At 43.3% G+C, this 57671-nt stretch carries 49 protein-coding genes (1 of these 49 cut by a window edge); 26 read left to right on the top strand and 23 right to left on the bottom strand.

Features of this window, described 5'->3' with window-relative positions:
- A protein-coding gene (locus L3V30_RS16100; protein WP_237309296.1) for a glycosyl hydrolase family 18 protein crosses the window boundary here: on the top strand, positions 1–936 show its 3' end. The gene continues 2229 nt to the left of window position 1, outside the view; 936 of the gene's 3165 nt are visible here — the last part of the coding sequence; its start codon lies beyond the left edge, outside the window; the stop codon is at positions 934–936.
- A 98-nt stretch (positions 937–1034) separates the two neighbouring features.
- Here L3V30_RS16100 and glgC read toward each other — a convergent pair whose 3' ends face one another.
- The 4 genes from glgC to L3V30_RS16120 all read right to left on the bottom strand — a co-directional run bounded on the left by glgC (position 1035) and on the right by L3V30_RS16120 (position 6654).
- Positions 1035–2252, bottom strand: a complete 1218-nt coding sequence (gene glgC / locus L3V30_RS16105) for a glucose-1-phosphate adenylyltransferase (protein ID WP_237309297.1) — start codon at positions 2250–2252, stop codon at positions 1035–1037.
- A gap of 410 nt (positions 2253–2662) precedes the next feature.
- Positions 2663–4411: a formate--tetrahydrofolate ligase gene (locus tag L3V30_RS16110; protein WP_237309298.1), complete on the bottom strand. Its 1749-nt coding sequence runs from the start codon at positions 4409–4411 to the stop codon at positions 2663–2665.
- A gap of 236 nt (positions 4412–4647) precedes the next feature.
- On the bottom strand, positions 4648–5952 hold the full coding sequence (locus L3V30_RS16115; RefSeq protein ID WP_006742251.1) for an inosine/guanosine kinase: 1305 nt from the start codon (positions 5950–5952) through the stop codon (positions 4648–4650).
- A 231-nt stretch (positions 5953–6183) separates the two neighbouring features.
- Entirely contained in the window at positions 6184–6654 is a 471-nt protein-coding gene (locus L3V30_RS16120) for a CreA family protein (protein ID WP_005397614.1), read from the bottom strand.
- A gap of 266 nt (positions 6655–6920) precedes the next feature.
- Here L3V30_RS16120 and L3V30_RS16125 point away from each other — a divergent pair, with 266 nt between their 5' ends.
- Together L3V30_RS16125 and L3V30_RS16130 are read left to right on the top strand one after the other, a co-directional pair.
- On the top strand, positions 6921–7430 hold the full coding sequence (locus tag L3V30_RS16125; RefSeq protein WP_006742250.1) for a hypothetical protein: 510 nt from the start codon (positions 6921–6923) through the stop codon (positions 7428–7430).
- Between the two features lie 194 nt (positions 7431–7624).
- On the top strand, positions 7625–8293 hold the full coding sequence (locus L3V30_RS16130) for an HAD-IA family hydrolase (RefSeq protein WP_005397612.1): 669 nt from the start codon (positions 7625–7627) through the stop codon (positions 8291–8293).
- A gap of 429 nt (positions 8294–8722) precedes the next feature.
- Here the strand turns inward: L3V30_RS16130 and L3V30_RS16135 are convergent, their stop codons facing one another.
- A complete protein-coding gene (locus L3V30_RS16135; protein ID WP_237309299.1) occupies positions 8723–10153 on the bottom strand; it encodes a methyl-accepting chemotaxis protein in 1431 nt (476 codons plus the stop codon).
- A gap of 568 nt (positions 10154–10721) precedes the next feature.
- Here L3V30_RS16135 and L3V30_RS16140 point away from each other — a divergent pair.
- Positions 10722–11324, top strand: a complete 603-nt coding sequence (locus L3V30_RS16140; protein WP_237309300.1) for an ACP phosphodiesterase — start codon at positions 10722–10724, stop codon at positions 11322–11324.
- A 67-nt stretch (positions 11325–11391) separates the two neighbouring features.
- Positions 11392–12651: a DEAD/DEAH box helicase gene (locus L3V30_RS16145; RefSeq protein ID WP_085343685.1), complete on the top strand. Its 1260-nt coding sequence runs from the start codon at positions 11392–11394 to the stop codon at positions 12649–12651.
- A gap of 27 nt (positions 12652–12678) precedes the next feature.
- On the opposite strand, the gene L3V30_RS16150 is transcribed toward L3V30_RS16145, so the two are convergent.
- Complete coding sequence (locus tag L3V30_RS16150; RefSeq protein ID WP_005395532.1) at positions 12679–13467, bottom strand: EAL domain-containing protein; 789 nt, start codon at positions 13465–13467, stop codon at positions 12679–12681.
- 186 nt (positions 13468–13653) lie between these two features.
- The gene (locus tag L3V30_RS16155) at positions 13654–14286 is read right to left on the bottom strand and encodes a hypothetical protein (RefSeq protein WP_005395531.1); all 633 of its coding nucleotides are present in this window, start codon (positions 14284–14286) and stop codon (positions 13654–13656) included.
- A gap of 186 nt (positions 14287–14472) precedes the next feature.
- Here L3V30_RS16155 and L3V30_RS16160 point away from each other — a divergent pair, with 186 nt between their 5' ends.
- The 3 genes from L3V30_RS16160 (at position 14473) to L3V30_RS16170 (ending at position 15995) form a co-directional block, all read left to right on the top strand.
- Entirely contained in the window at positions 14473–14715 is a 243-nt protein-coding gene (locus L3V30_RS16160; RefSeq protein WP_005395529.1) for a DUF2164 domain-containing protein, read from the top strand.
- 174 nt (positions 14716–14889) lie between these two features.
- Complete coding sequence (locus tag L3V30_RS16165; protein ID WP_012842319.1) at positions 14890–15429, top strand: cytochrome b; 540 nt, start codon at positions 14890–14892, stop codon at positions 15427–15429.
- Complete coding sequence (locus tag L3V30_RS16170) at positions 15426–15995, top strand: YceI family protein (RefSeq protein WP_005395526.1); 570 nt, start codon at positions 15426–15428, stop codon at positions 15993–15995. The genes L3V30_RS16165 and L3V30_RS16170 overlap by 4 nt, the downstream gene beginning before the upstream one ends.
- Positions 15996–16133: 138 nt before the next feature.
- Here the strand turns inward: L3V30_RS16170 and focA are convergent, their stop codons facing one another.
- A complete protein-coding gene (gene focA, locus L3V30_RS16175; RefSeq protein WP_012842317.1) occupies positions 16134–17585 on the bottom strand; it encodes a formate transporter FocA in 1452 nt (483 codons plus the stop codon).
- Positions 17586–17889: 304 nt separating this feature from the next.
- Here focA and L3V30_RS16180 point away from each other — a divergent pair, with 304 nt between their 5' ends.
- Positions 17890–18795, top strand: coding sequence for a LysR substrate-binding domain-containing protein (locus L3V30_RS16180; RefSeq protein WP_005395522.1), 906 nt, complete (start codon positions 17890–17892; stop codon positions 18793–18795).
- 324 nt (positions 18796–19119) lie between these two features.
- Positions 19120–19602, top strand: coding sequence for a DUF1097 domain-containing protein (locus L3V30_RS16185; protein WP_237309320.1), 483 nt, complete (start codon positions 19120–19122; stop codon positions 19600–19602).
- A gap of 150 nt (positions 19603–19752) precedes the next feature.
- On the opposite strand, the gene L3V30_RS16190 is transcribed toward L3V30_RS16185, so the two are convergent.
- Positions 19753–21387, bottom strand: a complete 1635-nt coding sequence (locus L3V30_RS16190; RefSeq protein ID WP_237309301.1) for an ATP-dependent endonuclease — start codon at positions 21385–21387, stop codon at positions 19753–19755.
- 271 nt (positions 21388–21658) lie between these two features.
- On the opposite strand from L3V30_RS16190, the gene L3V30_RS16195 reads away from it, so the two are divergent.
- From L3V30_RS16195 to L3V30_RS16205, 3 genes are all read left to right on the top strand, one after another.
- A complete protein-coding gene (locus tag L3V30_RS16195; protein WP_237309302.1) occupies positions 21659–23401 on the top strand; it encodes a bifunctional UDP-sugar hydrolase/5'-nucleotidase in 1743 nt (580 codons plus the stop codon).
- A gap of 625 nt (positions 23402–24026) precedes the next feature.
- Entirely contained in the window at positions 24027–25046 is a 1020-nt protein-coding gene (locus L3V30_RS16200) for a TerC/Alx family metal homeostasis membrane protein (RefSeq protein ID WP_134645655.1), read from the top strand.
- A gap of 278 nt (positions 25047–25324) precedes the next feature.
- Positions 25325–25516: a hypothetical protein gene (locus L3V30_RS16205; protein WP_005376351.1), complete on the top strand. Its 192-nt coding sequence runs from the start codon at positions 25325–25327 to the stop codon at positions 25514–25516.
- Positions 25517–25707: 191 nt separating this feature from the next.
- On the opposite strand, the gene L3V30_RS16210 is transcribed toward L3V30_RS16205, so the two are convergent.
- From L3V30_RS16210 to L3V30_RS16225, 4 genes are all read right to left on the bottom strand, one after another.
- Positions 25708–26265, bottom strand: coding sequence for an alkylphosphonate utilization protein (locus L3V30_RS16210; protein WP_005395511.1), 558 nt, complete (start codon positions 26263–26265; stop codon positions 25708–25710).
- A gap of 289 nt (positions 26266–26554) precedes the next feature.
- Positions 26555–26764, bottom strand: coding sequence for a YgdI/YgdR family lipoprotein (locus L3V30_RS16215; RefSeq protein ID WP_041853072.1), 210 nt, complete (start codon positions 26762–26764; stop codon positions 26555–26557).
- Positions 26765–26899: 135 nt separating this feature from the next.
- Positions 26900–29308 carry a VolA/Pla-1 family phospholipase gene (locus L3V30_RS16220; protein WP_237309303.1) on the bottom strand — a complete coding sequence of 803 codons (2409 nt, stop codon included), beginning with the start codon at positions 29306–29308 and terminating at the stop codon, positions 26900–26902.
- A 20-nt stretch (positions 29309–29328) separates the two neighbouring features.
- On the bottom strand, positions 29329–30573 hold the full coding sequence (locus L3V30_RS16225; RefSeq protein ID WP_237309304.1) for an outer membrane protein transport protein: 1245 nt from the start codon (positions 30571–30573) through the stop codon (positions 29329–29331).
- A gap of 423 nt (positions 30574–30996) precedes the next feature.
- Here L3V30_RS16225 and L3V30_RS16230 point away from each other — a divergent pair, with 423 nt between their 5' ends.
- Positions 30997–32025 (top strand): site-2 protease family protein, encoded by a 1029-nt coding sequence (locus L3V30_RS16230; RefSeq protein WP_237309321.1) that lies wholly within the window; start codon positions 30997–30999, stop codon positions 32023–32025.
- 74 nt (positions 32026–32099) lie between these two features.
- Here the strand turns inward: L3V30_RS16230 and L3V30_RS16235 are convergent, their stop codons facing one another.
- Positions 32100–32888, bottom strand: coding sequence for a M48 family metallopeptidase (locus tag L3V30_RS16235; protein WP_012842308.1), 789 nt, complete (start codon positions 32886–32888; stop codon positions 32100–32102).
- A gap of 203 nt (positions 32889–33091) precedes the next feature.
- On the opposite strand from L3V30_RS16235, the gene L3V30_RS16240 reads away from it, so the two are divergent.
- From L3V30_RS16240 to cutA, 5 genes are all read left to right on the top strand, one after another.
- Positions 33092–33526: a hotdog fold thioesterase gene (locus L3V30_RS16240; RefSeq protein WP_012842307.1), complete on the top strand. Its 435-nt coding sequence runs from the start codon at positions 33092–33094 to the stop codon at positions 33524–33526.
- Positions 33527–33532: 6 nt separating this feature from the next.
- On the top strand, positions 33533–33766 hold the full coding sequence (locus tag L3V30_RS16245) for a DUF3389 domain-containing protein (RefSeq protein ID WP_005395503.1): 234 nt from the start codon (positions 33533–33535) through the stop codon (positions 33764–33766).
- Positions 33767–33845: 79 nt separating this feature from the next.
- Positions 33846–35555, top strand: coding sequence for an SgrR family transcriptional regulator (locus tag L3V30_RS16250; RefSeq protein WP_047010405.1), 1710 nt, complete (start codon positions 33846–33848; stop codon positions 35553–35555).
- Positions 35539–35790, top strand: a complete 252-nt coding sequence (locus L3V30_RS16255; RefSeq protein ID WP_053349877.1) for a hypothetical protein — start codon at positions 35539–35541, stop codon at positions 35788–35790. The genes L3V30_RS16250 and L3V30_RS16255 overlap by 17 nt, the downstream gene beginning before the upstream one ends.
- A 14-nt stretch (positions 35791–35804) precedes the next feature.
- Positions 35805–36137 carry a divalent-cation tolerance protein CutA gene (gene cutA / locus L3V30_RS16260; RefSeq protein ID WP_041853070.1) on the top strand — a complete coding sequence of 111 codons (333 nt, stop codon included), beginning with the start codon at positions 35805–35807 and terminating at the stop codon, positions 36135–36137.
- On the opposite strand, the gene L3V30_RS16265 is transcribed toward cutA, so the two are convergent.
- Positions 36099–36695, bottom strand: a complete 597-nt coding sequence (locus L3V30_RS16265; RefSeq protein ID WP_005395495.1) for a DUF2238 domain-containing protein — start codon at positions 36693–36695, stop codon at positions 36099–36101. The two genes, cutA and L3V30_RS16265, sit on opposite strands and share 39 nt — an antisense overlap.
- A 244-nt stretch (positions 36696–36939) precedes the next feature.
- On the opposite strand from L3V30_RS16265, the gene L3V30_RS16270 reads away from it, so the two are divergent.
- Both L3V30_RS16270 and L3V30_RS16275 read left to right on the top strand, forming a co-directional pair.
- Positions 36940–37779 carry a 2OG-Fe(II) oxygenase family protein gene (locus tag L3V30_RS16270; protein ID WP_005376329.1) on the top strand — a complete coding sequence of 280 codons (840 nt, stop codon included), beginning with the start codon at positions 36940–36942 and terminating at the stop codon, positions 37777–37779.
- 203 nt (positions 37780–37982) lie between these two features.
- Positions 37983–38603, top strand: a complete 621-nt coding sequence (locus L3V30_RS16275; protein ID WP_237309305.1) for a DNA-J related domain-containing protein — start codon at positions 37983–37985, stop codon at positions 38601–38603.
- Positions 38604–38685: 82 nt separating this feature from the next.
- On the opposite strand, the gene L3V30_RS16280 is transcribed toward L3V30_RS16275, so the two are convergent.
- The 4 genes from L3V30_RS16280 to tesA all read right to left on the bottom strand — a co-directional run bounded on the left by L3V30_RS16280 (position 38686) and on the right by tesA (position 44388).
- Positions 38686–40341, bottom strand: a complete 1656-nt coding sequence (locus tag L3V30_RS16280) for an ABC-ATPase domain-containing protein (protein WP_237309306.1) — start codon at positions 40339–40341, stop codon at positions 38686–38688.
- Between the two features lie 71 nt (positions 40342–40412).
- Positions 40413–42323 carry an EAL domain-containing protein gene (locus L3V30_RS16285; protein ID WP_237309307.1) on the bottom strand — a complete coding sequence of 637 codons (1911 nt, stop codon included), beginning with the start codon at positions 42321–42323 and terminating at the stop codon, positions 40413–40415.
- 180 nt (positions 42324–42503) lie between these two features.
- Positions 42504–43703 carry an enoyl-ACP reductase FabV gene (gene fabV, locus L3V30_RS16290; RefSeq protein ID WP_237309308.1) on the bottom strand — a complete coding sequence of 400 codons (1200 nt, stop codon included), beginning with the start codon at positions 43701–43703 and terminating at the stop codon, positions 42504–42506.
- An 82-nt stretch (positions 43704–43785) separates the two neighbouring features.
- The gene (tesA, locus tag L3V30_RS16295; RefSeq protein ID WP_005395483.1) at positions 43786–44388 is read right to left on the bottom strand and encodes a multifunctional acyl-CoA thioesterase I/protease I/lysophospholipase L1; all 603 of its coding nucleotides are present in this window, start codon (positions 44386–44388) and stop codon (positions 43786–43788) included.
- Between tesA and L3V30_RS16300 the strand changes: the two genes are divergently transcribed.
- From L3V30_RS16300 to L3V30_RS16310, 3 genes are all read left to right on the top strand, one after another.
- Entirely contained in the window at positions 44387–45079 is a 693-nt protein-coding gene (locus tag L3V30_RS16300; RefSeq protein WP_237309309.1) for an ABC transporter ATP-binding protein, read from the top strand. The two genes, tesA and L3V30_RS16300, sit on opposite strands and share 2 nt — an antisense overlap.
- Positions 45079–47535: an FtsX-like permease family protein gene (locus tag L3V30_RS16305; protein ID WP_237309310.1), complete on the top strand. Its 2457-nt coding sequence runs from the start codon at positions 45079–45081 to the stop codon at positions 47533–47535. Before L3V30_RS16300 ends, L3V30_RS16305 begins: the two co-directional genes overlap by 1 nt.
- A gap of 353 nt (positions 47536–47888) precedes the next feature.
- Positions 47889–49328 (top strand): FAD-dependent oxidoreductase, encoded by a 1440-nt coding sequence (locus tag L3V30_RS16310; RefSeq protein WP_237309311.1) that lies wholly within the window; start codon positions 47889–47891, stop codon positions 49326–49328.
- 27 nt (positions 49329–49355) lie between these two features.
- Here the strand turns inward: L3V30_RS16310 and L3V30_RS16315 are convergent, their stop codons facing one another.
- The 3 genes from L3V30_RS16315 to L3V30_RS16325 are packed head-to-tail and all read right to left on the bottom strand — an operon-like array spanning position 49356 to position 51726.
- Positions 49356–50291 (bottom strand): biotin-dependent carboxyltransferase family protein, encoded by a 936-nt coding sequence (locus L3V30_RS16315; protein ID WP_046876110.1) that lies wholly within the window; start codon positions 50289–50291, stop codon positions 49356–49358.
- The gene (locus L3V30_RS16320; RefSeq protein WP_065646253.1) at positions 50288–50971 is read right to left on the bottom strand and encodes an allophanate hydrolase subunit 1; all 684 of its coding nucleotides are present in this window, start codon (positions 50969–50971) and stop codon (positions 50288–50290) included. The genes L3V30_RS16315 and L3V30_RS16320 overlap by 4 nt, the downstream gene beginning before the upstream one ends.
- Positions 50971–51726, bottom strand: a complete 756-nt coding sequence (locus tag L3V30_RS16325) for a 5-oxoprolinase subunit PxpA (RefSeq protein ID WP_104973678.1) — start codon at positions 51724–51726, stop codon at positions 50971–50973. Before L3V30_RS16325 ends, L3V30_RS16320 begins: the two co-directional genes overlap by 1 nt.
- Before the next feature lie 319 nt (positions 51727–52045).
- Between L3V30_RS16325 and L3V30_RS16330 the strand changes: the two genes are divergently transcribed.
- Together L3V30_RS16330 and galE are read left to right on the top strand one after the other, a co-directional pair.
- Entirely contained in the window at positions 52046–54004 is a 1959-nt protein-coding gene (locus tag L3V30_RS16330) for a diguanylate cyclase (RefSeq protein WP_237309312.1), read from the top strand.
- Positions 54005–54058: 54 nt separating this feature from the next.
- Positions 54059–55075, top strand: coding sequence for a UDP-glucose 4-epimerase GalE (galE, locus tag L3V30_RS16335; protein ID WP_047010392.1), 1017 nt, complete (start codon positions 54059–54061; stop codon positions 55073–55075).
- 338 nt (positions 55076–55413) lie between these two features.
- Here the strand turns inward: galE and L3V30_RS16340 are convergent, their stop codons facing one another.
- Positions 55414–57495, bottom strand: a complete 2082-nt coding sequence (locus L3V30_RS16340) for a TonB-dependent hemoglobin/transferrin/lactoferrin family receptor (protein ID WP_012842289.1) — start codon at positions 57493–57495, stop codon at positions 55414–55416.
- Positions 57496–57671 lie beyond the last annotated feature (176 nt).

A 57671-nucleotide genomic window follows, 5' to 3' on the forward strand; every position in this document is an offset into this window, starting at 1 on the left:
AACGCAGAGAAGAGCGTGTTCCTATCTACGGAAGATAAAGCTTCTATCGAAGTGAAAGCTGATTACGTTATCGATAAAGAAATCGGCGGTATTATGTTCTGGGAACTGGCAGGCGACTACAACTGTTACGTACTGGATGCAAATGGTAATCGTACGGCAGTAGATGCAACTGAACAAGCTTGTGCAGCTGGTAATGGTGAGTACCACATGGGTAACACTATGACCAAAGCTATCTACGACAAGTTTAAGTCTGCAACACCTTACGGTAATAAAGTTGCGACGGGTCCAACACCAACAGAAGCGGTAGACATTACAGTCAGCGTTGGCGGCTTTAAGGTTGGCGACCAAAACTACCCAATTAATCCGAAGATCACGTTTACAAACAACACTGGTCAAGCGATCCCTGGTGGTACTGAATTCCAGTTTGATATCCCAGTATCAGCCCCTGATAATGCGAAAGATCAATCTGGTGGCGGTTTGAAAGTCATTGCTTCTGGACATACTCGTGCAAACAACATCGGTGGCTTAGATGGCGTAATGCACCGCGTATCGTTCTCTCTACCTGCTTGGAAAGATTTACCAGCGGGCGGTACTTACGAGCTTGATATGGTTTACTACCTACCAATCTCTGGTCCGGCTAACTACTCAGTGATTTCTGGTGGTAAAGAGTTTGCGTTCAAGTTTGAACAGCCAGAACTACCAATTGGCGACCTAAATGCAGGCTCGGGTGATGGTGGTACTACTGAACCAGGTACGTGTGATACGACAGGTTTAGTGACATACCCAGCTTTACCACAAACGGATTGGGCTGGTAACCCAAGCCACGCTAACCAAGGTGATAAGATCATCCACAACGGTGTGGTTTACCAAGCGAACTGGTGGACAGCGGCTGAGCCGGGCACAGATGGTAGCTGGTCAACGGTATGTAACATCTAATCGTTTCTGATTAACTGTTATAGCCTAACGTTAATAGGCTCTTAAACAAAAGCGCACGATGATGATCGTGCGCTTTTTTTGTTGCGATAGTTTGTCGTTTAATCGAATTGATAGCTTTCGGGTATGACGACAATACCTTTGTCTGAGATTTTAAATCGCTTCGCATCTTCTAGTTTGTTGATGCCAATTTGAGTATGTGGCGGAATACGAACATGTTTATCCACAATACAGTTGACCAACTGACTTCCTTCACCGACCTCTACGTCATCAAAAATGATGGAATCGACAACCGTTGCACTGTCTTGAATACGTACGTTAGAGGAAATGATGGAATGCTGTACTGAGCCTCCAGAATTGATGACACCGGTAGCAATGATGGAGTTAATGAAAATACCTTCATTGCCCGTGGCTGACGATACGGTACGAGCTGGTGGAAACTGCGGCTCGTAAGTACGAATCGCCCAATTGTATTGATATAGGTTCATTGGTGGTACTGGCTCTAGCAGATCCATATTCGCTTCATAGAAGGAATCAATGGTACCCACGTCGCGCCAGTAGCAATCCTTATCAACGCGCCCTTTACTGCCACAAAATTGATAAGCATAAACGGATTCCGTATCAATCAGCTTAGGTATGATGTCTTTTCCGAAGTCATGACTTGATGAATCGAGTTTTGAGTCGTCTTCGAGTGCTTCTTTTAAAACATCCATATCAAAGATATAGATCCCCATGGAAACGAGGCTTCTGGTTTTGCTTCCTGGAAGGGTAGGTGGGCATTCTGGTTTTTCTATAAATGAAGTAACTAGCCCGTTTTCTGCGGTGCCCATTACCCCGAATGCTGAAGCATCCTCTACGGGAACATCCATACAGGCAACGGTGAGCTTAGCACCTTTCTCTTTATGCTCTTCAAGCATTGCGGCGTAGTCCATTCTGTAGATATGATCTCCTGACAACACAACCACATACTTCGCGTCATTGCGCGATAGTAACCACATGTTGTGATAAATCGCATCAGCAGTTCCTTCATACCATGCACCACCTTTGCGCATTTGAGGTGGAACCGCAGTAATGTACTCGCCAAGCTCGGGATTGAATATTGACCAACCATCTCGCAAGTGTTTTTGAAGTGAATGAGATTTGTATTGGGTCAAAACAAGGATTTTACGTAAACCTGAGTGTAAACAGTTGGTTAGTGTGAAATCTATAATTCTATACTTTCCGCCAAAAGGTACTGCTGGCTTGGTTCTATCATCGGTGAGTGGGCTGAGTCTAGACCCCATCCCTCCAGCTAAAATTACGGCGAGTGCGTCTTCCATATTATTCCCTTTCCCTTTTTTGCATGCATCAAAACGGTGCTAACCAGGAGGAAGTGGTGTACAGCGCAGAGGTTTTGAAAGTGCATGTGCTGATGTGTTTACTACTGCAAACTTTAGTACAAGATTCGAGCCATAGAATATCTCTTTAAAAATCAAAGAGGTTAAAAGTTCATCGCAAGGTAATTGCACCACATTAGTGAAGTGCTAAGTAGGCCGTGCATCAAATTGGCGCAAGATTATAGGGAAGGGGAGAAAATAAGTATGGATTTACAATGTAAAGTGAGGATAAAACAGTAAGATAAAGATAATCAAGCACGCCTCTTCGTCTGTTCAAAGTGAGTGGATATAGAAGTAAACCACTCACTCTTTAAACGTGCTTCCTTTATAGTCAACTATACGTTGACGTTACACTAAGAGAGACCGACGATATTTCCTTCATCATCAAGGTCTAAATTCATAAATGCAGGTTTATCAGGCAAACCTGGCATTGTCATCACCGTGCCTGATAACGCATACACAAACCCAGCGCCAGCACACAGACGTAACTCGCGGATAGGGACGGTAAAACCTGTCGGCGCGCCTTTGACAGCGGAATCTGTTGTTATTGATAGTGGGGTTTTCGCTATGCAAACCGCTAAGTTGTTAAAACCTAGATTTTCAAAATGGTTGAGCTGTTCAGTAGCAAGAGAACTCATTTCTATATTGGCGGCACCATAGCCAGCTTCACACACAGCCATAAGTTTTTCGTGTAACGATTGTTCTTTACTGTATAAAGGACGAAACTCTGTAGGCTGGGCACAAGCGTCAATAACATGTTGAGCTAACTGAGTTGCGCCTTGCCCGCCTTGCGCAAAAGCGGTGCTGATAGCGACTTTAACTTCCGGATTAAATTTCTGAACCAGCTCTTTAAGTATTTTAAGCTCTTTCTCACAATCTTGCGGAAACTGGTTAATAGCGACAACAGCTGGAATGCCATATTTATGGACGTTATTAATGTGCCATTTTAAGTTTTCAAATCCCGCTTCCAATGCTGCTTGGTCTGGATTAAAAATGGAATCTGGAATGGCCATACCTGGTCGTAAATCGTAGTGTCCAGAATTTGCTTTGAGGCCGCGTAATGTCGCTACTATCACTACACAATCTGGCGCCTTGCTGGCGGCGGCAGCTTTAATGTTACACGCTTTCTCAAATCCCATGTCCGAACCAAATCCCGCCTCTGTTACAGTGTAACTTGATAGTTTTAGCGCGATATCGTCGGCAATAATAGATGAATTTCCATGGGCGATGTTTGCAAACGGGCCTGCGTGAATCAACGTAGGAACACCTTCCAGAGTTTGCATCAGTGTCGGTGCAATGGCCTCTTTTAATGTCACTGCCATTGCTCCTGCAACTTGCAGATCCTCCGTGGTTACGGGGTTTCCGTTCAAATCGTACGCTACGACAATTTTCCCAATACGCTGACGTAAATCTTTTAAATCTTTAGCCAGTGCAATGATAGCCATTAACTCAGACGCGGCAGAAATATCGAACCCTTCGTCGCGTTCGTATCCATTGATGACTTTTCCTGGCTCATTTAACCCAATTTTGACTTTACGTAGTGCACGATCATTATGGTCCATTACTCGTTTCCAAGTAATGCTCGCCGTATCGATTTTAAGTGCCTTTAATCCAGTACGTGCTTCAAAGGCATCATAGCCTTCGCGCTGTTCATGATACAAGCGAGCATCAAGCGCGGCTGAAGCTAGATTATGCGCCGCCGTCACCGCATGGATGTCACCAGTAAGGTGCAAGTTCAGTTCTTCCATTGGAGCAACTTGGGAATAACCACCGCCAGCAGCACCGCCTTTAATACCGAATACAGGCCCCATAGAAGGTTGTCTAATACATGCGATAACGGATTGTCTAAGCTTAGCTAAAGCTTGCGCCAGTCCGACTGTTGTAACGGTTTTTCCTTCGCCAAGTGGGGTAGGAGTGATCGCAGTAACAAGCACAAGCTTACCGTTATCATTCTCTTTGAGCCGCTCCAAACATTTTGGATGGACTTTGGCTTTGTGCTTCCCGTGAGTGTCATATTCTTCGGGTAATAACCCTACTTTTTCCGCAATAACATCAATAGAAGAAAGTGGTGTGCTTCGGCAAATTTCAATATCTGACTGCATGGATAATCCCTAAAGTGACTCGCAGGTAGTGTTGAAAAACAATCTGAGTTGGAGCAAGTATTATTGTTGGGCAAACGTTTGCTCGGTGATGGTACTGTTTCGATTCGGTATGTAAAGAGTTTACTGCTCTATACTGTGCTACATACTAACAAAATCTACTAATTACTGCGCCAGATCAAAACAAAAAGGCCACCAAATGGTGACCTTGATGTATTTTTAGCTTTAAAGCTGTGATCTTAACGATCCCAGTAAGTTTCTTCTAAGCTATCTTCCCGTTCAGGAAGTGCTCGCGATAGGCGAGGAGAGTGTTGCGTCAACACTTCATAGCTTACTCGGTTTGCATATTTACAGATCTGAGAAAGTGATGAGTAAGTCAAACAGCGTACTTCGTGCTTTTCTGAGTTAGGCACTTCTTTTTGATGGAAAGAGTTTGCAGCCATATCATGCAGTAAAGCAGAAAGCGCCGCATCACCTGCGCCGTTGGTGTTCTTAATCTCTAGTGGACCACCTAGGTAAGGACCAATGTAAGAGTATACCTTCATTGGCTTCTCACAATCTCCTTTACGCATCGCACGACTAAATTCGTATTGGTTAAAGGCTTCAATTGAACCTTCAAGAATGTCGTGTGTGGTTTCTCGTTTTACTTTTTCGTCAGTGTAACCTGCCATGTATAGGCCATTTGGCCCAGCAGTACATAGAACAAGATCGACCCACTCAAGTGCTTTATCAGCAGCCGCTAGCGGTTCTGTCTCGCCTGTTAATGCGGCGCCTTCTTCTTCATTCATTGCAACAACAGATATGTTCTCGCGAATGTACTCTTGCCACCACTGCGCGTTACCTTCGATAACGTACTTTGTGCCTAAAGTCAGTACAACAGGGACATCGTGCTTCTTGGCAAAGTCGATCGCTTTTTGTACTGCTCTCGGCATTGGATCCTCTTCTTTACCGCGCATTAGGTAAGAAGAAACAACCAGAGCTGATGCTTTCTCAAAGATCTCTTCAGGAATGCTTTCCGGAAGTAGTTGGTTCATGTGACCTTCATTGATAGCAAATGTGCGTTCGCCATCTTGAGAAATCAGGGTATAACAACGACCAATAGGACCATCTACCGTTTGTAGGTGGTTGAGGTTCATGCGTGAAGACGTGCGGCAAAGGTAACGGTAAGCAAAAGAACCAACTTGAATGTTCTTGGACATCACACCGAGCAAAACGGATTTGCTATCCGCCAATACTGAGTAATTGTGGAGCGTGTTGCCAATCGTGTCACCTGGGTATTGGTGTGTGATCAGGCCTTGCTCAACCAGTTCTTCGTAAAGTGCATCTGCTTTGCTTTCTTCAAGAACGAGTGAATGTCCTTTACTTAGGTTGTATTTTTCTAAAAACGCATCATCTACACGCGCTTCGATATCTACGATGGTTTGACCGACACCAACAATAGTTGGGCGATATAGCTTAGGCGCTTGTCGGATTTGGTTTACTAATGGATCTCGAGCGTGAGTTGGGAAGTAGTGTTTAGATTTACGCTGACCAGGAAACTTCATGCTTGTTCTTGAGTGAGAAAAAAAGAGGCGGGATTGTATCACAAAAAAATGAAAATCGTGGCGTTTTATTACAAAGAAGTTTGCCCGCTGAAAAAATCAGCGAGCTGGAGAAATTGCGACCAAGATAGCCTAAATTACTGATGCTTATAGTACTGCAATTGGTCGCTTTTCAGATTGTTGATCGGTTATTCTCTTTAACAACGAGCTTGGAGCTATCCAAATTTAGCCGCGTTACTTTTTCACTTCAGTTGGCTCAACGTAAGCCTTGGTACCCCAAAGTGGAACTGTCGATAGGCTGTGCTTAAAGCTACCGTCTGTCTCTTTTGTTGTGTAAGACAGGTAGAGTAAGGTTTGGTTGTCTGCATCATAAATTCGGCGAACCTTCATGGTTTTGAAGAAAATACTTTTTGACTTCTTAAATACAATTTCGCCAGACTTACTTTTATCTATTTTTGCAATCATTTCCGGCGTGATTTCGCCAGTCTGACGACATGATATTGAGCTGTCACTTGGATCCGCTAAGCTAAAATCGGCTTCGATAGAAGCTATATGACACGTTACCCCCGTGACAACCTCGTCTTTTAATTCACCTACTTTGATGTCTTTCAAAGTAAACCAACCGAGTCCTACATCAGCAACATCGTTATCTGAACAACCAACCAGCGTAGTAGCAAGCAATGCACTTAACAGCATCTTTTTCATTATTTTTGTCCTTAACTAGGAAAGATATTGATGAAATCTATCAGAGGTTTGCAACTAAAACAAAATTTAGCCAAGGAAAGGTCTACGTACGCTAGGTTTGTTGTAGGCTTCATGCTAATGTACTGCTCTAAACGAAATGATGAGTTAGAGTGACCATACTTTCTCCCAATATGTTTGACTTTATATCGCTTGTCGCTCTGTCTAAGCTTCACTCTATGTGAGAATGAAACACTTTGCACATTTCGTTTTGCAACTAAGGTATCAAAATGAATGAACAACAGTTAGCCAGTATCGAGCGTAAAAATACATGGCTGTATGATCTGGTTGAAGTTGAATTTCCAACACCAGAGAGTCTGAAAGGGCGTGATGTCTATTTCAAAGCACTAGAACAAGCAACCTATCAAGTGGTCGACAAAGACACGCTACTTGAGAGTAATTCTGAATTTAGCTCTGACGATATTTTTCTGGTCGATTTTCACCGGCTTACTATCATGTTTTCTGTCCTGCAGTCTCAGCGTTGGGATCAACAGTACGATAAAGATATGATTGTGGAATATCTCACTCAGATAATTCTAACGCCAGATTTTGAATTATATGTTGGTTTTAAATCTGGAGCTCCAATTGGTGCCGCTATTATTAGCCACCTTGAAGGAAACACGCTTATCTCTGATGTCGCGGTTTCTGAATCAAAATACAAGAGTTCGTTTGTGGCGGATCTTGCTAAAAGACTAAGTACCGAACACAAGCTTTTAGATTCGGTGATTATTGAAAGCTAATTTGCGCACTCAAATGCATAAAAAGCAAAGCAAGATGACGATAGGTGATCTTGCTTAGAAAAACTGTAATTGCTCCCCTCTATTTCCATGAAATGCCAAGCTCGTCGTTTCAACAATCCCAAACTTAAATAAGATTAAGCCAACATTTTTAAAATCAGCTAGGGCATTAGCCTTTAAGATGTCTGGAGATGGCTATGGCAATTACCAATATTAAGTGCGTGATATTTGATTGTGATGGTACGTTGGTCGATAGTGAACGATTGTGTTGCCAAGCTCTCGTCAATGTATTTAACCTGCATGGCGCAGAATTAACGATGGAAGAGTGCGTTTCTCATTTTAAAGGAGGAAAGCTCGCTGACATCCTGTTAGATACTAAAGAGCTGAAAGATATCAAAGTCCCTATTGATGTCTTAGAGCCGCAATACCGTGAAGAAGTCCAGTCTCTTTTTGTTCGCCACTTACAGCCGATGGATGGCGCAAAGCGTTTAATTCAGTTTTTGGATTCGCATAATATCGAATATTGTGTCGCGTCCAATGGGCCGAAAGATAAAATAGAATACGCATTGGAGTTAACAGGATTGCTCGATGCTTTCCAAGGGAAAGTGTTCTCTGCATTCGATGCGAATAGTTGGAAGCCTGAACCTGACTTAATTATGTACAGTGCAATGAGCATGGGCTTTTTACCGAGCGACTGTCTTTATATTGATGACACACCTAAAGGCGTAGAAGCGGGATTAAACGCTGGCATTAAAACCGTACAGCTATTTAATGGTGAGGCAATCAATCGTGTTGATGATGAACGCGTAATTCGCATTCAACATTTAGATGAATTAAAAGAGCAGCTATTTAGCTGCTCTGTTTAATCTCTTAATGGCACACCGTACTTAAGCTATGGATATGTTTAAGTTTGGACTGTAGGTAAGGGGTTTGATGTAGGCATTGGATGGATGAGAAGCTTTTTGTATGAAATCCGCAAGCAGCGCATGTGAATTTCTCTCCATCCGATGAAATGAGATATTCATCCCCCTGGCAGAGAGGGCAACTTAGGTTTTCGATGTCTTTTGTATCTTTGTAATTATTCATATTGTTTTCCAGCAGCAAATTGGAATTGGCAGGATTAAGCATAGCGGAACGCTTTGTTTATGAACATTATTTCATCAGGTACAGCGAGAACTTGAGATTCACTTCAAATATCCACTTGTGTGTAGTAGAAAATATCGACGATAACGGCTGAAAACGGTTTAAAGAAAAGGGCTCCTGAGGAGCCCTTGTTGATCATAAATGCTGCAAAGTTATGCTGTGCGGTAGCGTTGTAATACCTCACCAAGAGACACTGACGCCTGAGTGAGATTAGCTACCCCTACGGTAGATTGCTCTGCAACTTCTCTGATTGTGCTCGACTGGCTGCGAATTTCTGAAAGCTCAGATGCAATATCGTTGGCGACTGCGCTTTGTTCTTCTGCTGAGGTGGAAATTTGGATACTCATGTCCATCAATGAGCGTGCGGATTCAGCAATGGACGTCACATCATGACCAATTTCATCAATAAGCTGGCTACTGGTTTGTGCTTGTTGAACAGTTCGATCAGTGATTGAAGCAATGTTCTGGCTTTCGGCTTGTAGTTTCTCAATCATGGCTTGAATTTCTACTGTTGCCTGTTGAGTTCGGCTTGCCAATGTACGCACCTCATCAGCAACCACAGCAAATCCACGACCTTGTTCCCCGGCGCGTGCCGCTTCAATTGCCGCATTCAGAGCCAATAGGTTGGTTTGTTCTGAAATGGCATTGATCGTTGTGATAACGTCATTAATCTGCGTCGTGTTTTCATTTAAATTGGTTACTGACGTGGAAGCCTGTTCAATATAGCTGGATAACGTCTCAATTTCGCCAATCACATTTTGCACGCGATTTCTGCTTAGCTCGATCTTTTGAGCATCCTGATCGGATTGCATCGTCGCTTGTTGGGAAATGCTGGATACTTCTTTTGCAGAGGCTGTCATTTCTTCCATTGCTGTCGCGACGGAATCGAGTGTTTGATATTGATGAGATATCTGCGTTTCGCTCAACTGCATATCTTTTTCGAATGCAGAAGATGTCTCACTCAATGTAGCCGCATTATTTTTCACACTGTTAACCAGTTCACTTAAGGTGTCCATAGATTTATCTAACGCGCAACCAATGGTGCCAAACTCGTCTCGGCCAGGATGAAAACCAAGGCGAGAGGTTAAATCACCTTCACCAATTTTTTCGGTTGTCGTATATAAAACCCACAGGGCGCCTCCTATAAAGGTCGCAACCCAGTAAGAGAAAAGGGCAAAAGGAACAACCCATGAAAAGCTGAGTAACAGAGAGGTTAAGGCTGACGACTTTGCAGATTCGTATTGCGCGGATACGTTTTGAGTCAACTTAATCACTTCGCCAGAATGCAACTTTGCATAAGCGGTGACAGAGCCGTCAACAAAAGAGCTCTCGCTTACGCGACTTGATTTCGATACGCCGTCAATTTGTGGAACATGACCTGGTTGAGCGTCAACAATACCAGAAAGTTTCGCTTCGCTAGCAGAAATCGCTTGTTGTTTAAATTGTTGTATTTCATTGAAGTAGCGGCTTCCAGCCACAGAAGTGAGGGCTACTAAAAACAGCAGGAATATAACCCACATTTTGTCGTTGATAGACATCTTGATAAACAGCCTGTCTATCGTTCTAAACTCAACTTCTCTCATTTAAAGCTCCATTAGAGATAAAAGATATTGACCAAATCTATTGCTATATCGAAACAAAATATGCGAAGTTAATCAGCAAAATATGTAACGAAAACTAAATTTAGTTTAAGAAATGAGATCTAAGGACGCCTATAACGGTATGTTATATCTTTAAATTGACATAAATATTGATAAAAGAGCTATTTCTCTGAAGTGCTAAGTAGATATGAAATCTGGTTGCAAACGTTTACTTTTGATTCTGCTCATAGGTTTTTAAATCTTTACTTCTCGCTGTCATGAATGTGTCATATAAAGACTATAAAAAGGAGTTGTTGACGTGGATATGGCAAGGCCAAGCCGTCAGCAAGTACAAGCAAGAGAGCTTAAAATAAAGGAGGTCACAATGAGCGACCAATACCAAAACGATGAGAGCCTAGAGCTGCTAGATGCGCTTGAAATTGGCATTATCTTGTCGGAATACGTTGGCTCAGACAACGAAGCCGAATAGCGGAACACTCTCATCTCGTCGTAATTGACGTTATACTAGGTTCATGTCACACCAAGCCTTAAAGGCCAGAACTGACGTCGGATGAACTTTCTAGCCCACCTGCATATCGCAGACCACTGTAACAGCCATTTATTGGGAAACTTGCTTGGAGACTTCGTAAAAGGAGATCCAAGCAAGCTGTATGAACGTGATATCTCGAACGGCATCAAATTGCATAGATTTGTTGACCGCATTACCGATCACCATCCTATTGTTAACGAATGCAAACCTCACTTCAAAGGTACTGCGCGGCGCTTTGCCCCTATCGCTCTCGATATGTTCTGGGACCATTGTCTCGCAAAACACTGGAACGACTTTTATGCCGTATCTCTCGAACACTTTGTCGACTCGGCATACGAGCGAGTAAACCGTGACGTTGATGAACATTTGCCATCGCGTTTTTTGGTGCTCCACAGCCGGATGTGGCACGGTCGATGGCTTCAGTCATACCAAGACCTGGATAATATCGAATTTGCATTACATCGAATGTCGCAAAGAAGCCCGAGAATGGCTGACCTTACTACAACACTTAAAGTGATTGAGAGTGATTACACAGAATTGGAAGAGAAGTTCTCGACACTCTATCGAGACGTTTTACGCCAGTCGTATGATTTTCAGCAACATCTTATTGATTCAGCCCAATGAGATAGAAAAGTAGTATGGCTATTGGGGCTCTGGTAAACTCTGCGCTCCAAAAATAATGAGGTTACACATGTCTGTTAATTTTGCTGACTTAGGCATTGAACAAAAGCTAATCGAGACGCTAAGCAATCTAAATATCGTGACACCAACACCAGTGCAAGAAAAGTCTATTCCACATGTCCTTGAAGGAAAGAACTTACTTGCTGCTGCACAAACTGGTACGGGGAAAACAGCTGCGTTTGGTTTACCTATTATACAAACCGTTCAGCAAAAGAAACTCAACGGTACGCCTCAAGCATTGGTTTTGGTTCCAACACGCGAGCTTGCGCAGCAGGTATTTGATAATTTGAATCAGTACTCTGCACAAACCGAACTTCGCATTGTGTGTGTTTATGGTGGTACAAGCATTGGCGTACAAAAGAGGAAGTTAGAAGAGGGCGCTGATATTTTGATTGCAACACCAGGCCGCCTTTTGGATCATCTGTTTAATGGCAACGTAAACATCTCCAAAACCAGTATGCTCGTTCTAGACGAAGCCGACCGTATGTTAGATATGGGATTCTGGCCTGACTTGCAACGCATCTTCCGACGTTTACCCGCCGAAAAACAGATTCTGTTGTTCTCTGCGACATTTGAAAAGCGAATCAAGACTATTGCGTACAAACTCATGGAATCGCCGGTTGAAGTTGAAGTGTCACCAGCAAACACGACGGCAGAAACAGTAAAACAGATGGTTTATCCTGTAGACAAAAAGCGTAAACGTGAATTATTGGCGTACTTGATTGGCTCGCGCAATTGGCAGCAAGTGCTTGTATTTACAAAAACTAAGCAAGGTAGCGATGAGCTAGCAAAAGAGCTTAAGTTAGATGGCATAAAAGCGGTTTCAATTAACGGGGATAAGTCACAGGGTGCGCGTCAAAGAGCGTTGGATGAGTTCAAACAAGGTAAGGTGCGTGCGTTGATTGCGACAGATGTAGCAGCACGAGGACTGGATATTCAAGAGTTAGAGCAAGTGGTGAACTTTGATATGCCATTTAAAGCCGAAGATTATGTCCACCGTATAGGCCGTACTGGCCGTGCAGGAAAGTCAGGTTTAGCTGTCTCTCTAATGAGTCGGGATGAAGAATATTTATTGCATGCTATCGAGAATTTGCTTGATCAACGCCTACCGCAAGAATGGTTGGCAGGCTTCGAGCCAAGCCTTATAGAAGAAGTCGAGCCTGAGAAAAATGGTAGTGGACGCCGTCGAAGCCGTTCATCAGAGAAGCGTAAGCTAAAAGCAAAATTAGCGATTCATAAGAACCGTGGTAAATCACGTAACTCTCGCTAAACCGCACAAACTTTTGTTCTTACATAGTCAGGCTGTTTTTGCCTCTTCATAAACGTCTAACGTTTGCGGGATAGCGAGTAGGTATCCTTGATACATATCGAAACCGAGTTTTTTCATTAAGTTAAGTTGATGCTCGGTTTCAATTCCTTCGATAACGGTTTTAGAGCGCAACGTTCTTGCTAGTGATAATGCATCGACTAGAGCTTTCCAGTCACCATTTTCGTATCTCAGCATTAACGAGCGATCCATCTTTATTATGTCTGGACGAACGCCTTTCACTCGTTCAATTGTTGAGGCATTGACGCCATAATCGTCGATCGCCAATTTAAACCCGCCTTGGCTTAATTCACGAGCTGCTTGCGACAACGAGGACTCGTCTTCTACGTTCAACTCAAGCAACTCCATGACGATTTGTTCATTTACTAAATGAGATTGATAAATGGTTTGTTTTAGCAGCCTATTGTACGTGATGTCCCTGGCTAGTATTTTTGCTGCTTCTGGTAATACATTAAGAAACAGTTGTTTATTGTGAAAGTGAGATTGGGCAAAGTTTTTGATATGAATTAGGCGACTTAAGCGTTCGACATTGAGTAGGTCTTGAGCGGCAATGGTTTTTGATTGGAAAAACTGATCTGGCCTGATCATGGTGCCATTAGCATTGGTAATTCTTACTAGTGCCTCAAGGCCAACGATAGAAATATCTTTTTTATATATAGGTTGAAAGACACTTCGAAGAGTGAGCTTTGCGTATTTCGCAATATATTGCCCGTCGGCTTGTTTGCGGATGCAACTAAGGAGTTGCGAGGTGCTCATCATTGTTACAACAACCTAAATCAATGCTTCTACATCAGCGCTATCGTGCTAATTTTTTATTTCATTGGCAGTGAATCTAAGTGGGCTCATGAACTCAAGCAAGAACGATGGTAAGAGATGATTAGATTTGTCGAGTGATATCAAACAAATTGATGAAATGACTGACAATCTTCCTATTGCAATTTGATGTTACCATTGTAGTACTGCATACAGTTGTAAGTATTTTCTGACCAACTGTTGTTTGTTCGAGCGACGCAAAGGATGACCAAACTTAATGTAACAAGGGCTAATGCCAAATCGAGTGTCTAACGATTGCGTGAGCTGCGATTCGCTGGTGTACAGCGTGATGCCTTGCTCCGTGTATTCGTTGATCTGATCGGGCAGTTCACCCATCCACCAATGAAGCAACTCTCGGCTCGTTTTACTGCGACTGATCCAATGATCACAAACTAAAAAGAGTAGATCATTCGGTTGCAGCGCATAACCATATTCGCTTTGCCATTCAGTAATTGATGAGAGTAAGTTTTCTCGACAAGATTTTCCCGCACTGACCATATGGTGGCTCAGGACCCAAACCGTGCCTATTTCAGATGAAATACGGTAGTGATGAGGAAGGTCCGGCGTATTTAAAACTTCAATTGGTTTTACCACGCTGTTGTATCCGAAGTGACGGAAAGTGTGTTCCATTCTTCTTGAAAACGCGAGACCAAGATGATGCTCACTCATGCCTTGGTTATGTACCGCAGGGTAATGCTTTTCACACAGCTTAAGACAGTCGTCTTGAAAATCATTAACACTTTGAATCACTAGGTCGAGTAGCAAAGAATATCCCTTAATAATTAACAAAACGAACTGCAAAAGGTTAGCATAGTCTTTTGAGAATAGACTAATTTACTTCGGCAACTTCTTGATCTAAACACCAAATTTCTCACAAATGATCGCGCCTACTCTTTAAGAGAGCAAGACGATAGAAGCACACATAGAACAAAATTCTGAAAAAGGGCAAAGATGATAAAGTTAGAACGTGCACAAAAAGAAACGCTGGCAACCGCCATTCAAGATTATATGCAGGACGAACTAGATGTTGAGATTGGCCAGTTCGATAGTGAATTTCTTATTGATTTCATTACAGAAAAACTAGGGCCAATTTATTACAACAAGGGGGTGGAAGATGCAAAATCACTGGTTGAACGTAGAATGTTAGAAGTGTCCGAAGAGCTGTATGAGATAGAACAAGAAGTTAAGCTGTAAGTTTCAGTTTTATAAACGATTTAAAGTTCCTTCAAAAAATTCGAACAACTTGATAGATACGGTGCCATTGGCTGGATGTAAATGATGGTAAATAATCTGTTTCATATGACGTAAATAGGTTAATGTAGTGTTTCTTGCTCAACATTAACTTAGGAATATATCTAGGAACTTGAGATGGATACACTGGTAAAGAATTACAACCTTACTGCACGCGTGATGCACTGGTTATCTGCGCTGTGCATTATTGGTCTATTTGCAGTGGGTTTGTGGATGGTCGACCTTAGCTATTACAGCGAATGGTATCGAACTGCACCACATTACCATCGCTCTGTCGGTATTTTACTCGCTATTTTAACTTTGGCACGCATTGTATGGAAACATGTTACGGCGTCACCAAAGGTAGAAGGCAAACCTTACGAAGTGCTTGCTGCTAAAGCGGCGCATGGTGTTATGTACCTACTATTGGTCACCATCTTTGTTTCAGGTTACCTCATTTCAACGTCTGATGGACGCGGTATCGAAGTGTTTAATTGGTTTACCGTGCCAGGAGCGGGAGAGTTATTCCCAGGACAATCAGACATAGCGGGTGAAATTCACTTCTACGCAGCTTGGGCCGTCATCCTGATAGCAGGTTTGCACGCTATTGCTGCGCTAAAACACCACTTTATCGATAAAGACAACACATTAAGAAAAATGTTAGGAGCTTCAAAATGAAAAAGTCACTCTTCGCTACAGGATTAGCTATCGCTATGGCACTACCATTTGGTGCGCAAGCTGCAGATTATGTCATCGATACCAAAGGTGCTCACGCTTCAATTAACTTTAAAGTTAGTCACTTGGGTTACAGCTTCATCAAAGGTCGTTTCAATACATTTTCTGGTGACTTTTCTTTTGATGAGAACAACATTGCTGATTCAAAAGTGAATGTTGTTGTTGATACAACTAGCTTAGACTCCAACCACGCTGAACGTGACAAGCACATTCGTAGTGGTGACTTCATTGATGCTGGTAAATACAGCGAAGCGACCTTTAAAAGCACAAAAGTGGTTGATAAAGGCAATGGCAAGCTAGATGTAACTGGTGATCTAACGCTACACGGTGTTACTAAGCCTATTACTATCGAAGCTGAATTTGTTGGCGCAGGTAGTGACCCATGGGGTGGTGAGCGCGCTGGCTTCGTTGGTAACACTCGCCTCGAGCTTGCTGACTTTGATATCCCAGTAATGGGTGCTTCAAGCTATGTTGATATGGAACTTCATATCGAAGGCGTTAAGAAGTAACGAACTTCTTTTAGATACAGTAAAAGCGCTCTTCAACGGAAGAGCGCTTTTTTATTACCTCAATCACAATCGACAACATTGGCAAGCCAGTCAGTGACAGCGATTGAAAGCCAACAGACGTTGCAAGCGTTTAATGAATTACGCTGTTTCTAACTCGTTTTTTTCTACTAGGTTTAAACGCTCACCAAAAATCGGGCGTAGTGCTTTTAATACTTCAGTACGAGTAACAACACCGACCATCTGGCCATTTTCAAGTACAGGAAGTACTTGTGGCTTGCTCACTTTGATGCTTTTTGCGCGTTCTTCTAAAGATAAAGACGTCATGCGAGTGGCGATGCCCATGCTGCTCGTTGGGTACAACTGCTCTTTATCGATACATAGGAACTCGACAACATCAACGAGACGGTCACCAGCATCAATTGCGACCACATCGCGGCTCATGATGTCGACGACTTTTTGGTCTTTCACCGGAATGTAGTCCTCACACCATAGTTCTACCATCACATCGTGAGCAGAGAAGAAGCCAACCAATCGATTTTGTACGTCTACAACAGGTGCGCTAGTTACGTTGTTATCAAGTAGCACATCCAGTGCGATTGCTATCGGGGTTTCTGCACTGATGGTAACTGGTTTTGGGTTCATAATGTCTTTAACAAAAGATGCGTTTTTCATGGTGAAATCCTTAACTGACGAGAGTGTTGTAGTCGTTGTGATAGAAGAGATATTCGCTGCTTTTAGTTCTGGTCGGCGAAAAATGCACCAGTTTGCAAGACCAACTAAAACCGCTCCGCCGACGATGTTGCCAAGCGTGACAGGAATTAAGTTAGCGGTAATAAAGTGCCCAATATTTAAGTCTGCGTACTGTGAAGCGGGCACACCGACGGAGGCCCAAAAAGACTCAGGTGCAAAGTTCGCGATAACAATGCCAAGTGGAACCATAAACATGTTCGCGACACAGTGTTCAAAGCCACTGCTGACAAACATGGCCACAGGCATGATTGTCATTGCTGCTTTTGTCATTGCATTTGCAGAGCTAAACGTTAACCAAATCGCGAGGCAGACCAATAGGTTACAAAGGATACCGAGCGCAAACGCCTGAATGAGAGTGTGATGAAGCTTGTGCTGCGCGATGTTAAGCGCATTTAACCCCCATTGACCGCTATCCATTTGATAAAGACCAGCTGCAGTAACTAGCGCAAGTAGGAACATCGCACCAATGAAGTTGCCAACGTAAACCTTGCCCCAAATAGAAAGCATTTTTCCGAACGAGATTTGCTTATTGGCCCATGAGATACTGGAAAGAACTGAGCTGGTAAATAGTTCACCACCGCAGATCACGATGAGGATCAAGCCCATACTAAATGCTAATCCGCCAGCAAGACGGCTTAAGCCCCAACCAGCGCCAGCGCTGCCAGTAGTCACCGTGATGTAAAACAAGAACGCCAATCCAATGAACGCGCCCGCCATGATGGCAAGACTCAGTGTCATACTGCTGGTTTTGTTTGCTTTACTTAACGCAAATTTTTCCGCTTCAGCCATCATTTCTTTTGGAGAAAAGTACTGGTGATTTTGAGAGCTGGTCACCGCCATATTGACTCCTTAATTTGTAATCGCATAAAAATTCCTTGGTTATTAACTCAAAAATGAAATTGTTGTTTTTATTTAGAAGCCTCAATGACTTCAGTCTCAAAGTCATTGAGGCTTGCGGTGTTCCCGAACCGCACAGTCAGAATAAGGAGAAGGGTTTGGTAGGTAAAATTGATAATATTTAGAAACCTCATCAAATTAATTGATAACTTTATGCGGCTAGGTAAAATGAACTCTATTGCTTATTGGGGCATGTTTTTAACGATTGTGAGGGTATGAAAAATACTCACCAATAATGGAGGACACTTTGCGCTACTCACTTAAGCAATTAGCGGTTTTTGACGCAGTTGCAGATACCGGCAGTGTAAGCCAGGCCGCAGAGAAACTGGCTTTGACACAATCAGCGACAAGTATGTCGCTTGCGCAATTAGAAAAAATGCTTGGCAGGCCTTTATTTGAGAGGCAGGGCAAGCAAATGGCGTTAACCCATTGGGGTATGTGGCTACGACCAAAAGCAAAACGCTTATTACAAGACGCACTGCAGATTGAAATGGGCTTTTATGAGCAACATTTGTTAAGCGGTGAGATTCGCATGGGCGCGAGTCAAACTCCGGCAGAGCATCTGGTTCCAGACCTTATCAGTATCATTGATAATGACTTTCCAGAAATGCGTATTTCCCTTGGTGTGCAGAGTACAAAAGGGGTTATTGATGGCGTATTAGATTATAAATATGACTTAGGGATCATCGAGGGGCGTTGTGACGATAACCGTTTGCACCAAGAAGTCTGGTGCCGAGACCATCTTACTGTTGTCGCTGCTTCTCATCATCCTTTTGCTCGCAATCAATCTGTAAGCCTCGCGCAGTTAGAACAAGCGAAGTGGGTGTTGAGAGAGCATGGCTCTGGCACACGAAAAACATTTGATAGCTCTATTCATCATCTAATTGAAGATTTGGATGTGTGGCGAGAGTACGAGCACGTTCCGGTGTTACGCAGTTTAGTTGCTAACGGCCAGTACCTTACTTGTTTACCGTATTTAGATGTAGAGCGATATATAGAAGCGGGTCATCTTGTTGCGTTAAATGTGCCCGAGCTAAAAATGGAAAGGACACTTTCATTTATATGGCGAGCTGATATGGCAGAAAACCCACTAGTCGACTGCATTAAACGAGAAGGTCTGCGAATGATGAAAGGTAAACCTTCGGTATTGTAAGTTACTACTCAATACACGCAATAAACTCTAGAAGCACAGCAATGCCACTCGCTTAATGGTGAGTGGCATATTTCTATGTACAGTATTGGGGCTATCCAACACACATCCTTTTTACCTAGCACTAGAAATACTCATTCCCTAAATCTGTTGATTTATCGGTTGCGTCAAACTTTTAGTGCAAGTCATGAAATTGTTATAACCTTATTGTGATCATTATCACCGATAAACAAGACTGATGTATCTAACATGTGTCCTTGATTTCAATGTATGAAGGCAGTTATTGAGCCATATGAGTACGATAATAGCCAAGCAGGTACGACTACCATGACGACACTTTTAGCTATCTCTATCACTACTGGAATTTTATCTGGCGTATGGGGTTGGATCGCCATTTCTTTAGGTTTGCTTTCTTGGGCTGGTTTTTTAGGTTGCACGAGCTACTTTGCTGCGCCAACTAGCGGATTGAAAGGACTTGGTATCAGCTTAATCACTAATATGACGGGTGTATTCTGGGCAATGGTAATTATCCACGGTTCAACTTACGTTGGTTTGGAAATTATCGGTTATGTGATTACCGCTATTGTGGCATTTTTCATGTGTATTCAAGCGAAACAGGCTTGGCTCGCGTACATTCCAGGCACTTTTATTGGTTCCTGCGCAACATTTGCCGCTGATGGAAACTGGCAACTTGTCATTCCATCTTTGCTGCTAGGTGGTGTGTTTGGTTATCTAATGAAAGCGACTGGACTTTGGTTGCATACGAAATCAAGCACTACTTCTTCTACGCTTGCTGACCAAGCACAGTAGTGAACCCCCGATCTTATTTGTATCCACTGTGTATTGAGTTTTATCCCTCTCAATACCTTTAATCAAAATTAATGATGTTTGATACAAGCACACCAATTTGGTGTGCTTTTTTTGTATTACAAGGCAAGGCAAGGTGTGAAATACTCTAACTCATGTATTGCCGTTTGCCATGGTGACAACGCGCTTAAGTGTCCAACGCAGAAGTACAGGAATGCATTCCATACCTCTCTCTTCACAGTGAGAGACAATGGCCAAAGCTAAGTCCGGTTTTGCATGCTTTTTCAAAACACGGTTTACGACTTTTTTAGCTGGGATAGGGTGATCATGAGGAACTTTGATGATGTCCTTAAAGAAAAGTTCAAATCCATGATTGTATAGAAAATGTTCGATGTCTCGATCAGGTAACTCTGTAAGTCTATGCCTTTCCTGATCATGATCGAGTTGCGCTCTCACGGCATGCGCGTACTTTTTACCTGCCGGGTCACCATCGGTAACAACATGCCAGTCGATACCGAACTCTTTTGCTACTTTGATCAGTGATTTCAGCCCTGACTGCGCAAATTCAACGATTTGAACTCCTTCCGCAGCTAAGTCATATCCACATTGACGAGCCAATTCATGAAATAACCAAACTTCAGTTTCGCCTTCTACGAGCAACCAACACCGTGCAAACAACGCCCCTGAGCGATGAAAACGAATGTGGAAACCAATTCGGCGTAACTCATCTCTACCAAACTTGGCAGAGTTTAAGCTCTTGGCAATGGTTCGGTCTGACAAGCGAATCAAACGCCGGATTGAATAAAGTGGAACCGAGCCAAGTAACGTACCGCTGTTGGTAGTTAAAATCTTTTGCATTGGCAACAACTGCAATAATGACCACGCTCTAGCGAGATGAGTTGGGTGTAGTCGGCCTTCTGGGTCCTCGATGATCAATATCGGTCTTGCGCAGCGTCTTAAATCGGTAGGGCCTTTTGCTTGAAGGTAAGCATTGAGAAGCCCCATTAAAAGCAAGCGGCTCTGTTTATCATTTGTTTCCTTAAGGAATTGACTTAATCCTTTATCAGAGGAAGGGCTTGTATAAAAAAGACCATCACGAGGTTTTCGTGGGTTACCTTTGCTGACACTGCGGAACGCAAAATAGTGTTCGACAAGTGTTTGCATTGAATCGAGACTACTGCGAATCTCACCCTTGTTTACGTGCCCAGGCATCGCCAATAGCCGTCGACAGGTGTTATTGATTCGTTTTTCAATCCGAGCATTTTTGCTGTCGCCGTTTACGTGGTTTAGATCTGGGAAGCGTCGGGAGTCTCGTAGGCGGATAACAGGGTGAAGAGTCATCAACTCTACAGCGAGTTTCTCAGAGTGGTGCAGTTTCTTCGGCTTGCCGTGATGATCCAAAAACGCGTATTCAGTTTTAATATCATACTCGTCGCGAGACGCACTAATTCGATAGTAAATGACCTGCTCACCATCCTCGTTTGTGCACCATGCAGGTTTTATCCGTCGATAACGCCCAGCTTTTACTTCGTTCTTGTCTTGTGCTTTAAAGCAAACAATGATCTGCAAGTGTTGGGTTTGTGGATGAGAAATTGAATAATCAACGTGAAAATCTTTTAATTCGAATTGATACAATGAGCCATTAGCAGGTAGCGCGATAGAAAGGGCATCGAGCAATGATGATTTGCCCCACGTGTTCTCACCGATGAGCGTAGTGAGTTCGTCAAAAGAGAGTGAAAGGCGTTTGATGCCTCTAAACCCGGAGATTTCGATGCGTTCTAGTCTCATCTCAATCCTCCTTGCAATTATTTGAATTATAGAGAGTTATTTTGCTACTCCTAAGCATATATTAATTCGAAATATTGGAGTTAAGCTCAGTTCACAAAATTACGAGAGCCCCTTACTGAATAGAGACCGCAACAAGCGACGCTTGCTTTCAAAAGTAGTGTAGATAGCATCGTGATCACTTAAACATGAAATCAAAAAATCACAGTTTCATAAAATTCATGATTCTGTCATGATTCACTTCTTATTATTATAAGGAATGAAAAGAGAGAAGATGAAGATGAATAACAATCATAAGCCAGTGAGAATCAAACTGGCACACATCAATGACACACATTCCTACTTTGAGCCAACGTCATTACAGTTAAAGCTTAAGATCAACAAAGAACTCACGTTAGAGCCATACGTGAGTGCTGGCGGGTTTTCTCGCATCGCAACCCGAGTAGAGCAGCTACGAGACGACGCTCAACGTCAAGGGCATGGGATGTTATTTCTCCATGCTGGAGACTGTTTCCAAGGCACACTTTATTTCTCATTATTTAAAGGTAAAGCCAACGCCGATTTGTTGAATGCATTAAAGATTGATGCGATGGCGTTAGGCAACCATGAATTGGATATGGGTAATGAACCTGTTGCCTTATTCTGTCAACGCACTCAGTTTCCATTGCTTGCTGGTAACTGGGATCTATCAAATGAATCGCTTCAAAAGCCTCACCGAGTCAGCGATAGCAACAACGTGTATAGCTATCAAACGGATACACAAAGCGCACAATACATCGTCAAAGAGTTTCATGGTGAGCAGGTTGCGATTTTCGGATTATCCATTGATAAAATGAGCGATATCGCGAACCCAGATGCAGATACGCCATTTAAGTCTGCAATTGAAACCGCTAAGGCGACCGTAAAACAAATTCACTCCTCTGGTATTAAAAATATCATTCTTCTAAGCCACTTAGGTTATGAAGGCGATTTAGAGTTGGCTGAACAAGTTGAGGGGATTGGTATTATTGTTGGTGGACATAGCCACCGACTGCAAGGCGATTTCTCATCAATAGGTTTAGGGCAAGATGATCCTTATGGTGTCAAAGTAAAAGATACCTACGTTGTGCAAGCGGGCTTTCATGCTTTGACCATGGGGCACTGCGTCATTGAATTTGATGAAAACGGCAAAGCAACCATGCTGAGTGGTCAAAATGAACTGTTACTTGGCCGACGTATTTTTTGGGACTCGACACTAAATCAACAGCTTGACCAAGGCGTATTCGAAACCGCATGTGACTTTATCCATGGCCAACCTAATGTGGTGGTCTGTAAGAAACACCCGGAGACTCAAGCAATCCTAAGTGATAAATACATCCCTCGGGTAAGGCAGTTACAGTCACAAGTCATTGCCAGTATTGACACCAAAAAGCGTCATGTGCGAATCCCAGATGAGTTTGGTGAGAGCGAGCTGGCTTCTTCTGTTGCTCGTTCATTTTTGTACAGCCTAAATAAACGCGGACATGAGGTTCAATTTGCGATTCATAATGCGGGTGGCGTGCGAACATCATTGAATCCTGGCAACATCACAGTGGCAGATATTGCCGGACGATTGTTGCCTTTTGCCGTTCCGATCGGCTTTTACGACGTAAGAGGCAGTGCTATTCGCCGAGCACTTGAAGGCGCCATAAACAATGCACTCAACAATGATGTGGAAGGTACTGGCTCTGGCAGTTATCCATACACTTACAATTTAAACTTTGAGTACCGAGCTGATGCCCCTAAAGGTGAAAGAATTCAGTCATTAGCAATTTTTGATGGTCAACAATGGGTCGACGTTCAAGACGACACCTGGTATCGAGGCACTTCCTCCGCTTATACCATGAAAGGGAAAGAAGGTTACGATGCTCTACTGGAGATGAAAGGCGAGGGGCGTGTAACCAACTTATCCATGGCAGACTGTTTTATTGAACTTCTGACCGATGAGCCAAACTGCTTGAATCAAAGTCACAAACTTTATACACAGCAACACAGATAGTAGATATTGGTATCGATTTTGCTGTCCTTCAATTGCTACATGCGATGATGAGGGTGGTAGTATGTGGAATAAAGATTGGACAGATACGGCAGTGGTGGTTGCTTGGGTCGCAATTTGGTCAACGTTAGTTTACTTTGTACCTTTGAGCGGCTTTTGAATTGCTAATAACACGGAAGTTAGAAAAGGAGCAGTTATGCTCCTTTTTTGTGTCTATGTTCTCAAAGACAACGCTCTGACTCCTAAATGTATCATCTTGAGTCACTTGCTGCTCTTTACACCTCATAACAAAAGTTCACGTGGTTGAATCAATTCCTTTCTTTTTATATTTCTTTCTGATTTTTAATAGGAATTTTATTTCGATTGGACAAAGTTTTTTTGTTGGAAAGCGTGACATTCGGCGTTATCATTGCGGCGTTTGGGGAGTAGTTAGCGCAAGTTTACTTATCGTCATCTCGTTAAGCATCAGCTTATCCGGTAAGTAAAGGTGTTGCGTGATTCATCCACGCCGACACTTCAACGAGACCAACGCATTCATGACTGGCAGCACATGATTACTATGTGACTGCTTGTTGTTATTGTCTGCGGAAGGTCACCAAACTCATGTCCTTCCGCCATGGGAGGAAGCATGTCTCTTATCGAAAGTACCACCCAATTGAGCCAATCGGCACCACTTCAAGAGTCATTAGCGATGTATGGCGCTTTTGGTCTTTTTACGCTTGTTCTTGTTGCGCTTGATATCTATCAAACGCGTGGTGGCGTAATAACGATGAAAAAAGCCATCCTTTGGAGTGTTTTTTGGTTCTTACTTGCCTTTGTTTTTGCAGGTTCTATCTATTTATTCTGGGACCTTTACGCACCGCACAGCACTTATACGAACGATAAAGCAACGGTTTCATTCTTAACAGGCTACTTACTAGAGAAGTCGCTAAGCGTGGATAACTTGTTTGTGTTTGCCATCATCTTTGCACAATACAGTGTGCCGGAGCATTTGCGTCCGCGAGCGCTGCTTTGGGGCGTGATTGGTGCGTTAGTTCTACGGGCTATCATGATTGCGGTTGGTGCTCAGTTACTTGCGCAGTACCACTGGGTGTTGTACCTCTTTGCCGCATTCCTTATTTGGACAGGTATTAAGCTTGCTCGCGACAAAGGTGAAGCAGAAGAAGTTAACCCATACCCTGAGCAGTTTATTCGCAAAATATTGCCAGTTACGGATGATTACCAAGGAAATCACTTAATCTTAAAGCAAGCTGGTAAGTGGGTGGCAACACCAATGCTGATCGTAGTCGGTGTAATTGCAGTGATGGACGTAATGTTTGCACTGGATTCTATACCAGCCATATTCGCGGTAACACGAGAGCCATTTTTAGTCTTAGCCGCGAACGTGTTTGCACTGTTGGGTTTGCGATCTTTGTACTTTGTTCTGCAAGCGATGTTAGACAAGTTTGTGTACTTAAAACCAGCATTATCGGTGATCATGATGTTTATCGGTGTAAAGATGTTATTGGTGGGAACAGAGTATGAGATTCCGACAACGTGGTCACTCACATTCTTAATCGTTGTGATGACATCAGCGGTTGTGGCATCGCTCCTCAAAAATAAGTCGAACAGTCGCTCTAGCGTTAAAATTACTAATCAAAAAATATAAGTAAAGCGCTAAAAATAAAATAAATAACGAAACTTAATGTTAAAAATATGTTGTTGGTCGAGATGGCTTTATGCAGGTAACGTTAAGTTATTCAACATAATTAGACAGTTTATGACTATTTATGCTGTAATTATTCATTTGTATTTTTGATGTTTGTAATGGACTTGTTTTATTAGATAATCTAATCCGAATAGGTAAAATTTGTCATTTCTTAAACAATAAGAAACTGACTAATATACAGCCAACAAAACAGACTACTGCTTTAAAGAGAGGCAATCATGGCACAAGCAATGCAAATGACAAATGTAGCTTTACCAACCTCTATGGATAAGAAAACCTACGCGGTTAACTTCAAAGGACTGATTGCTCACTTACTAGACATTCTATTCGTAGATAATACTGCACCACGCAGTTACTATGCGGAAGATTTGTCAGCTCACATTCAAAAAGATATCGGTATGTACCGTTAATCTTGAAATAATGAATGAAAATACCGGCTTATAAGCCGGTATTTTTTTAGCTGCTCAAACGCGAATAACGGAGCTAGAACTCTATACAGAGTCAATACCGGAGTAGAGGAGCTTATTCCAAGTTGGTGTTCATTAGAAATGAAAACGGGGCACTAATAGTGCCCCGTTTTGACTTGTAGAGTAATACGATATTACTTCTTACGGCAGTATTCTGCGATCACGTACATTGACTGACCGCCATTTGCCTTGCCCGAAACTAGTTTCGGATCATCACCAAGGCTGATACCACGGATCACTGTGCCTTGTTTGATTACTTGGTTAGTGCCTTTAACTGGTAGGTCTTTGATTACCGTTACATCGTCACCTTTCTTAAGTTCAGTGCCGTTGCAATCCAGCGTTTTGTCATCATCAGACATACCCTTCATCGCCCAGTTCATTTGCTCTTCTTCCATGTACATCATGTCAAGAGCATCTTGAGCCCAGCTTTCAGAGTTTAGGCGAGTGAGTTGGCGCCATGCTGTCACTTGTACTGCAGGAACCTGGCTCCACATGCTTTCGTTTAGACAACGCCAGTGGTTAATGTCTTTTGGCTCATCGATCTCACCCAGACACTTATCACAAACCATGATAGCAGTATCAACGGTCACGTTACCGTGAGGTGGGACAGCGTATGCTGTTAGTTGAGATTCAGAAGAACACAGTTCACATTTTGACTCGCAGCGCGCAAGCAGAGTAGCTTCAATAGACATAAGGACTCACCTTAGTAATGTTATTTTGTGGCGGTATTATCCACTTTATCCTGAGAAATAAAAGGGTGTTAGCGAATTAAAGCCGAGATTTTACAATATTCCAACCTGATTAGGGTGAAGATGTAAAATATTCGCTAAACAAATAATACCTGTATATAAGAAAATGCATTGATTGCTTTGGGTGATGAATTGGTTGCTTCATTTATTGAGGAAGTTAGAAGTTCGTTGTGAGTATTAACTGCGCTCAGAAGTGTGGGTAGGGCCCTCTAAAAATATAGAGGGCATATTGCTAGCGTTCTATAATCTGCACAATTTGATCTTTTGAAATGCTCATTTCTTTCCCATCCATGTCTTCATACTCGTACATACCCGTTTCTTCGTTAAGGTCTGGTTTTCCGTAAGAAGTAATGATTTTCCCTTCATTTGTCGACATAAGATATTGGCTACTTCCGCATGCAGCAAGAAGCAAAGCAGTGGCCATTATAGTGAATATGCGCATAGAGTTTTCCTTTCAAACAAGTAAGTTAGGTACGACACCGATTTAACTATAGCAAAGGATATACGGGACGGTTTTTTATGATAGAGAACGAAAAAGCCCAGTCGAAACTGGGCTTTGGTAAGAGAGGTGATACGATTACTTCAGAACGGAAGTATTAGTCACACCCGTTAAAGTGTCATCCATTAAGAAGTCTGTGTTTTCCATTTGCATCTCAACGTGATGGTCAATATCAGAAAGTGTGCCATTTGGAGAAACAAACGTAATGTGCGATGCAGTAGCGTTATACTGCACAAAGCTTGCCATTGGAGACACGGCTGTATTAGCACTGTTTACGGTCGTTAAACCTAGCTTAGCTGCTAGAGGCTCAGTCCCGGCAAACGGTGCATTTGGAACGCTGTTTGGTACATTGCCATCGCCATCAACCTCGGTCATCAGGAATGGTGTTGTTAGTGAACCAGAAGCAACTAAATCTGACGCGTTTGTGAACGGGTCTACGGTATCTAGCGTGGTTTGTGCCGCGTAGATAAACTGCGAGAAGCCAGCTTCTAGTGTTGCTAACTGAGTTTCTGTTGCTGCGGCCTCAAAAGCTTCGTAACACGTTTTATCTTCCAATTGTGTACATGACGCATCTGCATAACTCGCGTAGTCTGCAGACGCAGCATATGCTAAGTTATGCCTGATCTGAGCGCCATAGGCTTCTGAACCTAGTAGCAAATTGCCGATTTGGCCGCCAGAGTTCTGTACAGACGCAGAGCTAAATGTGTAAAGTGCATCAGCGTTGGGGCTGCCTAGCGTGTTATTTGCTGCTGCGACAGCAGATGTAGCCACAATACCACCAAGAGAATGACCTAGCATTTTGACTTTAGAACCCGTGATTGGGTTAAAGCCTTGTAGAGGCCCTTCTGCCAACAGACCACCTTGCGCCGATACCACTAAGCTCGCGCGTAAACCCAATACATCCAGTACACTTTGGCGTAGGTTATCACGAGCGATTGCCAAGTTAGAAAGATTTAGATACGCCAAGATATTAGCATTAGCTGAACGTTGCTCATCTAAGCTACGTGTGCCGTGAATAGGTAAGTCGATAGCAATAACAGCCACACCTGCTTTCACCATATTAAACGCGAAGGCATATGAATCCTCTTTTGCTGAAGTGATGCCGTGTTGATAAATCACAACGTCGGTCGCGACACCAGATTTAGGTGTGAAGACAAGTACTTCGACATCTTCTACCGATTTAACGACTGGAACTGGGGAGTAGCGAGTCACAATACGTTCACTGTCGAGTTGGGTACCATCGCTTAATGTGAGTTTAGCACCCACCAGTTTTAGCTGCTCTGTAGGATCGGTTGCAAGCTTTGTCACGTCAACAGGGTTATTTGCGAAAACGCCAGTTGATAGCTGCTGAACCATGTTCGCTTGCTCGTTCGGATCCGCCAGTGCTGCACTTAGCTTCGCTAGGCTTGGCATCGCAGATACCATTGGCTGCATGTTCCAGTTTGCCCCTTTTTCTAGATAATGAGGCAGTCTGACCACACCTTGAGTCACATTTACATCGGCACCTGACTTCGCATAAAGGCCTTTAATTGCCGTTTTTGCCGCGTCTAGGTCACTAACGTACTTACTAAAGTCATCGTCAGAGTCTAGCGCAGTGCTAAAGTCTTGGGTTGCACCAAGTGTCATTGTGTAGGCTGTTGATAAATCTACTGAACCTTCGTTCGCATCGTTTTTGTAAACCGCGTTTAATGTATTTGCACCCGTTGAAAAACCGGTTGCAGTTACACCTTTAACCGCCGCCAAAGTGTCACCTACAGACTGAGTGCTGAACCAGGAGGAGTAAACGATGTCGTCAGGGTTAACTTGAGCTAGACCAAAAATGCCTTCCACCGCTTGTGTCACCGCTTGAATAGAAGCAAGAGCACCAGTTTCATAAACGATTTCTTTCGATTTACCTGTCGCGTAACTTGCTGATGTACCGATTGGCTCACCATTCACGTCAGTAACATCTTGTGTTACTGCAAAAATGTACTCGCTTGACTCATCAAGCGCATCCATGAACTGGATATATAGAGAGTTGCCTTTTGCTTGAACTACGTAGTCTTGGTTCTGAACGAGAACGTCTTCGATTGGGTTAGACTTACCATCCCACTCGGTCAAACGTTGATTAATCTTGATGACTTTAATACCAGACGGCAGCATACCCGTTGCAAAACCATCGCCTTTAAAGTTCAGAACGATTGGCATAGACGTTGACCATCCATCCATCGTATTCATCGAGGCTCTAGGGTTGGTTAAGGCATCATCACCGTCAGTTGGCAGACCAAGCGTGCCATCTGTTGTGTCCATTAATAAGTAAGAGGGCGCAGGTACATCCGCATTCGCCCCTTGAAGCGTAAAGCTGATAGATGTTCCACGGTCGAGCAGTGCTTGGACTTCATCTTCAAATTGAACTTTGTCGGAAGTACCAGAGCTTGATGTATTATCACCACAACCAGCAAGAAGGATTGCAGAACAAAGCATTGATAATTTAAACGTGTGTTTCATTGGTTTACTCCGTAATCCCATTATTTGAAGGTGTAGTTCATCTGTACCGCGCTGATGTAAGCAGTACCTTCAGAGTCGAACTTGATCTCTTCATCCTGAGCGTTCGTCTCGGTGAAAGAGCCTGATTTACTCTTAACAAGTGCAAAGCCTGCATCGAAAGTTAAATTCTCATTCATTGCGTAAGTCAGGCCCGCGCTGTACCAAAAACGGTCACTGTCAGGGATGCTCAATGTGGCTTCACCTGCTTGTTCGTCGTATGCAAAGCCTGCACGGAATGTCCAATCCGCATTGAGGGTGTAAGTTGCACCAATAGAATAACGGTTGTTGTCTTCGTATTTCTCTGGTTTGTAGAAACATTGACCAGCAGTTCCATCATTACATTGAGGACTCGTCGCTTTCAGTTCTTTAAATGTGCTCCAATCGGTCTGTTGCCAGCCGTAATGTACTGCCCATTGTTCATTCAGTTGATGGAAAGCCGATAATTCGATAATTGAAGGGAGAGAGATTTTTAAACGGCCATCCACTTTTGGTGATGGAGCTCGGCCTGAGTCGTAACTACTAAACTCACCGTCGTCAAAATCTAGATCAACTTTAGAACGGTAACCAAAGCCAAAACGGTTGTTTTCATTTAGCTCGTACAAAGCGCCAATATTCCAACCCCAAGCAAAAGTTTCGCCTTCCATGCCGACAAGGTTATCGGACTTATTACCACCTAAAATACCGGCGAGTGCGCCTTTATGACGAGTCAGCTCCGCTTCCGCGTACACTAGGTTGATACCGCCACCGACACTGAAAGACTCGTTAATACGGTAAGCGACATTAGGATTAATATTTACTGAAAGTAGGGAAGTGTCACCCGCCATGTCACCCGCAGAAATATCATCTGGATAATCAGTAGCAACACCGTATGTTGTGAACATACCGATACCCCAAGCCCAGTTATCGTTGATAGGGCTGATGTAATAACCCGCTGGCACGACTTGTAAAGGGGCAACATCTTTCGCATGTTCTTTGTTAACCGTGTCATACACATCGACTTCAGGATCGATGATAGATAACGCGCCCGAGAATTGAGCTTCTTTGAAAAGCGTCATCGCTGCTGGGTTTCGTGCAAGAACGCTGGCATTGTCTGCGACCGCTCCTTCACCTGAAAATGCTCGACCAAGACCAGATGCTGAATGCTCAGCTACCTGGAAGCCCGCTGAATGGGCATTACACGCAAACAATATCGAAATTGTAAGCATAGAGCAGTGCTTCTTGTTCATCCTTGACCCTCCTAGGGTGTCATAGTGTTGGACCGAAGTCCTTGTAATTGTTGTGTGATACTTACACCAGTTGTTAATACGTGAAATACAACTGTGATGTAAATGTAATGTTAATTGTATGTTTAATAACTTGTCAAAGTTTGAGCGTATTTTGCGTTTTAAATATGATGCATAGGTCAAACGGTGATTCGTAAGGGCATGTATTATCGTTATATTTTTTAAGAGAATGGTACGACCAGAATTGTTTTATGGGCTTTATGGTTAAATGGCATTCAAACCGAGAGATAGCGGGCTTTGCCGTTTCTGTACTTAGCAGGCATAATTCGCGCCTCGCTTTGTTGTTATTCAATAGACGCAATAGGAATCGTGTTGGAATTACTGAATGTTGAATTTTTAGGTCGTTCGTTAAGGCTCGAAGGATCGATGGCTGGTTGGCAGCAGTTATATTGGGATAACACCTTGGTGTCCCAAATAGATGCCAGTGATAATGTTGCAGACACTTGCCTTCACCAGTTTAGACTCTCTGCAGGGGAGGAAGTCCTGGTATGCCATTTGGAGTGTTCATTAACATGGCAACCGTTTGAATTGAGTTACAAGGTCACAATTAACGATGAGCTTATTAGCGAAGGTTGCCGAAATGAAAAAGACATCGAACGCCAAGTACCAGAAGTTGAGCCGCCAACGGAAAAGCGTTTAAGTGTGATAGGGCTAGTATCGCTTGGAATGAAAGCACTCAAGAGTGCGAAAGTAATCAAAGTGGCGTTAGCATCTGCAAGTCTTGCTGCATATTCTTGGCTATTTTCTATCGAGTTCGCGTTAGCTTTGATCGCCTGTTTAGTTTTCCATGAGTATGGCCATATTAGAGCGATGAAGTACTTTGGAATGAAGACCGAGGGCATCTATTTGATTCCATTTCTTGGCGGTTTAGCGCTGAGTGATGAAAAGATCAACACACGCTGGCAAGATGTGGTTATCTCGATTATGGGACCATTTTTTGGTTTAGTTCTTAGCATCGCGTTTACTTTGCTTTATTGGATGACTGGAGAGGTGCTCTTCGCTGGCCTAGCAGTGTTTAACGCGTTACTAAACCTGTTTAATCTGTTGCCTATTCTGCCACTAGATGGTGGTCATGTACTCAAAAGCATTACCTTCTCGATGAACACTTGGGTTGGATTAGTCGGCAGTATAGCTGCTGCCTTGTTGGGTATTTTTATCAGCTATTCTTTCGGGCTGACGTTGCTAGGGTTTTTATTGTTAATGGGGATGCTAGAAGTGGTCATGGAATGGAGAGGTCGACATCATAGTCATTTATTGCCGTTAACCCGTTACGGACAACTCTTCTCACTTGCTTGGTACTTGGTTTCTGTCGGTGGTTTTGTCGCTATCATTTGGTATTTTGCTACCCTTGGAGATAGCCTGTTGAGCTTGCCACTACAGATACTGGGTACTTAAACTATTCCTTATACCCATTAAAAAAAGCTCCCTAGGGAGCTTTTTTGCGAAAAATAGACACTGGTAGCAGAAGTTTAGCCACATTTTGGCGCTTTCGCGTTATACGCAGGCAACTTATTTATGGTTGCTTGTAAATCTTTAATACGCGTACTGTGCGATGGGTGAGTTGAGAAGAATTCAGGCGGTTGAGAGCCACCGGATGCAGCACTCATATTTTTCCATAAATCGACACTTTGACGTGGGTCGAAGCCTGCTTTTGCCATAAACTCAAGCCCGACAATATCAGCCTCGGATTCCTGTGTACGACCGTATGGTAAAATAACACCGTATTGGACACCGACACCAAGTGCCGCCATCGTCATTTGCTGATACTGTTTGTACTCGGAAGCTCCTATAGCAACGTTTGCCAGAGACAATCCCGCATTTGCTAACTGGCTTTGTGAAAGGCGTTCATTACTGTGGTCAGCAAGGACGTGAGCCACTTCGTGACCAATGACTGTTGCCAACTGATCTTGGTTTTTCGCGACACCTAAAAGCCCGGTGTAAACGCCGATCTTCCCACCAGGTAGAGCAAACGCATTGACTTGTTCACTATCAAAAACAACCACCTCCCAATCTTTAAATCCAGCTTGCGCAGGGATGGTGTCAGTGATGTGTTTGGCAACGCATTGTACGTAGGCATTCGTTTTGCGATCTTTGCTGATTGGGATATCTTTCTTCATTTGTTCGAAAGATTTGGCGCCAAGCGATGACATTTCTTGATCTGAAAACATCAGGATCTGATTACGGCCGGTCGGTGATGCGCTACATGCCGTTAAGCCCGCGATAGTTAAAAGAGCAGAGGCTTTCATCCATACCTTCATAATAGGCTCCATCTAAATTATTTTTGTTTTGAAGCAATAGTATATACCCAAATAGTAACACGATGCATGGATCAAATTATTCATCAACTGGCAAAGAGGCCAAGATGTTACACCTTGAAGTTAGACCTAAGTAAAGTCTATGCTAGCTCTCTAATAAATCGTTACAATCCGACAAACCAATTTGTGAAATTAAGAGTAAAACAATGAGTATATGGAAAAAGCCCGTTAGCATAGAGATTCTGAATGCTACATCAAAAAATACCCTGATCGAGCACCTACAAATTGAATACACAGATTTCACGGATGACTCCCTTACAGCAACCATGCCTGTATGTAGTTTTACTCATCAACCTTTAGGAATGCTTCATGGTGGCGCTTCTGTTGTGCTCGCAGAAACATTAGGCTCTTTAGCTGCGAATTTCTCTGTCGATGAGGGGAGTTACTGTGTCGGTTTGGATATCAACGCGAACCATGTACGTGCAATGCGAAGTGGTCATGTGATTGGTACGGCAAAACCCGTACACCTTGGCGTTTCAACACAAGTATGGCAAATCGACATAACTGATGAACGAGGCCGATTAGTGTGTACCAGTCGCTTAACTATCGCAGTGAAGCAACATAAAACGAAGTCGGTATAAAGCAAGATGGTGATTGAGTTTTCATTAGGAAAAATCATTGCTACCCAGCGTGAAATCGTGATTAAGCTCTCCGGCAGTGCAATGGTGACCTTACAAGCGCAAACCGATTCTATCCAGTTACTGGGTAGAGGAGCGAACGTTGTTTTATCTCATGGTGCAGAGTGTAAATGGTCTATCAAGCTGGATAATGAGGAACAACTTGCCGATCTTGCACGAGAAATTGGCATCGATATTCAATAATTTACTGCGTGACGTTTGCACTTTTTGATAAAAATGAGGAAACTTAGCTTATCAACAATAAGATAAGAATTTCCTCTTTATGAGTAGCCCTCGTTTACGTGTTCAGTTCGAAACACTGTTTGAAAAATTCGCCGGTCACGATACGGACGTTCAGCTAGAAGACATTACCGAAGCGCTGTTTTGTACACGTCGTAATGCTCGTATTGTTCTCAATAAATTAGAAGAGGAGGGCTGGATTGAATGGCATCCAGCGGCGGGTCGAGGAAAACTCTCAAAACTCGTTTTCAAACGTAACCGTAGCGATGTCAGTGAAAACCTCGCCAGACGTTATCTCGACGAAGGGAAAATTGGCCAGGCTCTAGATGCGCTTGATAACGACGCGGCTCGATTAACGCAGGTTATTCAGGGTTATTTAGGGCTTCAGCATCGACAGGGCGAACAGGTGGTACGTTTGCCTTATTATCGACCATTGGCGATGTTAAACCCACAGAAACCGATGCGGCGTTCTGAGCAACACATCGCCAGACAAATTTTTAGCGGGCTAACTCGCCTTGATGAAAATGAACAACTTCAGCCAGATTTAGCCCACACATGGGAAGCCATTTCTGATACGCACTGGCGTTTTTATCTTCGTCGTGGGGTGCGTTTTCATAATGGTGAACCCTTATCAACCAGTTGTGTACTTGAAAGTGTGCTTGCACTAAGTAGCCTGAACCTGTTTTCTCATATAAAAAAGGTATCTTCACCACAGGAATGGACCGTCGATATTGAACTCGTCCGTCCTGATCGCTACCTGCCTTTGGCGCTGAGTGAGTCGCAAGCAAAAATTTTGCTACCAAGCGCTTTGCGTTCAGAAAACTTCGATAGACAACCAATAGGGACTGGGCCGTTCCAAGTTAAAATGAATGATGATAAGCGTCTCATTTTGACTGCTTTTGATGGCTACTTTGGCTTTCGTCCCTTACTGGACCAAGTTGAGGTGTGGGTAATTGATGAAGCGTACTCTTCAATGGTCTATCCAAGCTTGTCTAAGCCAAAGATGGATAAACAAGGTTCATCTGATGAGGTCGAGCTTGATCCTGGCTGTACATTCCTATTACTAAACAAAAACACCGGGATTGCAAAAGACCCTCGCTGGGCAGAATTCCTATCACAAACTCTCAACAGTCACCAAATTTATGCTCATGTTCCTCAGGATAAAGTGATGGAACTGGGAGTATTGCAAGCCTTTGGCCTTAAGCCAGGTTGGATTGACCTTAGGCCAGCAGAGGCGGGAACCGTGCCGCAGGCTGATAAGGTGATTTACGTGGCGTATCAGAAAAAGCATCCGATGTTTCCAGTAGTTGCCAAGGCCATCAAGACACTCTTAAAACCGCACGGTATAGAGGTCGAGTTTATTCGTTATGATTCTCAACCGCCCGCACCGGAGGAAGTGGATATTTGGGTGAAAGCCATGGGCATTGCAACGAATCGAAATGACGCGTTGGCTGGCTGGCTTCTGGATTACAGTGATATTGAGAAATTCAGTTCTGGTTACGATTTTAGCGAATGGGCGAAGCTCGTTGATCAGTGGCGTGCTGGTGTTTATCCAGACTTCCCTGCACGTGAGCTAGGACGTCAGTTGGTAAAAAGTTGTCAGGTGATTCCGATGTTTCACTGCTGGTTGGGTGTCAATAAAGACCACAGCGGTGCCTTACAAAATGCAAAGTGTAATGCCTTAGGTTGGTTTGACTTTAATAACGTATGGGTAAAACCTGATATAGAAAATAATCATGGCGAAACCGAATAAGAAACAGCCGACGAAAACTGTCGATATCTATTGCTCAAAGTGTAAAACTCAACTATTCAAGTACCGTAAAGGCGGAAAAGGCGCACTGGTCAAATGCTTCAAAGAGCGCATTGTTGACGATTTCACACAAACCCCATGCATCTGTCCCAGTTGCGGGCAAGAGTTTGCAAGAGATACCCTAGTGAGAGGAACGCCCGCTTACAAAATGATTGGCGGCAAAGTGACAATGAAATAATGAAGGGCTAGAAAATGAGTATAAAACATGACTACTGCATGGTGTTAAGCACAACCAGCAACGAAAAAAATCGAGATCAGATCATTAAAGGTTTGCTAGATGCCCAATTAGCCGCGTGTATTCAAACGATGCCTATTGAAAGTCACTATGTGTGGAAAGGGGAGATTTGTACTGACAACGAATGGTTGCTGGTGATCAAAACTCGCCGAGAGCTCTATGAATTGGTGGAAGAGAAAATAGAAAACCTGCACGAATATGAAGTAGCACAGATCGTACAGGTTCCAATTGTTGATGGGTTTAACCCTTATTTAGAGTGGCTGAGAAAATCGACGCTGAGCCGACATTAAAAACAGCGACAACGCTGCACCAACGGTGTCGCACAACATATCTTTCTGGGCGTCCCATATGTCACCTTGCGAGCCCAGAAAGGCGATTCCTTCATCGCCGCCAGCCAATTCTGCATACCACCATTCGATAATCTCATAGCCTGCTGCAAGCGACATGATCGCAAACAAAGCAAACCAGCAAGAGAACGTTTTGTTGAACTTATTCTTGTGTATCAAGTATTCAGCTATCGGATACGCATAAAGGCCAATCGAAAAGTGCGCAACGCGATCAAAGTTGTTTCTATCTGAACCAATCATGTCGTTAAACCAGTCAAATGGTACTTCGGAAAACGTATATTTCGCTCCGATAGTGTGCAAACAGAGCCAGATGAACATTAAAAAGTAAGCCGTATTACTGAATTGATAGCGAATCGAGATTGCCCAAATAGCAACAAGAATACCAATTGCTGGGATAATCTCCGCAAACCAAACGGCACGTGAGTTAGGTTCTAACGCAGAAAATAAAAACACGATGGCATAAAAAATCGTCAATCCTAAGAGTGTCGAGGTGCTTTTCATAGAGTTACTTGATCCTTCAATTTATCTTACACAGTGGGACTCCATAGACTTGGGTAATGATTACACTTAATTGAACGGTGTGCAATTGTTATTTTGATGGTGTTTTTGATCACTGAAAATGTTGATTTATTGCCAAACTGCTCAACATTAAAACGTTTGCGCGTGCACTTTTCATTAAAGTTTGATTTACAACATGCCCATCCATAGAATCCGTGATTCAGTCTAATAAAAAAGAAGTAAAGCCATGAAACTGGAAACTGTCGATTATCTTGCTGACGATGCTGCTCAACAGTTCGTTACCTCTCTGCGCGAAACTGGGTTTGGTGTGTTGAAAAACCACCCGATTCCACAAGAGCTTGTAGAGTCAATTTACAAAAACTGGCATGAGTTTTTCTGTTCAGATCAAAAGAATGATTTTCACTTTAACGTAGACACCCAAGATGGCTACTTTCCACCTTCTGTGTCTGAAGTAGCGAAAGGGCACAAAGTGAAAGACATCAAAGAGTACTTTCATGTTTACCCTTGGGGTCAGATCCCAGAGCAACTTAAAGCTGAAATCTTAGAGTACTATGAGCGGGCGAATGCATTTGCTCAGGAGCTATTAGGCTGGGTTGAAGCGTACGCACCTAAGGACGTTCAAGAGAAGTTTTCTATCGCGTTGTCAGAAATGATCAATAACAGCGACAAAACATTACTACGCGTTCTTCACTACCCGCCAATGACAGGGGAAGAGGAGCCAGGCGCTATCCGTGCTGCCGCGCATGAAGACATTAACCTGCTAACGGTTCTGCCAGCCGCTAATGAGCCTGGACTGCAAGTAAAGAGCAAAGAAGGTGATTGGATTGATGTACCCTGTGACTTTGGTAACTTAATTATCAACATTGGTGATATGCTTCAAGAAGCGTCGGGCGGTTACTTTCCTTCAACGACTCACCGTGTAATCAACCCAACGGGTGGCCGTCAAGAAAAGTCGCGTATTTCATTGCCGTTGTTCTTGCATCCAAAGCCAGAAGTGGTTTTGTCTGAGCGCTACACCGCACATAGCTACCTTATGGAACGTTTACGTGAACTAGGGGTTATTTAACCTTTACGTGATCTCCTTACAAAGGCCGATGGTTGATGACTATCGGCCTTTTGTTGTTTATGGTACAAAATGATACCCACGCTTCATTCGGTGCCACAGAAATTAGGCCTGAAATACGCGTCAGCAAGCATTTTTACCAGTACAGATGAGCAGCCTTCTCTGAGATTAGTGTGATGCTTCAATATTAAAAACAGAGAGGATGAATGGAAGGACAACGCACGGTCAGTAGTATTGAGACTCATGCAATAGAAAACCCGTTGCTATGGCCAATGCTAGAAATTCTTAGAAAGCAGCCTTCCGATTGGAAAGTTCACACCTTAGCAAGCAAGTTGAGTGAACAGGGCTACATTTCGAAATTGGATGATTCTCCTGATAAGGATTTATTCAAACGAAATTTCTTAATCATGAACGCGCTATACCAACTGCAAGAAACGCTTTACCCAGATGCCTGGCTGCAAGTTGAAGCGATGAATATCCAGCTGATGTCTTCGTTAGAAGCTTCGAGGCATATCGTTGATATTAACGACCCTTTGCGTGAATATTATCTGGATTGGCGCAACTACGAAGCGGACGAAGATGAAGTGCGTCGATTGTTGAATGAATTTTGGACCACTTATCAAAAATTCATTGGTGGTTCGTCTACAGTCAGTGTGGATAAAACAAAAGCACTCTCACTGTTTGAGCTTAACCCTGATGCAACACCCGCAGAAATTAGAAAGCAGTGGCGAAAATTCGCGCTTCGTTGGCACCCAGATAGAGAGAATGGTGATGCAGAAAGGTTTAGAATTCTTTGTGAAGCGTGGAATGTACTGAGAAACGAATGATTCGGTATGAATAAAGATAAAGGAAGGCAGCTAACTATTAGCTGCCTTTTTTCATTGGATTGTCTCAATCAGCGTATCAAAACTAGCATGAAGGCTTAAACTGAGATTTTCTCATGCGATTAAGCGCAGCCATTACGTCTAGTGTACGTGGTTTGGCTAAGTCCCCTTGCTTAGGAAGCGATGCATGCCACTCACCAGACAGCATTTCTTCAATTTCTTTCGCTGGATGATTACACCAGCCTGGAAGCTGAGCGATTTGGAACCATAACCAGCCAATCGTGTTGACTTCATCAGCGGACTCAATCTGTTCCAAAGCGCTAAGGTCAGTAAACTCTTTGCCAAATCGAAGTGACTCTTTGCCTTTCGCATTCACACGGAATTTACCGTCAGTGAGAATATTCATCAAAGCAACGCGATTCAGGGCGCGAGGCAGGAAGGTTTGTAAACGTTCTTCCGATTCGTTATGACGTTGAGTAGGGTGCTGAGCGATCACTTCTTTCGCTTTTTCTGTCACATCAACCGCTTGGTAGTCGTGCATCTGAATGACTGTGTCGGCAACGTCTAAGTAGTCGCCTGAACCACCCATAACGATAATGGTAGAGATATCGAGATCATCTCGCAATTGACCAATGCGATCGACAAGAGGGGTAATTGGTTCATCACCTTTTGCCACCAATGCCTGCATACGCTCATCTCGAATCATGAAGTTCGTCGCAGAGGTGTCTTCATCAATCAATAACGTGCTCGCACCCGCTTCAATAGACTCTTGAAGCCAAGCGGCTTGTGATGTTGAGCCTGATGCATCTTGAGTCGAAAAGTCCGCTGTATCTTTACCCATTGGCAAATGGTTGATGTAATTCGACAGGTTCAAATGATGCACGCATCGACCATCTTCGGCGCGGATCTTCATTGCCTTTTCATCAGCTACGATGTATTCACGACCATCTCCTGGAATATGGTCGTAAATCGAACGCTCAATCGCATTCAGTAAGGTAGATTTACCGTGGAAACCGCCACCAACGATTAGCGTAATGCCCTTTGGAATCCCTAATCCCGTGACATGGCCTTTGTTTGGTGCATGTAAAGTCACTTGCAGCGATTCAGGGGCCTTGAACTCAACCGCCTCTTTCATTGGGAGATCACAGTTGCCAGCAATTCGAGGGAGAATGCTGCCATTTGCGACAAACGCAACTAGGTTATTGGCTTCCAACTGTGCACGCAGGGCATCTTGGTCTTCAACAACTTGGCAATGCTCAATCAATGCTGCTTTGTCGAGTTCACGTTCTAAGGTCGCTCGACGGATAAACTTAGGCAAATGGAAAGTCAGTATGTTGTTGGCTTTTTTCCCCAACACTGAACGACCTTCAGCAGGCAAGTTAACTCGAAAACGCAGTTCAATACCTTCCTCGGTAAACAATACTGCGGTGCTATCCAACACAGTTTGGCCATTCAATGAAATGGATACGGAGTTTTCTTGTTTAGCAAACTGCTCAAAACTGCGCGCAATAAAATCACGTGCTGCTCGTTGAAAAGCAGGGGACTCGTCTTTTAACCATTCCAGACCAGTCAAGGACCAGGCGCGAGTTGCACGAAAACGTGACGCGGAAGCATACGGATCTCCTTGTACGTGATCGATGAACAAAGTGAAATCAGTGAAGTCGTATTGACCTTTGATTTGCTGATAAGCGCGGTAGTTCTGCTTTTCAATTTTCTTAAGCGTGGCAGTCAACTGATCCATGAAGATATTGGCCTTTTAATAGAAGCGGGCGGCGATTATAGAAACCACCGCCACCTTAGTAAAGAGAATGCTTAGGAAGAGTAGGCGTATTGTCCGCCTGAAAGACGCTGATTAAACAGACTTTGCTCAAATTCATTACAAGGCATCGGTTTACCATAGAGAAAGCCTTGCCCAATATCACACCCCTCACCAATAAGAAACTGCTCTTGTTGGGGGGATTCAATGCCCTCAATAACCACTTGGAGGTCCAGCTTTTTAGCTATGTGTATGATAGAGCAAATGATCGCACGATCATCGTCCGACTTTTCCATTTGCTGGACAAAGCTCTTATCAATCTTGATGGCATCAAATGGGTATTTCTTCAAATAGCTGAAAGAGGCGTACCCTGTACCAAAGTCATCAAGTGACAATGTCACACCTAGTTCATGCAATTTGTTTAGCGTTGTGCGTGCTACTATTTCGTCGGCAATTAAAGCGCTCTCGGTCACCTCGAGTTCGAGAAAATGTGCTGGTAAATGGAAGGATTCGAGTAGGTGTTGCACTTGCTCCGCAAAGTTCACGTTTTGTAATTGAATTGGAGATACGTTAACGGCAATTTTGAAATTATCAATTAACTCCGACCACTGTTTAGCTTTGTCTATCGCGGTACGAAGAACAAAAGAGCCAACTTCAAAAATAAGTCCGTTTTGTTCAGCCATATGTATTAATGCTTCGTTAGAGACGTCTCCCAGTATTGGGTGTCTCCAGCGCAGCAATGCTTCTGCGCCAATCCATTTGTGAGTATGGGGATGAACTTTGGGCTGAAAGTACAGCATCAGGTCGTCATTTCTTACCGCTTGCAATAAGTAGCTTTCCAATTGATTGTGGTTGTTTAGCTCATTCGAATGACTTTCACAAAAATAACTATACGCTTCGCCAGACTCTTTACACAGCAGCATGGCATAGCATGCATTTTGAAGAAGTTGTTTGGCATTGCTGGTTTGGTGGGCTTGTACAACACCAATATAAGAGTTGAGGTGAACCTCTGTGTCTTTTATATAAAAGCTTCCCAAGCCAATATTGGTGATATCATCCAGTAGCTTACGCAATTTCATATCAATATCGTTGCCCCAAATGAGTAATACAAGGTCATTCGAGCTCGGCCTCCCGGTAACAAAATAACTCGATTCTCGTTTACCAAGGCGATACCGAAATTCTTTTAATATCTCGTCAAAGGCCTCAAAGCCATAGCGGGTTTGGATACTGCGAGCGTTACTAAAGCCAATGTTTATCACGAGCAGTGATTGCTGGCTATGATCCAACATTCCGAGTGTCTCTCCGACAACACTTTCCAGTGCTGCGCGGTTTAAGAATCCGGTTCCCTGATCGTGTGTTTTTTGGTAGCTCACTTGTTTTTCTGCGGCCTTACGACGATCAATCTCTTTTGTTAGGGAGTAACTCAACTGCGCTAGGTCCGTAGTACGGTTCTCAACTCTATTTTTGAGCTCATTATTAAGACGCTGGAGTTTGTGTTGCTGATACACGACGGAGAGCTGCGCTTCGATTGAGTCTTTGAAAGTTCCGAGCAATTGGCGGTATGTGTCGCTGTATTCATTCTTCTTGGAATCAAGCATGCAGATAGTTCCAAACGTCTCTCCGTTTGGCCAGAATAACGGTAAACCGCAATAAGATATCATGCCTAGTTTGATGTCAGGGTTATTGCACCATTCTTCATCCTCGAGCGCATTAGGAACCATGAGTTCGCTCTTATGCTCAATGACATGCTCACAATACAAACCGTTGCCGAGCAGTTCAGCATCGCCGGTACGATAGGGGTTACCTTGAGTTTCACTGGATGTGTTGACTTCAATACGATCTGGGTGGATACGCATGATTAATGTGGTGGGTACGTGCGTTATTTGAGCCAGTAAGTTGACGATTTCCTGCCAGCTTTTTTGCATAGACTCAGGGATTTCATAATCTAATGTTTGCAATCTCCCCATATAGGTCATCCTTTACGTGGTTTCACTTCCTGTGAATTTAAAATGTAGACTGCTCTATCTTGTTCTCGGTTTTTAATTAAGTATAGGGTGGCTGGGGCTTGAAACAAAAAAAAGTCCTGAAAAGTGTTCAGGACTAGGAATAGTTATCACATATCTCATACTTGAAACAGATAACAAGCATTACGGTTTAAGCGATTTTAGCGACTCAATAGAAATGTCTTGCGAATAGTCGACGTCTTCAAAGTTAAAGCCATTTAGCTTCATAAATTCATCTTTAAAGCCTTGGTAATCACCAATCTCTTTAAAGTTATTGGTGTTCATTTGTTCTAAAAGAGCATGGACTTCTTGTTGTACTTGCGGGTCAAGCTCTAAGTCGTCTATTCGGATTAAGCGTTCGCCGTCAACAGGCACTTTATCTTGATCGTACAATTTAGTGGTAAACAGTCGCTGCATTTGTTCAATACAACGTTCGTGAGTTCCTTTTTCCTTCATCACTCGATAAAGCGCTAATAGGTAGGGACTTAGCGCAGGAATGAACACACTGGCTTTCGTCACCAACGCCTTACACACTGTCGCGTAAGCACCGCCGTCAAAGTTGGCAAGTTTTAGGTTCAACGAGTGACTTGTTTGGTGTAAATCGATTTTCGCTCGGCCCAACGTACCATCGAGATAGATAGGGTGCGTAACGTCTGGTCCCATGTAAGAAAACGCGATGGTTTTGCAGCCTTGTGCAATTGAGTCGTTATTAATCAGTGTATCAATCCAGCTTTCCCAGTCTTCACCGCCCATCACTTTGATAGTGGCTTCGGCCTCTTCCTCTGTTGCGGGAGTTAAAGTGGTTTCTACCCACTGATCGTTCTCCAGCATAATTGAAGCGCCAGTGACAGGCTCACCAATAGGCTTAATGACACTGCGCCAAAACTCATCAGACTCTGGTTTAGGTCGAACACCCGTCGCTAAGCTATAGATGACTAAATCAACTTCACCTTCAAAGTACGTTTCAATGGCTTCAATCACTTGATTGCGGACAGAGTCAGAGAATGCGTCACCAACAATATTGATGGCGGTACGCCCCGCGTGATTTGCTTCTTGTTTAAAAAAGATGTTGTTATACCAACCCGCACTTCCAACGCCTTTATCTGAAGGCCCGCGCTCGAAGGAGACACCAATGGTATCAGCTTTAGCACCTCCGAAGGTGAGGGCAATACGAGCCGCTAACCCGAAACCAGAGGAAGCACCAATAATCAAAACCCGTTTTGGACCGCTTTTGATCTGCGGGGCGTGTTTTACGTATTCAATTTGCTCTTTAATGGATGCATGACACCCGTATGGGTGAGCAGAGCGAGCAACAACACCTTGAATTAAAGGGTCTATTCGCATGTTGTTATCTATCCTCGATGAGTGGAATTGAAAATAGATTAACGTAAAGTTAAGTAAAACTTATTGAGCTAGACCATTAAAATTAGAGATGTTTAATTAATTCTTGAGCAACAAAGTCAGCAATCCAAGGCTGTGCATCAGGCTTTGGGTGAAGGCCATCATCCATCATCCACTCGGGTTTGATGACCACATGCTCCAAGAAGAATGGCATCAAGGTAACTTGTTGATGTTGTGCAAGCTTAGGGTAGATATCGTAAAACATATCGCTATAGCGCTTACCATAATTAGGTGGCACTCGAATTTGCATCATGACAACGTCCGCACCTGAATCTTTTATCATGGTAATCATTTTTGAGAGATTCGACGTAATAAGTTTAGGAGGGAAACCTCTTAGGCCATCGTTGGCACCTAACTCAATGAGCACCATATCAGGGCTGTGCTGGGTTAGCAGCTGTGGTAATCGAGCTAATCCGTTGCCTGTGGTATCGCCAGAAATGCTGGCATTAATAACTGTTACATCTTGACCATGTTCTGACAACGCATCAGGGAGTAAGCTAGGCCAACTCTTTTCGATCGGCATCTGATAGCCCGCGCTCAGGCTATCACCTAAGACAAGTAGCTTTTCGCTCGCATGTGCAGTAGCGGAAAAACAAAAAAATAGAACTAAGGAAAGTATACGAATCATGCAAACACCTGTACTTAATGCACCTATTGTTCAAGCCAATTTGGTTTCTAAACAAGTCTCTACTAATCAAGAGCAATTAACAATCCTCAAAGATGTAAATGTTGACATCAGGAAAGGAGAGAAAATCGCCATCGTCGGTACTTCCGGTGCGGGTAAGTCAACGTTGATGACGTTGTTAGCTGGCCTTGATACACCAACATCAGGTGAAATTACCTTGTTAGGTCATGAGTTATCAAAACTTGACGATGAAGCTCGCGCAAAAATTCGAGCTGACTCTCTAGGTTTTGTTTTCCAAAGTTTCTTATTAATCCCGAGCTTGAGTGCATTACGCAATGTCACGCTTCCTTGTCTTTTACGTGGCGAAGCCGAAGATGAAGCAAGAGCCGCCGAATTATTAACCGCTGTTGGATTGGAAAAACGTGTCGATCATCTTCCAAGTCAATTATCTGGTGGTGAACAACAACGTGTCGCGCTAGCACGTGCCTTTATGACACAGCCTGAACTGTTGTTCGCAGACGAGCCTACCGGCAATCTTGACCATCAAACCGCAGACAAAGTGATTGAGCTTTTATTCGCTCTTAATGAGCAGCATGGAACAACGCTGATATTAGTTACACACGATGGTCACCTAGCAAGTCGATGTGACCGTATTTATCGTATGGAGGCGGGTGAGCTTAAGGAGGAGGTGTAATGTCTGCAGTATCATCAAGCGAAGCAACATCGACAGAAAGAAGCAGTGCAATAAAACACTCGTCAAACAAAAGCCTAATACGTTGGAGTTTCGGCGAAATAAGACAGGGGAACCTTTGGCCTATTAGCGTTGCTCTTATTCTTGTGATTGCGAGCATCTTTGCGCTTTCTGCATTAGCGGAGCGAATGGAGCAGGTGATCGTCAAACAGGGGAAGGATGCATTGACAGCGGATGCGGTGTTTGTGTCTGCTAATCCTATACCTGACACGTTGTTAGCCTCGACTGAAAACCTAGAACGTTCGACGATGACACGATTTGCCACGATGGCATTTAGCGACAATGGTATGCAGTTGATTTCCGTAAGGGCAGTAGACGACAATTACCCTTTAATGGGAGAACTGGTACTAAACAACAACCCATCCGGTCGCGTTAAAGAGAACCAACTCTGGCTTGATGAGCGGATTATGGCTCAACTAGACGTCAAGTCGGGTGACAGCGTCACTATAGGCGATGCCGATTTTACGGTTTCAGGTGCAGTGCTGATGGAACCTGGGTTAAGCTTTAACCCATTTCAGCAAATGCCTTCTGCATACATCCATCAAAAAGACGTTGAGAAAACAGGAGCAATTCAAGTCGGGAGTCGAGTTCAATACCGTCTGTTTCTACAAGCCGATGATAAAACGCTAAAAGGCCTGCAAGAAGATACTGTTCTTTCTCCTAGTGATCGCTGGCGCACGCAAGATACTGCCAGTCGTAGCAATGAGGTCTTTGAACGAACGACGCAGTATTTGTCTCTAACTGTTGCGATTGTCATCATTATGGCAGCGACAACATTGGTTCTTACTTGCCAAAACTATGTGAATAGTCGAACACAAACCATTGCGATGCTAAAAAGCCTTGGCGCAAGTCGACGATGGATTGAAAAATGGCTGTTTATTCAAGTCACAATCCTGCTCATTAGCGCCAGTGTCGTTGGGTTATTGTTGGGGAGTGGGCTGGAGTACTTATTGCGCATTCCACTCAAAGACTTATTACCAGAGCCACTACCTAGTTACGGCGTCACTCCTTATCTAGTGTCGTTTATCTCAGCAGTCCTGATCACCGTTCCTGCCCTTGGCATACCATTGCTAGGTTTGATTAAAACTCCAGCCTTAGAAGTGCTACAGCAAGGCAAAGCTCAACGTTCTTGGAAGCGAATGTTGCTTGTTCTAGTTCCCGTCGTCCCATTACTTTTGCTTTATGCTGATAATACCTTAGTTTGGATTGTTCTTATTGGTATTGCAGTACTTTTTGTAGTGCTTGCTGCAGTGAGCGTCGCACTCACAAAATTGTTTGCGCGTATTTCAACACAACCTGCCATGAAGCTTGCGTTGAGTCGTATCAACCGCACGCCAGTAACCAGTGGCCTGCAGTTTGGTGCTTTGGCGTTGTCTTTGATGCTGCTATCTATTATCTGGCTTGTGCGCAGCGATATTCTCGCGGATTGGGAGAGAACCTTACCTGCAGACGCACCAAATGTCTTTGCATTAAATATTGGTGATTACGAACTCGATAGCTACCTAGAAACCTTAGATAAAAATGGGGTTACACGGTCACAAGCTTATCCAATTATTCGTGGTCGATTGACAGAGATTAATGGTCAAAACGTCAAAGAGATTGAATACGAAGGAGAAGGCTCTGACGCAATACGTCGTGAATTGAACCTTACGTGGGGAAACAGCCTGCCAGAGTATAATGATGTGCTTGCGGGTGAATGGACAAATAAAGGGAGTGTCTCCGTAGAAGCCGATGTAGCAAATGACTTGGGCATCGAACTTGGTGACAAACTGCGCTTTGTTATTAATAGCCAGAACTACGATGCGGTAGTAGATACCATTCGTTATGTTGAATGGCGTGATATGAAGCCTAACTTTTACTTTATTTTCTCATCCGACGTTATGGCTAATCTACCGGGTTCTTACCTCATCAGTTATAGAATTGATGAAGGGAACGAAGCACTATTAACGTCTATGTCTCGATCTCACCCAACGGTATCTGTTTTAGACATTCGTACCATGGGCGAAAAAATCCAGGATTTGATTCAACAAATCGTATCGGCAATCACTATTCTTGCTCTTTTAGGCGTGGTTGCGGGATTGCTACTTATCTTCACGCTATTGAGATTAAGCTTATCCCAACGTCAGCAGGAGATTCGTTTGTATCGCACATTAGGCTCAAGTAAAAAACGGATCAATACGACTCTGTGGGCCGAATACGGCATTATGGCGTTGATAGCTAGCGGTGTTGCGGTATTCGCTGCGGAAGTTTGTGTGGCCGCGGTAATGACATATGGCTTCGATCTGAACGCACAAATTCACCCCGAATTGTGGATAGCTTTACCACTGGCAACATTTGTTACGTTGGCACTTGTCGTAATGAGTTTGTTGAAAAGATTGTTAACGCCAGTAAACACTTAATCACTGCAAATGTTATTAAATGTGGAACACTCCATGACACTTTTATTTTAGTTATCCACAAAAACAGTGGATAACTTTTGGGATAACTAAATGGGGTAAAAAGTGGGGGGGTTCTGCAGGCTTTGCGCCATGGGTCTTACAGTGAAATTGTTATTCACATAGGCATAAAAAAGTGTCTTCCTAACCATGTCGTCAAGTACTTTTTTTGCAATTTTTTTCTACTTTAACGCACCATAAAGGCGCAGTTGGATATTTCGCAAACCCATGAACTTTTTGTGATTTTAATCAAGCCCAAACACGAGTAGAATCCACCGTTAGTAAAGAATTTTCCTTATAAAATTTTTAGTGAAGCAATGAAGTCTGAGTTTCCAAATTACAAAGATAAGCACATCGCTGTTGTTGGTGGCGGTGTCGCAGGTGCAACAGCAGCAATTCATTTTGCGGAGCTGGGTTTTAAAGTTTCCGTAATAGAGAAGGGCGTATCACTGGTAAATGGTCCGCCCATTTGCCATTTACATGCAGGTGGCAACTTATATCGAGAGATTTCTGAGCAACAATGTTTAGATTTGTTAGCACAATCCATTGATACCGTTCGCCTATATCCGCTTTCACTGAATATTCGCCCGACGATCATTGCAGTTCCTTATTCTGATGGTGGAGACCCATCCGCACTTATTCCTCGACTAGAGGTGGTGAAAAATGCGTATAAAACGCTCGTTGATAAAGATCAAAGCAACAAAGTGCTTGGTGAACCAAGTGAATACTACAAATTGTATTCAAAAGAGGATCTAGAAGCACTCGCACAACGCACTCAACCAAGTCACCCTGCAACCTTTGATGAGTGGTGTATTCCTTTTGCTCAACATGCTGATCTAGAAGCGCTAAAGTACCCAGTTGTGGCGGTTCAGGAATATGGCTGGAGTGTTTTTCGCCTTGCCGCAATTGCCAACTTAACGTTGAACGCTCTGCCAAACGCCTCAGTATGCACACAAGCAACGCTCAAACAAGCGGACTGGATGGGTAATCACTGGCAACTTGGTTACGAACGAGATGGCATTGATTATCTTATGACATGTGACTACTTGGTCAATGCATGTGGTTTTGAAACAGGATCCATTGACAATACCATCGGTGCCAAGCGTGATAGGTTAGTTGAGTTTAAAGCCGCTTACGTAACCAAGTGGGCAGACTGTCAACAACTGTGGCCAGAAGTTATTTTCCATGGACCGCGTGGAACTGATAAAGGAATGGCTCAACTGACTCCCTATGGCGATGGTTATTTTCAGCTTCACGGCATGACGAAAGGCATTACGCTATTTGAAGATGGCTTAGTTGAGAGTACGCCGTCCTCAGCTCAGCCCGAACTGCCAGTTCCTTTACTCTCAAAAATACGTAACGGTTGGCGAGAAGAAGTCTTAGAAGAACGAACCAATAATGCTATTAAACACATGGCGCAGTTCATTCCCGACTATCATTCTGCTATCAAAGGGGGAAAAGCCCTGTTTGGTGCCCAGCAAATTCCTGGAACGGATCCGGTACTCAGGGCAGCCGATGTGACCTTTGAAGACAACCATTACGCACGAATAGAAGTGGTAAAAGCGTCATCAACACTACTCGCAGCGCAAAAAATGCTTCAGTTCTGGTTTGATATCGAACCTAACCAAAACGTGGAATCACAACATCCAGTCGCTGTGCATTGGTCTGAGCAAGAAATTGAGCAGTACGCGATTAAACTCACGCAAGAGCGAGACTATCCGCAAGCGTTAGCAGAGCGTTATGGGATGCCGGCATAATAGTTACGTATGGGCTCAGAGGTTGTATTAATATCCAAAAAACTGAGCCCATTGGCACCATACTTCTTGCAAGCCTTGTCTATCTCCTTTCACAAAATTCACTTTTTGCCCGGGTTTCGCCTGTGCCAACCTTGGCAGGTCAATACGTGCTACACAGCCAAACTTAGGATAGCCACCGATGGTTTGGTGATCGTTGAGCAACACAATGGGATTACCATCGTTAGGAACTTGAATCGATCCTAGCGCAATTCCTTCCGACAGTACGCCTTCGTAAGGCGGTTTGATTTTGTTTCCTTCAAGACGATAGCCCATACGATTTGAATCAGGGGATATGGTGAATGCGTTGCTATAAAAGGCTTGGCGAGCGTCTTCATCAAAGTCCTCATTTTGATAGCCTTCAATCACTCTCAGCTTGATAGGTAAGTTGTAATCCGGCTTAAAGCGAAATGTCATCAGCCTTGGTTTGTGTTTCGGTAAGTTATGAGGAAAAAAGGGAAGAATATCGCCTGCTTTTAAAGCGCCACCATTTGAGTCATAACCACCAAGAGATTCTCTCGTGACTGTAGAGGCACTTCCTAAGTGCTGAGCAATATCGAACCCACCTTTAACCGCAAGATAGGATCGAAGTCCATTTTTTGCGACTCCGAACTGCAGCTTCTGCCCCTTCTTCAATGTAAAGTCAGACCAATTTGAGATAGGCTCACCATCTACTTTTGCATTCAAATCACCACCACATATTGCAAGATGGCAGTTATGTAGTGCGACAAAGCAAGCGTTACCCAAAGTAATTTCAATCGCAGCGCAATTGACTACGTTACCAAGTAAATGGTTTGCCCAACTGTAGGCGTAATCATCTACGGGGCCACCTTGAGTCACGCCAATATGCGCTAATCCAAAACGACCAAAGTCTTGAATCAAAGAAAGTGGCCCTGACTTTTCCACCAGCAATCCAGCGTAACTCATAGAACACCTCCTAACTCGATAAACTTTTGTTTGGAAATGGCATTGAACGTGACCTTGTCACCTACTTCAAACGGTATAAAAGGTGGCGTATCAGAGAAAAGGGGAAGCGGGCTTCTACCAATAATGTTCCATCCGCCAGGACTATCTGATGGATAGACGGCCGTTTTAGAGTCTGCGATTCCCACGCTTCCGGCTGGTACTTGCGTTCTTGGTGTAGCTAACCTTGGCATGTGTAATTGAGTATCAACATCGGAGAGGAATGCAAAACCTGGAGCAAAACCAATCGCTGAAACCGCATACTCGGCTTGAGTATGTAAGGAAATGAGCGCGTCTAATGATAGTCCACGATCTTGAAAGCGGGGCAAATCTAGCGCGGTTTCTTCGGAGTAGTATACGGGAATAGTGATGTGGTTAGGTTGAACAAGGCTGAGCGATTGAGTATCAAACTGACTGATCATTTGATGCAGTTTATGCACTAAATCTTTTTCATTGATTCGAAAAGGCAAGTAATCAATGAGGATGGTTTGATAGGAGGGGACCACGTTCATAATGATTGACGCTAAAGTGTCTTTTATGTTGCGAGCAAGTTCTCCGACCGCATTTTCAGAGATACTCTCGTCAAACTTAATGAAAATACTGCACTCGGAGATCAAAGAAATACTAAATTTCTCTTTATGCATTAATTTCCTCCCGCGTATAGGCTTTGACGGATCTTTTGGATCAGAGCGATCGACTCTTCATTGTCACCATGAACACAAATCGTATCGGCTTCCAGTAAAATGTAGCCGCCAGAAGCGGTTTTGACACGCCCAGAATCTGCTAACGTACGGACTTGCTCAAGTATCGCATGCTCATTCTTTAACACGGCATCAGGCTGTGTCCTAGGTGTAAGTAATCCGTCATCTTGATACAAGCGGTCTGCAAATGCTTCAAACAGCAAGGGAACGTCATAATCATCTGCGATTTCTAAGTATTTTTCGTTTTCCTGTGACGCTAGAATCATTAATGGCACTTTGAACAAAGCTGCCGCCTTTACGACTGATCTAAATATCGAATCACTTTTCATCATGTCGTTGTATAACGCGCCATGAGGCTTTATATAGCTAATATCTGTGTATTGAGCCCGACAAAGTGCCTGTAAAGCGCCTACTTGGTATATAACCATGTTAGTAATTTCATCACCCGTCATGTTTATACTGCGCCTGCCGAAGCCTTGGAGGTCGGCGTAGCCCGGGTGTGCTCCAATATCAACATCGTTGTCGTTGGCGAGAGTGATAGTGTCGTGCATGACATTAGGATCGGAAGCATGAAAACCGCACGCGATGTTTGCCATATCAACATGAGGCATAACATCTTCGTCTGCCCCCATAATCCAAGAGCCAAAGCTCTCACCCATGTCACAGTTCAATGTAAGTTGCTGTTTATTCAATGTCATACGTTTTATTTCTACACAAGCAATGGGTTCACGATGCAGGAAAATGCATCTAGGTTCAGTGACTCACTTCATTCTTCTATCATGAAAGCGAGGTTTATGATCTGATGGCTGACGAAAAAAATCACTTTAGTCCATAAAGATGTTGCCGTTATTTGAGTTGATCCGAATTTTAAGGTATTTCGTTCCTTTTCCATCCAATTATTGAGAATTTAAGGTTATTTTGCATTGGCATCGTGTTAATCTTGTCGCCCTTAATGGGTAATAGATTGCATAACAACGCTTCTGTCATTTTTAGTGGTTGTCTGCGACAGGAATACATATGTCATTACGAGCAAAGCTTATTTGGCCAATTTTGGTCTTTATAACGGCTATCTTTGTTATCTCAAAAGGTTATACCTCGTATACTGCATACCAATCGTCTAAGCATGAGTTGGTCGAACAAACGAGAAAGTTGATTAACAATGTTTCTTTCTCAATTAAAGATGCGCTAACGACAAAGAACAAGCAAAAAGCTCAAACTACTCTCATCAACTTTTTAAACCAGCCGAATGTTACGCGGGTCAAACTTTACGACCAAGATGATCAACCTTTCGTTGTTCTTGAAGGAGGTGGGGTATCAGCTCCCGTCCCTAATCAAACTGAAAGAAGCAAGTTACACGCGCTAGGTTATGCCTTATCTGCCAAATTTCTTTATGTTCTAGAGCCAATTATTCACGATGGTCGTGTCATTGGCAGTATGAGGGTTACGCTTTCCCATCGTCCAATCATAGAAGCCCAACAATCTTTACTTCGAGATGGTGCTGTACTTCTTCTGTTGCTGTTCGCTGGTGGCACTATCTTTTACATAAGTATCGATAGGCTTGTTCTCAAACCTGTTATAGAACTGAGTCATACGATAGAGAGTGTGACACACGGACAAAATACGGATACTCAAGTTCGCTATTACTCCAAGGATGAAATTGGAGAACTCGCACATTCCTTCAATCAAATGATGAACAAGTTAACAACACGCGAGAAACAGCGGCAACATTCATTAGAAATGTTAGAACAAAAGCGGGCGTTTTCAGAAGAAGTCATTGAATCTATTCAACATGCATTAGTTATTACCGACAACTTCGGGCGTGTTATTTACTGTAATACTGCGACTCGGCAGATATTTCAAAAAAAGTCAGAGGAACTTGAGCATGCCAATATCCGTGATCTAATTAAAACGAAAACACCGAATGAGCTGAGCCAAATCCTAAGTAGGGGGTTAGAATGCGATGACATTCACCTCAAAAATGCAGACAACGAACAGCAGTTGAGTTTAACCAGTCGTCGTTTGTCCACACATGGACACTTATTGTTTTCGATTCAAGATATCACCGAAATTGAAGAGGCCATGAGCAGGCAGCGTGTTGCGGGGCGTGTTTTTGAGATCAGCCAAGATGGCCTCATCGTTCTTAATCATCGAGGTGTTATCACAATGGCTAACCCTGCGGTCACTAAGTTAGTTGGACTAGAGATGGATCAGCTTATTGGGAAGTCATTTATCCAAACACTTAAGTGGCGCAAGTTGCAGGAAATGATGCCTAGCATCATTGAATCGATAGAAAACTACGGGGTATGGCAAGGGGAAGTTATTGAACAGAACCATCTTGGCCAGTTTGTGCCGATGTTTGCAAGGGTTAATCGTATCGTTAAGTGTGAAGACAATGGGTTCTACGACCTAGTCATTGTTCTTACCGATCTTTCTGGTGCAAAAGAGATGGAACGACTTGAGTACTTAGCTCATCACGATGCACTAACGGGGTTAGCGAATCGCTCCAAGTTCCATTTAGAGTTGGAAGAATTAGTACAACGGTCGGGATACTTACGTGACGAATTTGCGGTGCTTTACCTCGATCTCGATGGTTTTAAAGAGGTTAATGATACCTATGGCCATGACGCAGGTGATGAAGTTCTGAAAAAAGTAGCCGAGCGTCTAACATCTGCGACTCGACATAGTGATTTAATCGCAAGACTTTCGGGTGATGAATTTGTCATGTTGGTTAATCCTGCCAACCAAAAAGTCGTCACCCGAATTGCAGAACAACTGCTCGAAAGCGTATGCACACCAATCGAGTACAAAGGTAACTCGCTCAAGGTTGGCGTTAGCATCGGCGTAAAATTGGTCGGTGTTAATGAGCGAGATGCCACTCGAGTGTTAAAAAGTGCAGATACTGCAATGTATCAAGCTAAAAAAGCCGGAAAAGGCCAAGCAATATTAATGGGATGTGAATTGCAGGAGACAGTTTAAATCGTAACGTCAAAGCTTTAAACTAAACCCATTCGCGTCAGAAGGAATGATAAAATGAAAGTACTTGTTACGGGTGGTATGGGCTATATCGGTAGCCATACATGTATTCAAATGATCGAAGCTGGTATGACGCCAGTGATTCTAGATAACCTGTACAACAGTAAGTCTACGGTCTTAGAGCGCATTGAAAAGGTATGTGGCGTAAAGCCAACCTTCATCCAAGCCGATATCAGAGATAAATCGACAATGGTAGAGGTTCTAAAATCGAACGATATAGAAGCGGTTATCCATTTTGCAGGTTTAAAGGCCGTCGGTGAGTCCGTAGCAAAACCTCTAGAGTATTATGACAACAATGTGAATGGCACTTTGGTATTGGTTGATGCAATGCGCGAAGCTGGAGTTAAATCGTTGGTATTTAGCTCCTCAGCAACTGTCTATGGCGATCCTGCTTCTGTTCCAATCACAGAAGACTTTCCAACTAGCGCAACTAACCCTTACGGACGCAGTAAATTAATGGTGGAAGAGTGTTTAACAGACTTCCAAAAGGCGAATCCAGATTGGAGCATCACACTTCTTCGTTACTTTAACCCTGTAGGTTCACATCCAACAGGTGAGTTAGGTGAAGATCCTCAAGGTATTCCAAATAACCTAATGCCGTTTGTTTCTCAAGTTGCGGTGGGCCGCCGAGAGTTCCTCTCTGTATTCGGTAGCGACTACCCAACGAAAGATGGCACCGGCGTGCGTGACTACATTCATGTGATGGACTTATCCGATGGTCACGTCGCTGCTTTGGAAAAAGTAGGTAACAAAGCTGGGCTTCATGTCTACAACCTTGGCACTGGCAATGGCTACAGTGTGCTTGAAATGGTGAAAGCATTTGAAACCGCAAGTGGTAAAAATGTTCCATACCAACTTGTTGAACGTCGTCCAGGCGATATTGCGGAGTGTTGGGCTGATCCATCAAAAGCAATGAATGAGTTAGGTTGGAAAGCGTCTCGTACTCTAGAGGAAATGACGGGTGATACATGGCGTTGGCAATCTAACAACCCTCAAGGTTACCCAGACGCCTAATCTTGATTTACATAATAATAACAAAAAGACGCATAATTGCGTCTTTTTTGATCCAAATCGGAAAAAATCGTAAATTACTGGTTAAAAGGTAGCAAGTCTATATAGAGCTGTTAAACTATGTCCGACTCTTAATTTGGGTTATAAATTTTCTCATAGCTATTGGGGTAGTTCATGGAACTCGGTCTGATCATCACTTTTATCATTGCAGCAGCAGTAATGGTGAAAAAAGAGATGGCAAAACAGTAAACTTTCATTTTTCATACTTTTCTTTACATTTTTGAAATGAAAGCCATAAAAAAAAAGCCAGCATTAAGCTGGCTTTTGTGTTTTCGGAGGCTTTAGAACTCGTATTTAGCTGTAATTGACCAGTTCCGCCCAGCTTGAGTCAGATCTTTGTTTTCTGTCTGAAGGTCACGCACATCATTCCAATTGTAGTACTCTTCATCTGTCACGTTGAACAGACCTGCTCGCAACGTAAGGTCTTTAATAGGTTTGTAGTACGCGGTGACATCTACGACCGTAGCTGCGGAGATAGGCAATACTTTATCGTCATTTATGTCGCTTTTATCTTTAGATGCGGTGTAGTTAATGGTTAACGTGGTTCCCCAGTTTTGTTCTGAATCGTAATTAAAGCCAGCGACAAGGTTCCAAGGGTTAACACTGTTTAGTGGATTATTGTTTCCATCTTCACCTTCCGTATACGCCGCTGCTAAACGAGAGCTAAAGCCTTCTATTGGCATGAACTTGTTCCACGAAAGTTGGTTTGAAAACTCAATACCTTTAATTGTCGCTTTGCCAATATTTACGTACTGCAGAATCGCAGGGTCAGTCACTGGTGTCCAAGTGCCAGAGACGGTTTTACTCTCGATGAAGTTGTCGTAATCGCTGTAGAAAACTGACACTTCACTGCTAGAAATGTCATTATTATGTCGCCAACCAAATTCGTACGAAATGCTGTCTTCTGCTTTTAAATCAGGATTTGGCTTAAAAATGTAGCCATGCATTGGGTTGCCGAAGGAGTAGTACAACTCTTGGAAATCTGGAGCACGGAAACCTTGGCTTATTTGTGCGAATAAACGATGTTGTTCATTAAGCTTATAAACAGAACCTAAGCGGCCTGTAAATGCAGAATCAGAAAACTTTTTGTAGTCGCTAGCCGCGTTACCACTTGGGTTGCTGCTTGTGTCACCTGGATCGGTTTCAAATGCATCCCACCGTACGCCCGGGGTAATCGTAAAGTTACCTACCGTAATTTCGTCTTGTAAAAAGAGCCCGTAACGACGCTCGCTCGCAGAAGGGATATAGAAAATTTCTTTGTTTGCGCTTGCACTGTTGTACTCTTTGTTAACGTTCTTAATGTCTTTATCACTGAAGGATGCACCGTACACAAAGTAATGCTCTGTACTACCAAGCATGAGATATTTGTCGAACTGAGAATCAAACTGGTAACCTTCATCCTCGTATATGTAGTCTTTACGTTGGTTATTCTGACCTTTAACACGATCAGTAATGCCGTTTTCTTCTTTGCTAAGCCAATCTAGTTGCCAGGTAAGGGAGTCCGCTACGGCCGTTTGCATCTCCCAGATGTGTTTTATACCAACTTGATATTGTTCTGTTACATCCTCACTTGTTGCATTAGTATAACCGTTGTAAGACTGCTTTCCGTTGCCTTTGTTGCGAATATAATTCCCATTGAACTCAACACGATGTGCATCATTGAGTTGGTACTGAAGCTTAACCAGTAAGTTGTTCGCTTCTGTATCTGCATCTGCTAGATCTCCAAAGTTATCCAGTTCATTGCCGTCGCGACGCGTATAAGCAAGTAAAGATTCCAAATCGCCAGTTTTGTGCGCTAATGCCACAGATTCACTGAATGTATTGTCTTCGGAAGAGTAGTTTAACTTCGCATGGCCACCAAAGTTACGACCCTTAAGGAAATCAGCCGGATCTTTAGTTTCAAATGCAACAATGCCACCAATTGCGTCAGAACCATGTAGAGACGATGCTGCACCTTTTACAATTTCAACCGCTTTTATTAGGTCGGTATCCACGTTAACGCGAGCAGAGTTAATGAACGTATTCCCTGATTCGAACTGGTTACCTTGAGATACGCCGTCCACAAGAACTTTAATTCGATTGCCTTCGATACCACGGATATTGATACTCTGGACACCTTGGCGAGAGTTTGTCTTAACCGTGACTCCTGGCGTGTACTCAAAGAGGTCATCTAAGCCAGTGACCATGCTTTCTTCGATGTTCTTATCAGTAACGACCGCAACAGAAGCAGCAGTGTCTTCGATTTGGCTATTAGTACGAGTCGCAGTCACGACCACTTCATTGAAGGTTGAATGATCTTCAGCGTAGGCACCTTGGGATAGTGCAATCAGAATAGAGGCTGACAAAATTGATTTTTTATACATTGGCTTCAATACCTTAGATCCATAATAGGTAACAACAAACGGGATATTAATAGATCTAAATAATAATTACTATCATTACCATTGTCATTTGTGGTTTTATCTTGAGTAGAACTCTTAGGTTATGAGCATTTCTAGTCTTTAGTTATCAGTGTGTTATATTGTTTAATGTTAGTTCT

Origin of the sequence: Vibrio sp. A1-1, from assembly GCF_021728175.1 — a bacterium.
Taxonomy (GTDB): domain Bacteria; phylum Pseudomonadota; class Gammaproteobacteria; order Enterobacterales; family Vibrionaceae; genus Vibrio; species Vibrio diabolicus.

Bases quoted from the DNA above. Each gene is read 5' to 3' on its own strand.
- glgC (WP_237309297.1), bottom strand. From the start codon at position 2,252: ATGGAAGACGCACTCGCCGTAATTTTAGCTGGAGGGATGGGGTCTAGA.
- L3V30_RS16110 (WP_237309298.1), bottom strand. From the start codon at position 4,411: ATGCAGTCAGATATTGAAATTTGCCGAAGCACACCACTTTCTTCTATT.
- L3V30_RS16115 (WP_006742251.1), bottom strand. From the start codon at position 5,952: ATGAAGTTTCCTGGTCAGCGTAAATCTAAACACTACTTCCCAACTCAC.
- L3V30_RS16120 (WP_005397614.1), bottom strand. From the start codon at position 6,654: ATGAAAAAGATGCTGTTAAGTGCATTGCTTGCTACTACGCTGGTTGGT.
- L3V30_RS16125 (WP_006742250.1), top strand. From the start codon at position 6,921: ATGAATGAACAACAGTTAGCCAGTATCGAGCGTAAAAATACATGGCTG.
- L3V30_RS16130 (WP_005397612.1), top strand. From the start codon at position 7,625: ATGGCAATTACCAATATTAAGTGCGTGATATTTGATTGTGATGGTACG.
- L3V30_RS16135 (WP_237309299.1), bottom strand. From the start codon at position 10,153: ATGAGAGAAGTTGAGTTTAGAACGATAGACAGGCTGTTTATCAAGATG.
- L3V30_RS16140 (WP_237309300.1), top strand. From the start codon at position 10,722: ATGAACTTTCTAGCCCACCTGCATATCGCAGACCACTGTAACAGCCAT.
- L3V30_RS16145 (WP_085343685.1), top strand. From the start codon at position 11,392: ATGTCTGTTAATTTTGCTGACTTAGGCATTGAACAAAAGCTAATCGAG.
- L3V30_RS16150 (WP_005395532.1), bottom strand. From the start codon at position 13,467: ATGATGAGCACCTCGCAACTCCTTAGTTGCATCCGCAAACAAGCCGAC.
- L3V30_RS16160 (WP_005395529.1), top strand. From the start codon at position 14,473: ATGATAAAGTTAGAACGTGCACAAAAAGAAACGCTGGCAACCGCCATT.
- L3V30_RS16165 (WP_012842319.1), top strand. From the start codon at position 14,890: ATGGATACACTGGTAAAGAATTACAACCTTACTGCACGCGTGATGCAC.
- L3V30_RS16170 (WP_005395526.1), top strand. From the start codon at position 15,426: ATGAAAAAGTCACTCTTCGCTACAGGATTAGCTATCGCTATGGCACTA.
- focA (WP_012842317.1), bottom strand. From the start codon at position 17,585: ATGGCGGTGACCAGCTCTCAAAATCACCAGTACTTTTCTCCAAAAGAA.
- L3V30_RS16185 (WP_237309320.1), top strand. From the start codon at position 19,120: ATGACGACACTTTTAGCTATCTCTATCACTACTGGAATTTTATCTGGC.
- L3V30_RS16190 (WP_237309301.1), bottom strand. From the start codon at position 21,387: ATGAGACTAGAACGCATCGAAATCTCCGGGTTTAGAGGCATCAAACGC.
- L3V30_RS16195 (WP_237309302.1), top strand. From the start codon at position 21,659: ATGAAGATGAATAACAATCATAAGCCAGTGAGAATCAAACTGGCACAC.
- L3V30_RS16200 (WP_134645655.1), top strand. From the start codon at position 24,027: ATGTCTCTTATCGAAAGTACCACCCAATTGAGCCAATCGGCACCACTT.
- L3V30_RS16205 (WP_005376351.1), top strand. From the start codon at position 25,325: ATGGCACAAGCAATGCAAATGACAAATGTAGCTTTACCAACCTCTATG.
- L3V30_RS16210 (WP_005395511.1), bottom strand. From the start codon at position 26,265: ATGTCTATTGAAGCTACTCTGCTTGCGCGCTGCGAGTCAAAATGTGAA.
- L3V30_RS16215 (WP_041853072.1), bottom strand. From the start codon at position 26,764: ATGCGCATATTCACTATAATGGCCACTGCTTTGCTTCTTGCTGCATGC.
- L3V30_RS16220 (WP_237309303.1), bottom strand. From the start codon at position 29,308: ATGAAACACACGTTTAAATTATCAATGCTTTGTTCTGCAATCCTTCTT.
- L3V30_RS16225 (WP_237309304.1), bottom strand. From the start codon at position 30,573: ATGAACAAGAAGCACTGCTCTATGCTTACAATTTCGATATTGTTTGCG.
- L3V30_RS16230 (WP_237309321.1), top strand. From the start codon at position 30,997: ATGGCTGGTTGGCAGCAGTTATATTGGGATAACACCTTGGTGTCCCAA.
- L3V30_RS16235 (WP_012842308.1), bottom strand. From the start codon at position 32,888: ATGAAGGTATGGATGAAAGCCTCTGCTCTTTTAACTATCGCGGGCTTA.
- L3V30_RS16240 (WP_012842307.1), top strand. From the start codon at position 33,092: ATGAGTATATGGAAAAAGCCCGTTAGCATAGAGATTCTGAATGCTACA.
- L3V30_RS16245 (WP_005395503.1), top strand. From the start codon at position 33,533: ATGGTGATTGAGTTTTCATTAGGAAAAATCATTGCTACCCAGCGTGAA.
- L3V30_RS16250 (WP_047010405.1), top strand. From the start codon at position 33,846: ATGAGTAGCCCTCGTTTACGTGTTCAGTTCGAAACACTGTTTGAAAAA.
- L3V30_RS16255 (WP_053349877.1), top strand. From the start codon at position 35,539: ATGGCGAAACCGAATAAGAAACAGCCGACGAAAACTGTCGATATCTAT.
- cutA (WP_041853070.1), top strand. From the start codon at position 35,805: ATGAGTATAAAACATGACTACTGCATGGTGTTAAGCACAACCAGCAAC.
- L3V30_RS16265 (WP_005395495.1), bottom strand. From the start codon at position 36,695: ATGAAAAGCACCTCGACACTCTTAGGATTGACGATTTTTTATGCCATC.
- L3V30_RS16270 (WP_005376329.1), top strand. From the start codon at position 36,940: ATGAAACTGGAAACTGTCGATTATCTTGCTGACGATGCTGCTCAACAG.
- L3V30_RS16275 (WP_237309305.1), top strand. From the start codon at position 37,983: ATGGAAGGACAACGCACGGTCAGTAGTATTGAGACTCATGCAATAGAA.
- L3V30_RS16280 (WP_237309306.1), bottom strand. From the start codon at position 40,341: ATGGATCAGTTGACTGCCACGCTTAAGAAAATTGAAAAGCAGAACTAC.
- L3V30_RS16285 (WP_237309307.1), bottom strand. From the start codon at position 42,323: ATGGGGAGATTGCAAACATTAGATTATGAAATCCCTGAGTCTATGCAA.
- fabV (WP_237309308.1), bottom strand. From the start codon at position 43,703: ATGCGAATAGACCCTTTAATTCAAGGTGTTGTTGCTCGCTCTGCTCAC.
- L3V30_RS16300 (WP_237309309.1), top strand. From the start codon at position 44,387: ATGCAAACACCTGTACTTAATGCACCTATTGTTCAAGCCAATTTGGTT.
- tesA (WP_005395483.1), bottom strand. From the start codon at position 44,388: ATGATTCGTATACTTTCCTTAGTTCTATTTTTTTGTTTTTCCGCTACT.
- L3V30_RS16305 (WP_237309310.1), top strand. From the start codon at position 45,079: ATGTCTGCAGTATCATCAAGCGAAGCAACATCGACAGAAAGAAGCAGT.
- L3V30_RS16310 (WP_237309311.1), top strand. From the start codon at position 47,889: ATGAAGTCTGAGTTTCCAAATTACAAAGATAAGCACATCGCTGTTGTT.
- L3V30_RS16315 (WP_046876110.1), bottom strand. From the start codon at position 50,291: ATGAGTTACGCTGGATTGCTGGTGGAAAAGTCAGGGCCACTTTCTTTG.
- L3V30_RS16320 (WP_065646253.1), bottom strand. From the start codon at position 50,971: ATGCATAAAGAGAAATTTAGTATTTCTTTGATCTCCGAGTGCAGTATT.
- L3V30_RS16325 (WP_104973678.1), bottom strand. From the start codon at position 51,726: ATGACATTGAATAAACAGCAACTTACATTGAACTGTGACATGGGTGAG.
- L3V30_RS16330 (WP_237309312.1), top strand. From the start codon at position 52,046: ATGTCATTACGAGCAAAGCTTATTTGGCCAATTTTGGTCTTTATAACG.
- galE (WP_047010392.1), top strand. From the start codon at position 54,059: ATGAAAGTACTTGTTACGGGTGGTATGGGCTATATCGGTAGCCATACA.
- L3V30_RS16340 (WP_012842289.1), bottom strand. From the start codon at position 57,495: ATGTATAAAAAATCAATTTTGTCAGCCTCTATTCTGATTGCACTATCC.